This is a genomic window from Rhizobium sp. N324 (assembly GCF_001664485.1).
Classification (GTDB): domain Bacteria; phylum Pseudomonadota; class Alphaproteobacteria; order Rhizobiales; family Rhizobiaceae; genus Rhizobium.
The window spans coordinates 4,475,662-4,532,245 of the sequence record NZ_CP013630.1; the positions used below are offsets into that span (position 1 = coordinate 4,475,662).

At 61.6% G+C, this 56,584-nt stretch carries 55 protein-coding genes and 1 riboswitch (2 of these 56 running past the window's edge); of the genes, 18 read left to right on the forward strand and 37 right to left on the reverse strand.

The window, feature by feature from the left end; genetic code table 11:
• The 7 genes from AMK05_RS21550 to epmA all read right to left on the reverse strand — a co-directional run.
• A protein-coding gene (locus AMK05_RS21550) for a glycoside hydrolase family 2 protein (RefSeq protein WP_064841066.1) crosses the window boundary here: on the reverse strand, positions 1-432 show its start. The gene continues 2,049 nt to the left of window position 1, outside the view; the window shows 432 of its 2,481 coding nt (coding positions 1-432); it begins with the start codon at positions 430-432; its stop codon lies beyond the left edge, outside the window.
• Positions 433-448: 16 nt separating this feature from the next.
• The gene (locus AMK05_RS21555) at positions 449-1,429 is read right to left on the reverse strand and encodes a DUF1839 family protein (RefSeq protein ID WP_171899840.1); all 981 of its coding nucleotides are present in this window, start codon (positions 1,427-1,429) and stop codon (positions 449-451) included.
• Positions 1,420-2,328: an amino acid--[acyl-carrier-protein] ligase gene (locus AMK05_RS21560; RefSeq protein ID WP_064841067.1), complete on the reverse strand. Its 909-nt coding sequence runs from the start codon at positions 2,326-2,328 to the stop codon at positions 1,420-1,422. Before AMK05_RS21560 ends, AMK05_RS21555 begins: the two co-directional genes overlap by 10 nt.
• 5 nt (positions 2,329-2,333) lie before the next feature.
• Positions 2,334-3,515 carry an acyl-CoA dehydrogenase family protein gene (locus AMK05_RS21565; protein WP_064841068.1) on the reverse strand — a complete coding sequence of 394 codons (1,182 nt, stop codon included), beginning with the start codon at positions 3,513-3,515 and terminating at the stop codon, positions 2,334-2,336.
• A complete protein-coding gene (locus AMK05_RS21570; protein ID WP_012559298.1) occupies positions 3,515-3,766 on the reverse strand; it encodes an acyl carrier protein in 252 nt (83 codons plus the stop codon). The genes AMK05_RS21565 and AMK05_RS21570 overlap by 1 nt, the downstream gene beginning before the upstream one ends.
• A 262-nt stretch (positions 3,767-4,028) precedes the next feature.
• Positions 4,029-5,081, reverse strand: coding sequence for a lysine-2,3-aminomutase-like protein (locus AMK05_RS21575; RefSeq protein ID WP_064841069.1), 1,053 nt, complete (start codon positions 5,079-5,081; stop codon positions 4,029-4,031).
• Positions 5,078-6,139 carry an EF-P lysine aminoacylase EpmA gene (gene epmA, locus AMK05_RS21580; RefSeq protein WP_064841070.1) on the reverse strand — a complete coding sequence of 354 codons (1,062 nt, stop codon included), beginning with the start codon at positions 6,137-6,139 and terminating at the stop codon, positions 5,078-5,080. Before epmA ends, AMK05_RS21575 begins: the two co-directional genes overlap by 4 nt.
• Positions 6,140-6,289: 150 nt before the next feature.
• Here epmA and efp point away from each other — a divergent pair, with 150 nt between their 5' ends.
• A complete protein-coding gene (gene efp, locus AMK05_RS21585; protein WP_049733346.1) occupies positions 6,290-6,859 on the forward strand; it encodes an elongation factor P in 570 nt (189 codons plus the stop codon).
• A gap of 171 nt (positions 6,860-7,030) precedes the next feature.
• Here efp and AMK05_RS21590 read toward each other — a convergent pair whose 3' ends face one another.
• Positions 7,031-7,705 (reverse strand): GntR family transcriptional regulator, encoded by a 675-nt coding sequence (locus tag AMK05_RS21590; RefSeq protein ID WP_064841071.1) that lies wholly within the window; start codon positions 7,703-7,705, stop codon positions 7,031-7,033.
• Positions 7,706-7,849: 144 nt separating this feature from the next.
• On the opposite strand from AMK05_RS21590, the gene AMK05_RS21595 reads away from it, so the two are divergent.
• From AMK05_RS21595 to AMK05_RS21610, 4 genes are all read left to right on the forward strand, one after another.
• A complete protein-coding gene (locus tag AMK05_RS21595; RefSeq protein WP_064841072.1) occupies positions 7,850-8,776 on the forward strand; it encodes a substrate-binding periplasmic protein in 927 nt (308 codons plus the stop codon).
• A gap of 9 nt (positions 8,777-8,785) precedes the next feature.
• Positions 8,786-9,535 (forward strand): amino acid ABC transporter permease, encoded by a 750-nt coding sequence (locus AMK05_RS21600; protein ID WP_064841073.1) that lies wholly within the window; start codon positions 8,786-8,788, stop codon positions 9,533-9,535.
• Entirely contained in the window at positions 9,532-10,329 is a 798-nt protein-coding gene (locus AMK05_RS21605; protein ID WP_064841074.1) for an amino acid ABC transporter ATP-binding protein, read from the forward strand. Before AMK05_RS21600 ends, AMK05_RS21605 begins: the two co-directional genes overlap by 4 nt.
• A 95-nt stretch (positions 10,330-10,424) precedes the next feature.
• The gene (locus AMK05_RS21610; RefSeq protein ID WP_064841075.1) at positions 10,425-11,621 is read left to right on the forward strand and encodes an NAD(P)/FAD-dependent oxidoreductase; all 1,197 of its coding nucleotides are present in this window, start codon (positions 10,425-10,427) and stop codon (positions 11,619-11,621) included.
• A gap of 45 nt (positions 11,622-11,666) precedes the next feature.
• Here AMK05_RS21610 and AMK05_RS21615 read toward each other — a convergent pair whose 3' ends face one another.
• From AMK05_RS21615 to metA, 6 genes are all read right to left on the reverse strand, one after another.
• Entirely contained in the window at positions 11,667-12,395 is a 729-nt protein-coding gene (locus tag AMK05_RS21615) for an SIS domain-containing protein (protein WP_064841076.1), read from the reverse strand.
• A 17-nt stretch (positions 12,396-12,412) separates the two neighbouring features.
• The gene (nagA, locus tag AMK05_RS21620) at positions 12,413-13,564 is read right to left on the reverse strand and encodes an N-acetylglucosamine-6-phosphate deacetylase (RefSeq protein ID WP_064841077.1); all 1,152 of its coding nucleotides are present in this window, start codon (positions 13,562-13,564) and stop codon (positions 12,413-12,415) included.
• Complete coding sequence (locus tag AMK05_RS21625) at positions 13,564-14,595, reverse strand: SIS domain-containing protein (RefSeq protein ID WP_064841078.1); 1,032 nt, start codon at positions 14,593-14,595, stop codon at positions 13,564-13,566. The genes nagA and AMK05_RS21625 overlap by 1 nt, the downstream gene beginning before the upstream one ends.
• Positions 14,592-15,365, reverse strand: coding sequence for a GntR family transcriptional regulator (locus AMK05_RS21630; protein WP_064841080.1), 774 nt, complete (start codon positions 15,363-15,365; stop codon positions 14,592-14,594). Before AMK05_RS21630 ends, AMK05_RS21625 begins: the two co-directional genes overlap by 4 nt.
• A gap of 134 nt (positions 15,366-15,499) precedes the next feature.
• A complete protein-coding gene (locus AMK05_RS21635; protein ID WP_064841082.1) occupies positions 15,500-16,522 on the reverse strand; it encodes an aldose epimerase family protein in 1,023 nt (340 codons plus the stop codon).
• A gap of 93 nt (positions 16,523-16,615) precedes the next feature.
• Complete coding sequence (gene metA / locus AMK05_RS21640) at positions 16,616-17,539, reverse strand: homoserine O-acetyltransferase MetA (protein WP_064841084.1); 924 nt, start codon at positions 17,537-17,539, stop codon at positions 16,616-16,618.
• Between the two features lie 50 nt (positions 17,540-17,589).
• A riboswitch (SAM riboswitch) is annotated at positions 17,590-17,667 on the reverse strand.
• Between the two features lie 154 nt (positions 17,668-17,821).
• Between metA and AMK05_RS21645 the strand changes: the two genes are divergently transcribed.
• A complete protein-coding gene (locus tag AMK05_RS21645) occupies positions 17,822-19,681 on the forward strand; it encodes an ABC transporter ATP-binding protein/permease (protein ID WP_064841086.1) in 1,860 nt (619 codons plus the stop codon).
• A 44-nt stretch (positions 19,682-19,725) separates the two neighbouring features.
• Here the strand turns inward: AMK05_RS21645 and AMK05_RS21650 are convergent, their stop codons facing one another.
• The 4 genes from AMK05_RS21650 to AMK05_RS21665 all read right to left on the reverse strand — a co-directional run bounded on the left by AMK05_RS21650 (position 19,726) and on the right by AMK05_RS21665 (position 23,538).
• Entirely contained in the window at positions 19,726-20,355 is a 630-nt protein-coding gene (locus AMK05_RS21650) for a hypothetical protein (RefSeq protein WP_064841087.1), read from the reverse strand.
• Between the two features lie 114 nt (positions 20,356-20,469).
• A complete protein-coding gene (locus tag AMK05_RS21655; protein ID WP_064841089.1) occupies positions 20,470-22,290 on the reverse strand; it encodes an ABC-F family ATP-binding cassette domain-containing protein in 1,821 nt (606 codons plus the stop codon).
• Positions 22,291-22,293: 3 nt separating this feature from the next.
• The gene (locus AMK05_RS21660; protein ID WP_171899814.1) at positions 22,294-22,950 is read right to left on the reverse strand and encodes a thiamine diphosphokinase; all 657 of its coding nucleotides are present in this window, start codon (positions 22,948-22,950) and stop codon (positions 22,294-22,296) included.
• Positions 22,951-23,010: 60 nt separating this feature from the next.
• A complete protein-coding gene (locus AMK05_RS21665) occupies positions 23,011-23,538 on the reverse strand; it encodes a MarR family winged helix-turn-helix transcriptional regulator (RefSeq protein WP_064841093.1) in 528 nt (175 codons plus the stop codon).
• Positions 23,539-23,654: 116 nt separating this feature from the next.
• Between AMK05_RS21665 and AMK05_RS21670 the strand changes: the two genes are divergently transcribed.
• Entirely contained in the window at positions 23,655-25,193 is a 1,539-nt protein-coding gene (locus tag AMK05_RS21670; RefSeq protein ID WP_064841095.1) for an MDR family MFS transporter, read from the forward strand.
• 388 nt (positions 25,194-25,581) lie between these two features.
• Positions 25,582-27,126: a M48 family metalloprotease gene (locus AMK05_RS21675; protein ID WP_064841096.1), complete on the forward strand. Its 1,545-nt coding sequence runs from the start codon at positions 25,582-25,584 to the stop codon at positions 27,124-27,126.
• A 99-nt stretch (positions 27,127-27,225) separates the two neighbouring features.
• Here the strand turns inward: AMK05_RS21675 and AMK05_RS21680 are convergent, their stop codons facing one another.
• The 5 genes from AMK05_RS21680 to AMK05_RS21700 form a co-directional block, all read right to left on the reverse strand.
• The gene (locus tag AMK05_RS21680; protein ID WP_012559312.1) at positions 27,226-28,089 is read right to left on the reverse strand and encodes an RNA polymerase factor sigma-32; all 864 of its coding nucleotides are present in this window, start codon (positions 28,087-28,089) and stop codon (positions 27,226-27,228) included.
• Between the two features lie 381 nt (positions 28,090-28,470).
• Positions 28,471-29,043, reverse strand: coding sequence for a CarD family transcriptional regulator (locus tag AMK05_RS21685; protein ID WP_003543775.1), 573 nt, complete (start codon positions 29,041-29,043; stop codon positions 28,471-28,473).
• Positions 29,044-29,437: 394 nt separating this feature from the next.
• Positions 29,438-29,776 (reverse strand): ferredoxin FdxA, encoded by a 339-nt coding sequence (fdxA, locus tag AMK05_RS21690; protein ID WP_003567552.1) that lies wholly within the window; start codon positions 29,774-29,776, stop codon positions 29,438-29,440.
• A 194-nt stretch (positions 29,777-29,970) separates the two neighbouring features.
• Positions 29,971-30,375, reverse strand: coding sequence for an RNA-binding S4 domain-containing protein (locus tag AMK05_RS21695; protein WP_064841098.1), 405 nt, complete (start codon positions 30,373-30,375; stop codon positions 29,971-29,973).
• Between the two features lie 2 nt (positions 30,376-30,377).
• Complete coding sequence (locus AMK05_RS21700; RefSeq protein WP_064841484.1) at positions 30,378-33,611, reverse strand: helicase-related protein; 3,234 nt, start codon at positions 33,609-33,611, stop codon at positions 30,378-30,380.
• Positions 33,612-34,394: 783 nt separating this feature from the next.
• On the opposite strand from AMK05_RS21700, the gene AMK05_RS21705 reads away from it, so the two are divergent.
• The 3 genes from AMK05_RS21705 to AMK05_RS35310 all read left to right on the forward strand — a co-directional run bounded on the left by AMK05_RS21705 (position 34,395) and on the right by AMK05_RS35310 (position 35,185).
• Positions 34,395-34,550 (forward strand): DUF3309 family protein, encoded by a 156-nt coding sequence (locus AMK05_RS21705; protein WP_003543790.1) that lies wholly within the window; start codon positions 34,395-34,397, stop codon positions 34,548-34,550.
• Between the two features lie 27 nt (positions 34,551-34,577).
• Positions 34,578-34,838: a YMGG-like glycine zipper-containing protein gene (locus AMK05_RS21710; RefSeq protein WP_003543792.1), complete on the forward strand. Its 261-nt coding sequence runs from the start codon at positions 34,578-34,580 to the stop codon at positions 34,836-34,838.
• Positions 34,839-35,026: 188 nt separating this feature from the next.
• Complete coding sequence (locus AMK05_RS35310) at positions 35,027-35,185, forward strand: hypothetical protein (protein WP_171899815.1); 159 nt, start codon at positions 35,027-35,029, stop codon at positions 35,183-35,185.
• A gap of 91 nt (positions 35,186-35,276) precedes the next feature.
• Here AMK05_RS35310 and AMK05_RS21715 read toward each other — a convergent pair whose 3' ends face one another.
• Together AMK05_RS21715 and AMK05_RS21720 are read right to left on the reverse strand one after the other, a co-directional pair.
• Complete coding sequence (locus AMK05_RS21715; RefSeq protein ID WP_064841099.1) at positions 35,277-36,002, reverse strand: beta-ketoacyl-ACP reductase; 726 nt, start codon at positions 36,000-36,002, stop codon at positions 35,277-35,279.
• A gap of 68 nt (positions 36,003-36,070) precedes the next feature.
• Positions 36,071-37,252: an acetyl-CoA C-acetyltransferase gene (locus AMK05_RS21720; protein WP_064841101.1), complete on the reverse strand. Its 1,182-nt coding sequence runs from the start codon at positions 37,250-37,252 to the stop codon at positions 36,071-36,073.
• 239 nt (positions 37,253-37,491) lie between these two features.
• Here AMK05_RS21720 and phaR point away from each other — a divergent pair, with 239 nt between their 5' ends.
• Positions 37,492-38,064: a polyhydroxyalkanoate synthesis repressor PhaR gene (phaR, locus tag AMK05_RS21725; RefSeq protein ID WP_064841103.1), complete on the forward strand. Its 573-nt coding sequence runs from the start codon at positions 37,492-37,494 to the stop codon at positions 38,062-38,064.
• Here phaR and AMK05_RS21730 read toward each other — a convergent pair.
• The 5 genes from AMK05_RS21730 to mtgA form a co-directional block, all read right to left on the reverse strand.
• Positions 38,059-38,466 (reverse strand): hypothetical protein, encoded by a 408-nt coding sequence (locus tag AMK05_RS21730; RefSeq protein WP_064841104.1) that lies wholly within the window; start codon positions 38,464-38,466, stop codon positions 38,059-38,061. The two genes, phaR and AMK05_RS21730, sit on opposite strands and share 6 nt — an antisense overlap.
• Positions 38,467-38,610: 144 nt before the next feature.
• Positions 38,611-38,796 (reverse strand): 50S ribosomal protein L32, encoded by a 186-nt coding sequence (gene rpmF / locus AMK05_RS21735; protein WP_003543812.1) that lies wholly within the window; start codon positions 38,794-38,796, stop codon positions 38,611-38,613.
• A gap of 156 nt (positions 38,797-38,952) precedes the next feature.
• On the reverse strand, positions 38,953-39,600 hold the full coding sequence (locus tag AMK05_RS21740; protein ID WP_064841105.1) for a glutathione S-transferase family protein: 648 nt from the start codon (positions 39,598-39,600) through the stop codon (positions 38,953-38,955).
• Between the two features lie 13 nt (positions 39,601-39,613).
• Positions 39,614-40,336 carry a DUF1868 domain-containing protein gene (locus AMK05_RS21745; RefSeq protein WP_064841106.1) on the reverse strand — a complete coding sequence of 241 codons (723 nt, stop codon included), beginning with the start codon at positions 40,334-40,336 and terminating at the stop codon, positions 39,614-39,616.
• Positions 40,337-40,431: 95 nt separating this feature from the next.
• Positions 40,432-41,169: a monofunctional biosynthetic peptidoglycan transglycosylase gene (gene mtgA, locus AMK05_RS21750; protein ID WP_064841107.1), complete on the reverse strand. Its 738-nt coding sequence runs from the start codon at positions 41,167-41,169 to the stop codon at positions 40,432-40,434.
• Between the two features lie 134 nt (positions 41,170-41,303).
• On the opposite strand from mtgA, the gene AMK05_RS21755 reads away from it, so the two are divergent.
• Positions 41,304-42,218, forward strand: a complete 915-nt coding sequence (locus AMK05_RS21755) for a polyprenyl synthetase family protein (RefSeq protein ID WP_064841108.1) — start codon at positions 41,304-41,306, stop codon at positions 42,216-42,218.
• A gap of 8 nt (positions 42,219-42,226) precedes the next feature.
• Here AMK05_RS21755 and hisC read toward each other — a convergent pair whose 3' ends face one another.
• The 4 genes from hisC to AMK05_RS21775 all read right to left on the reverse strand — a co-directional run bounded on the left by hisC (position 42,227) and on the right by AMK05_RS21775 (position 46,779).
• On the reverse strand, positions 42,227-43,288 hold the full coding sequence (hisC, locus tag AMK05_RS21760) for a histidinol-phosphate transaminase (RefSeq protein WP_064841109.1): 1,062 nt from the start codon (positions 43,286-43,288) through the stop codon (positions 42,227-42,229).
• Positions 43,285-44,535 (reverse strand): flavodoxin-dependent (E)-4-hydroxy-3-methylbut-2-enyl-diphosphate synthase, encoded by a 1,251-nt coding sequence (gene ispG / locus AMK05_RS21765; RefSeq protein WP_064841110.1) that lies wholly within the window; start codon positions 44,533-44,535, stop codon positions 43,285-43,287. Before ispG ends, hisC begins: the two co-directional genes overlap by 4 nt.
• A 209-nt stretch (positions 44,536-44,744) precedes the next feature.
• Positions 44,745-45,938, reverse strand: coding sequence for an MFS transporter (locus AMK05_RS21770; protein ID WP_064841111.1), 1,194 nt, complete (start codon positions 45,936-45,938; stop codon positions 44,745-44,747).
• Positions 45,939-46,002: 64 nt separating this feature from the next.
• Positions 46,003-46,779, reverse strand: coding sequence for a DeoR/GlpR family DNA-binding transcription regulator (locus AMK05_RS21775; protein WP_064841112.1), 777 nt, complete (start codon positions 46,777-46,779; stop codon positions 46,003-46,005).
• Between the two features lie 206 nt (positions 46,780-46,985).
• On the opposite strand from AMK05_RS21775, the gene AMK05_RS21780 reads away from it, so the two are divergent.
• From AMK05_RS21780 to AMK05_RS21795, 4 genes are all read left to right on the forward strand, one after another.
• Positions 46,986-47,855, forward strand: a complete 870-nt coding sequence (locus AMK05_RS21780; RefSeq protein WP_064841113.1) for a DMT family transporter — start codon at positions 46,986-46,988, stop codon at positions 47,853-47,855.
• Between the two features lie 154 nt (positions 47,856-48,009).
• Positions 48,010-48,783, forward strand: coding sequence for an amino acid ABC transporter substrate-binding protein (locus AMK05_RS21785; protein WP_064841114.1), 774 nt, complete (start codon positions 48,010-48,012; stop codon positions 48,781-48,783).
• A gap of 210 nt (positions 48,784-48,993) precedes the next feature.
• Positions 48,994-49,674, forward strand: a complete 681-nt coding sequence (locus tag AMK05_RS21790) for an amino acid ABC transporter permease (protein ID WP_064841116.1) — start codon at positions 48,994-48,996, stop codon at positions 49,672-49,674.
• Positions 49,671-50,432: an amino acid ABC transporter ATP-binding protein gene (locus AMK05_RS21795; RefSeq protein ID WP_064841117.1), complete on the forward strand. Its 762-nt coding sequence runs from the start codon at positions 49,671-49,673 to the stop codon at positions 50,430-50,432. Before AMK05_RS21790 ends, AMK05_RS21795 begins: the two co-directional genes overlap by 4 nt.
• 42 nt (positions 50,433-50,474) lie before the next feature.
• On the opposite strand, the gene AMK05_RS21800 is transcribed toward AMK05_RS21795, so the two are convergent.
• The 3 genes from AMK05_RS21800 to AMK05_RS21810 form a co-directional block, all read right to left on the reverse strand.
• On the reverse strand, positions 50,475-51,047 hold the full coding sequence (locus AMK05_RS21800) for an NADPH-dependent FMN reductase (RefSeq protein WP_064841119.1): 573 nt from the start codon (positions 51,045-51,047) through the stop codon (positions 50,475-50,477).
• Between the two features lie 269 nt (positions 51,048-51,316).
• Positions 51,317-54,781 (reverse strand): pyruvate carboxylase, encoded by a 3,465-nt coding sequence (gene pyc / locus AMK05_RS21805; protein ID WP_064841121.1) that lies wholly within the window; start codon positions 54,779-54,781, stop codon positions 51,317-51,319.
• 216 nt (positions 54,782-54,997) lie between these two features.
• Entirely contained in the window at positions 54,998-55,753 is a 756-nt protein-coding gene (locus AMK05_RS21810; protein ID WP_064841485.1) for a LuxR family transcriptional regulator, read from the reverse strand.
• Between the two features lie 325 nt (positions 55,754-56,078).
• Between AMK05_RS21810 and AMK05_RS21815 the strand changes: the two genes are divergently transcribed.
• On the forward strand, positions 56,079-56,584 hold the beginning of the coding sequence (locus AMK05_RS21815) for a glucan ABC transporter ATP-binding protein/ permease (protein ID WP_064841486.1). The gene runs 1,258 nt beyond the window's last position; only the first 506 of its 1,764 coding nucleotides appear in the window; the start codon lies at positions 56,079-56,081; the stop codon falls past the right edge of the window.

Consider the following 56,584-nt stretch of genomic DNA (forward strand, 5'->3'; position numbering starts at 1 on the left):
GCCGGGCTCCGACAGGCGGGGACCGAGTGCGCGAAAGCAGAGCGCCAGCTCGTCGCCGCCCGTCAGCGTCACCGGGATCTCGTGCGCGGTGAACATGCTTTCGGAAAACAGGATTTCCTGGCCGTTGAGGAAGACATGGCAAAGTGTGGCAAGCCCTGCGAACCGCAGGATAGCCTCACCGGGCTCGGCATCGAACAGCCGGCAGAGGTACCAGGCATCCCTGGTGTTCAGCGGCTCTGGATTTTCCCGGTCGAACAGCCCGGCTTTTTCGAGTGCTGCGGCAACGGTGCCGGGAACGGGTGCCGGAATGAACTGGGCGGAGAGCGGAATATCATGCGGCACGGCGCAGGCGCCCGGCTCCGTCAGGATCAGGTTCCAGCCTTCGGAAAGCAGGCTTTCCTCGGCACCGATGCTTGCCAAACGCCCCCGCATGGTCAGATCTCCGGCCTCAGATTCGCTCCGCAAGCGATGCCATCATCAAATCCCACGCATCGGCGGCCGGATCAAGGGCTGCCTGCAGCGGCTCGAACTTCCTGCGGGCAATGGCGCGGGCAAGCTGGAACTGCACCGATTTCGCCGCGTCCGAAATGCGTCTGGCATGCTCGGCGGCGGCGGCGAATTCACCTGGCGAAAGCCAGACAAGGTAATCCGCCGCCAGCTCGAAATTGGCGCCCACCTGGCGAAGCGTGTTGAAGGCATATTTGTGGAAGAAGCCGAACGGCCGTTCCGCAACCGCTTCCACCTGCCGGGGAAAGACTGCCGCGAAGGCGCGGATCGGATTTTCGCCAGGACGCCTGGTGAAATGAAAGCCGGCAAGCCGCCGCGCGGTCGCGCGCAGATGCGCTTCATCAGCGGGCTTTTCCGGGAACCGCGCAAATTCCGTATAGGGAAGGAACGGCGGGTCGTTCTCCGTCAGCTGCAGCTGGAACAGACCGTCGAAATCCTCGCCTTCAAGCTGGAAATAACCGGCATTGTGAAAATACTCGACGCGCTTGGCCGCAACGTCCAGCCGGTTGATCGCAACCGTCGTCTTGCCGTGCTCCTGCCGATAGGCGGTGCCGTGCGTATCCGGCATGTAGAAGGAATCCATTTCGATCAGGCAGAGACGGCCCCGCGCGATCTGCACTTCGACATGGCGTTCTACGCGGTCGTAAATGGCAAGCTCGGTCGCGCGGATGCCGTAAAGCGCTTCGAGATCCTCAAGCGGCACCTTGAAGAAGGTGAACTGGTCGCCCTCGAAATCCTGGGTCAGAGTGAAACCGAGCATCGCCTCGGGCGCAACACCCGATGTCGCCAGCACCTCGATCCAGAGATCGACATAACAATTGGTTTCCGGCCAGGCGCGCTCGCCGGAATGCAGCGCGTGCGCCCGGTAGGTTTCCGGGTCGATTCCCGAAAATACCGATGTCATCGACCGGCTCAGCCCCACAGCGCTTTCCGCACGTTGGCCGGCCATTGCTTCACGTCGAGCCCGTGATGGTGGAACAGCGCAAGCGCGATGCGCTCCAGTCCGAAGCCCACGCAGGCCGTGTGCGCGACGCTACCATCTTCGAGGTTGAGGCCCCATTTCGTGCCGAAGGCATCCTGATGATAATTGAAGCTCATGCAGGCGGTCGGATTGGCGGTCGAGGTGATCGGGATCAGCAGCTCGAATTTCAGGTTCTGGTCGCGCTGATTGTTGGCAAGCATCTTGCCGGCGCGGCCGAAGAACGGATCGTTGGCGATATCGATCGTCACCTCGAGGCCGACGGCCTTCATCATCTCGACGCCGCGATCCATCCAGCGCTGGCGGAAATCGGTGACATGCTCTTCGGTGCCCATGCAGACATATTCGCGCATGCGGAACAGCTGCTGGCGGGCCGGATCTTTCGACGGCTCATGACGGAAGCAATAGGATTGCAGGTCGAAGAGGCCGCCGGTCTTCGGCAGATTGCCGCGCTTGGCGACCGTCGGATAGAGCGGATAGCAGGCCGCCGGCGTCAGCACGATGTCGGTCGCCTCCTGCCCCTTCGTCCAGTCCTCGCCGACTTCCATGCATTGCAGCAGGCTGACATGGTCGAGTTCGCTGCCGCAGAAGCTGTGCACCGTGCCGGCAAGCTGCGGGAAGCTCTTCATGTAGCCGCTCTTTTCGAAGAAGGCGCGGTTCATGCCGGGCGGAAAGCGCATCGCCTCCGCACCATCGGCGCCGCCGACCTTGTCGATCAGGCGCTCAAAGGCAGCGATCACCTCTTCGAACTGGCCGCTGCGGCCATAGAGCCCGTCGATGCCGGTATCGATCAGCAGGCCGGCTTCGAAAAGCCGGTCGAGAAACGAGGTCTGCATATCCATGACTGTTACCCCAGTAGGCTAGTGTCCTGCTTGTGGACAAGAAGCATGCTCGACGTATTGCCGAGGATGCGGTCGTTCGAGATCATCAGCTGCGCGGAATGCGCGTCGCGCAGATGGCGTCCGAGGCTGAAGGGCGTGCCGTTCTTGTAGCCCATGATGCCGCAGATCAGCATGGCGTGGTTGACGATCTCCAGGATCGTCTCGGACGAGGCGATCTTGACGTTGTTCATCGCCACCGCAAAGCCCATCGAGGACAGCCTGTCGACATCGATCTTGGCATCCTCATAGGCCTTGAGGCCGGCAACCACATTGGATTTGACCATCTGCAGCAGGTTGGAAACCTCGGCGAGGCGGAGCGCTCCCGGCGGCGGGGCATCCGGCGCCTTGCGGGCGGCGGCGCGCACAAAGGCCTGGGCGCGCGCCACGGCGTCGACCGCGATGCCGTACCAGACGCCGCTCCACAACAGATGCGACGAAGCGAGCATGGATTGCGCCGCGATCTCGGCGAAAGGCTTCGGCAGGATCTGATGGGCCGGCGCCTGCCCTTTGAAGAGGAAGCCGTCGGAGCAGGTGCCGCGCATGCCGAGCGTATTCCACGCGTGCGTCCTTTCGAGCGTGTACTGATCCTTGAGAAAGGCCGTCAGCACCTGATCGGAGGAAGCCGCCTGCGCGTGAGCGCGCGAGGTGATCAGGATGGCGTCGGCATGCGAGCCGTAGGAAATGACGGTCGCATCCTTTTCGAGCCGGCAGACATCGCCATCGACTTCTACAGCGCAAATGCTGTTGCGCAGGTTTCCGCCGATGCCGCCCTCGGTGGTGGCAGAGGCGATCAGCAGCTGTTCGGCGGCGATGCTGCGCATGAAACCGCGATGCCATTCGCTGTCGGCGCCGTGTTCGACGAGGCTCGACAGCTTGATGTGATGCATGGCGAAGACCATGGCGCTTGCGGCGCAGGCTTGACCGAGCATCGAGCATAATTCGGCAATCTCGGTGATCGAGGCGGATTCGCCGCCGAGATGACGCGGCACCTGGATGCCGAGCAGCCTCTCGGCCTTCATCGCATCCACGGCTTCCCGGGGGAAACGGCCTTCGACGTCGACGGCATCGGCGTGTTTGGCGGCGATTTCGGCGACGCGGGCGACCCTTGCGACAAGACCGTCCTGCATGATCTTGACGGGGAAATTCATCAGGCGACCTTCCGGCTGTCCCGGATGAGATCGACCGTTCTGGCGATGGCCGAGATGCTCGCGAAGGATTTGCGGTTCAGGAGATTGTCGGGAAACTCGATGTCGAAGGCCTCTTCGATGCCGAGCATCAGCTGCACGGAGGCAAAGGACGTCAGACCCGCCGCATAAAGATCGGCATCGTCGGCGACCTGGTCGATCGACGCAGGAAGTTTGCCGAATTTGGCTACGAGGTCGCGGATTGTCTTATTCATCCCATCACTCCAAGATTCTCATGATCCCGAACCGGCGTTCATCGCCTTGTCATGAGCGTTCTTTTAGTGCGGAAAACAGAAAATTCCGCTAATTTATAGCGTTAAATATGATTAAGGCTCACAGTTAGAATTTTACCGATCATTCCGGTCGGAGCGATAATATCGCTTCCGTATCAGCGACTTAATCTTGTTTTGATAACGGCACTCGACGCAATTTACGCCGCAGCCAGTACAGAAATGACACGGAAAGCGCCGCTTTGCGTCAATCGGCCGGCGGATAGGAATGCTCGTCGCCCCGGTAGTCCGAGACGGAATAACATCCCTCCCCTATCGCCCGGATGGCGCTGCCGCTGACGACCGCCTTGCCGTAACCGCCGGGGATATCGAGGATGTAGGTCGGCTGGCAGAGCCCGGAAATCCGCCCACGCAGCGCCGCGACGATCCGCTGCCCCTCCTCTATGGTCACCCGGAAATGGCCGGTACCGGGCGCAAGATCCGGATGATGCAGGTAATAGGGTTTGACGCGGATTTCGACGAAAGCCTTCATCAGTTCGGCGAGCACGTCGGGATCGTCGTTGACGCCCTTCAGCAATACGGACTGGCTGATCATGGCAATGCCGGCATCGACAAGACGGGCGCAGGCGGCGCGCGCTTCGGCCGTCAGCTCTTTGACATGGTTGGCATGCAGCGCCACATAGACCGTCTTGCCGCTCGCCTTCAGCGCGGCGATCAATGCCGCGTCGATCTTCCCAGGATCGACGACGGGAACACGCGTGTGGAATCGCACGATCTTCACATGCGCGATGTCCGCCAGCGCCTCCATGATGTCGCGGAGGCGGCGCGGCGACAGCACCAGCGGATCGCCGCCGGTGAGGATGACCTCCCAGATTTCCTGGTGACCCCTGATATAATCGAAGGCGGCCTGCATCGCCGCCGCATCGAGCGTGCCGAGGCCCTGCGGCCCGACCATTTCGCGGCGAAAGCAGAAACGGCAATAGACCGGGCAGACATGCACGGCCTTCAAGAGCACGCGATCGGGATAGCGGTGAACAATGCCTTCGACCGGGCTATGGGCTTGATCGCCGATCGGATCGGCGCGTTCTTCGCGGGTAATCGTGAGTTCGGCGGCATCTGGCACGAACTGCCGCGCGATCGGATGATCGGGATCGGCGCGATCGATCAGCCTCGTCATGGCAGGCGTCAGCGCGATCGCGTAGCGCGCGGCAACCTCCTCCAGCGCCAGGCGATCGGCCGGCGCGACCAGCCCTGCCATCACCAGATCGTCGACGCTTTTGAGGGGTTTGACGGCATTCATCGTCCATACTCCGCAACAGGCGCCCAGAGCACCTGGTCGATGCGCGAGGCCCCGGTCGCCAGCATCACCAGCCGGTCGAAGCCGAGCGCGATGCCGCTTGCCTCGGGCATCAGCGATAGGGCGGCGAGGAAATCCTCGTCGAGCGGATAGGTCTCGCCATAGACACGCGCCTTCTCGGCCATCTCGATCTCGAACCGCCGGCGCTGTTCGGCAGCGTTGGTGAGCTCGCCGAAGCCGTTGGCAAGCTCGACGCCGCAGGCATAGAGCTCGAAGCGTTCGGCAACCCGGGGATCACGCGCCGAGGAGCGCGCAAGCGCTGCCTCCGAGACCGGATATTCGTCGAGGATGGTGATGCGGCCGAAGCCGAGATGCGGCTCGATTTTTTCGACCAGCACGCGGCTGAAGAGATCGGCCCAGCCGTCGTCCTCGGCAACACGCATGCCGACGCGCTTCATCTCGGCGGCCAGTTGATCGCGATCGGTCGAACCGTCGGCGGCGACGGAGGCGAGAAGATCGATGCCGGCATGGCGCTCGAACGCTTCGGCAACGCCGATCCGCTCCGGGCCGGCGAAAGGATCGCTCTCGCCGCCGCGATAGGCAAGCTTTTCGGTCTTTGCCGTCTCGGCCGCGAGCGCCAGGATCCGCACGCAATCCATCATCAGGCTCTCGTAGCTTTCCCCGGCCCGATACCATTCCAGCATGGTGAATTCGGGATGGTGCAGCGGCCCGCGCTCGCGGTTGCGATAGACATGGGCAAAACACGAAATGCGTTCCTCGCCCGCCGCAAGCAGCTTCTTGCAGGCGAATTCCGGCGAGGTGTGCAGATAGAACGGCGCTTTTTGCCCATCCGTCGTCAGCGCTTCCGTGGCGAAGGCATGCAGATGCGCCTCGTTGCCGGGGGAGACCTGCAGCACTGCCGTATCCACCTCGATGAAATCCTCGCGCGCAAAAAATCCGCGCAGTGCCGCCTGAATCGCATTGCGCCCGATCAGGAACGGGCGGCGATCGGCATGCACGGACGGGGTCCACCACGGGGACGCTTTCGCCGAAGAGTTCATTCCAAGCTTTCTTCGCCGGAGAAGCCGGTATGGGGATGGCTATTTCCCGGATTTTAGGTTAGTTGCGCCCCCAAAGAAAAACATTTGCGTCTTCGGGTAGCGTCTCGACAGTCATCTACGACGCCGAAAGCCGAGTTACAAGGAAGTCTTATGGTCAAGGTCATCGCCTCTTCGGTCCGCAAGGGCAACGTTCTCGACGTCGACGGCAAGCTCTACGTCGTTCTCACCGCCCAGAACTTTCACCCGGGCAAGGGCACGCCGGTCACCCAGGTCGACATGCGCCGCATCGTCGACGGCGTGAAGGTCTCCGAACGCTGGCGCACCACCGAACAGGTCGAGCGCGCCTTCGTCGAGGACGTCTCCTTCCAGTATCTCTATGAAGACGGCGAAGGCTTCCACTTCATGAACCCGGGCAACTACGATCAGGTCGTGGTCGATGTCGAAACCATGGGCGATCAGAAGGCCTATCTGCAGGAAGGCATGTCCTGCATCCTGTCGATCCATGAAGGCATTCCGCTGGCGCTCGAACTGCCGCGCCACGTCACGCTCGAAATCACCGAGACCGAGCCGGTCGTCAAGGGCCAGACGGCATCCTCTTCCTATAAGCCGGCCATGCTGTCGAACGGCATCCGCACCTCGGTGCCGCCGCACATCAATGCCGGCACCCGCGTCGTCATCGCCACGGAAGACAATTCCTACGTTGAACGCGCCAAGGATTGATCCTGGTTTCATCCATTCGGGAGGCCGGCTCACGCCGACCTCTCGCTAAGATGTGGAATTCAGGCAAGTGTCGATGCCGAGTCCACTCGCGGCAGGCGATTGTCTCGGACGGCTCATTTGCCGGAGATATCTTCCTTGAGCTAAGGCTGCACCGAATTCCAGGATCCGAGTTCAGATTACCTTTCGGACCTCGCTCTCGAAGCTCATGACATGAGCCATTGCGATCCTTTCAGCCTCATCCGCGTCGCCTCTGCATACGGCCTCAAGCATGAGGACCTGATCATGCAAGACGTCTTCAAGACGCGGTACCAGTGTCGGAAACCGTTTCATGGCGACGTACAGGATTCTCAGCGACAGATTGTGGTAGTGATCCAGCGTGTCGAACAGGAATGAGTTTTTCGCCACTTTGTAAATGAAGCGGTGAATCCGGCGATCTAGCGCAAGGATGTCTTCCAATGCCATCGGAACGGTTGTCTGCTTGAGTTCGTCGATCAGTTGCCGCGCTTCTTGCCGCTCGAACTCGCGCAGCCTTTCCGCAGCCAATCGAGTCGCCCAGGATTCGATCCGTGCTCGTGCCTCATAAACGGCAGTAAGATCATTGATATCGATCTTGCTGACAAAGGTGCCGCGCCGCGCGCTGACGACAACGAAACCGTCATATTGCAGACGCTGAAGCGCCTCCCGGACCGGCGTGCGTCCGACGTCCATGCGTTTCATAATCTCGGCCTCCCGCAGAAGCGTGCCCGGAGGAAGCAATGTCGTAATGATGTCGTCGCGCAGCCGAATGTATGTCCGCTCCGCCAGCGTTGATTCAGCCGCTTCGTAATCTGCTTCGAATACCGACATATTCAGCGCATTCCTCTCTCTGTGCATTCCACATAGCCAAACACTTCTCTGCCGAAAAAAGCGCGCAACGAATCTGCTTGACTTCATATAGTGCCGGCATATCTTCAATATATCAGCAATATATAACCACAAAGAGGGGTTCAAATGGAACATGCTGAATTGACGAAAAAATCGCAGGCAAATGGGATCGTCGCCTTGGCGATCTTGAGTTTGGGACTCTTCGCGACGGCCGTGCCGCCCGCTGCCGCCGCCGACGATCTGGAACTGACGAAGCCGGGCACGCTCGTCGTTACGGTGCAGCCTTACATGCCCTACACTGCGGTTAAGGATGGGAAGCTTGTCGGCCTTGACAGCGACATCCTGACGGTCATCGCCGATAAGCTCGGTCTCAAGATCGAAATCAACGTCACCGACTTTCCGGGCATGCTGGCTTCCGTCCAGACGCAGCGGGCGGATATAACCATTGGCGGAATCGCATGGTCCGACGCCCGCCAGAAAGTCGGCCTGTTCACCGACCCGCCATATTATTCGCCGCCGGCAATGGCCGTGAGCGGCACGGCGAGCTTTCCGGATGTTGCGAGCTTGGAGGGCAAGAATCTCGGTACCGTCACCGGCTATGTCTGGGCGAAATCCATCGCGCAGGTCCCGGACGCATCGCCCCATACGTTCCCGAGCGCCGACAGTGTGTTCCAGGATATTTCTGCCGGGCGCCTCGACGTCGGCTTCCTCGATCCGCTGCTGATCACCTATCAACAGCAGCAGCGCCCCGACATGAAGGTTCGCATCGAATATCTGAAGCCGCCGACGAACGAACAGGTCGCCGCGCACCCCGATTACAAATATTTTCAAGCCTATATGACCGGATTCTACCTTCCAAAGCAGTCGCCGAAGCTGGCCAAGGCTGTTTCCGATCAGATTGACGGCATGTACAAGGATGGATCCCTTGCGGCTTTGATCACCAAATGGGGCGGCGATCCCCAGCAGTTCCTGGTCCCATCGCCCGAGATGGCGGCGCAGCGGCGCGGCGTTGACCGTCCGGCCGACTGGAACCCGCCTTCCCTCGCGAAGTGAGATCGACGCATGACGGCGTTGTCATCCTTCACCGATATGTTCCAGGTTCCCTGGGACGACTACGTAGGAAACATTGCCGGGGGTCTACTCAAGACCCTCGGCTACACCATGGCGAGCTTCGTCGGCGCGGCGATCCTTGGTCTTGCGCTTGCGTTGATGAGGCTCAACCGGCTTCGGCTGGTTCGCGTCCCTGCGGCGCTCTATACGGAGCTTTTCAAGAACGTACCCCTCCTCGCGATCATTTTCCTCACTTACTTCGGCCTGCCTTCCGTGGGCATCAGGCTGGAGGTTTTCGAAGCTGGAGTATTGAGCTTGGTGCTCTTCTACGCGGCCTACCTGTCCGAGATCTTTCGGGCAGCTATCGCCGGCGTACACAGAGGACAGCAGGAGGCGTCTCAAGCGCTCGGGTTAGGGCGCGCCAAGACTTTCAGCCATGTCGTTCTGCCGCAGGCGGTACGGCTGGCGCTTCCCGGTACGAACACCATGTTCGTCGACCTGATCAAGTCGACCTCGCTGCTTGTGACGATCTCCGCTGCCGAACTGATGACGCAGGCCCAATTGATAGCGTCGGAAACCTTCCGAGCGCTGGAAGTGTATCTCGTGATCTCGGCCGTTTATTTCGGTATCTGCTACCCGGTGTCACAATGTCTGCTTCTGCTCGAGCGCAAGATCCATGCGGGTGTGCCATTGTCATTGGCCAGACGACGCCGGCTGAAATTGGCCAGGACCTATCTCGCCGAGGGGAGGTCTGCCCCATGAGCACCACTGCCAAAACTGCCTTCGTGTCTACGCAGCCGGTCGGTCGCCCCGCCGTCAAAATTAGCGGATTGCGCAAGTCTTTCGATGGGCGCCTGGTGCTTGACCGCGTCGATCTCGAGGTTGCCACAGGCAAAATCGTCAGCATCATTGGCCAGAGCGGTGGAGGAAAGACCACCCTGATGCGCTGCGTCAATCTGCTCGAGCGACCCGATCAGGGAACGATCACTGTCGGCGATGAGACCATCTTCGCTGACGGCAAGGTAAGCTGCCGCAACCTTGCGAAGCTTCGGCAACGCGTCGGCATGGTGTTCCAGCGTTTCAATCTGTTCCCGCATCTGACGGCCGTCGAGAACGTCATCCTCGCTCAGATGCAAGCGGCCGGGATTGCTGAGAGACAGGCCGTGGAACGGGCCGTGAAACTTCTGACCAGAGTGGGCCTTGCCAAACGGGCGATGGCTTATCCGGAGCAGATGTCGGGCGGCGAGCAGCAGCGTGTGGCGATTGCACGCGCCCTGGCGCTGGAACCAACGGTTTTGCTGTTCGACGAGCCGACGTCGGCGCTCGATCCTGAATCGACTGGCGAAGTTCTCCGCGTCATGCGGGAACTCGCCGCCGACGGCATGACGATGATCCTGGTCACCCACGAGTTGCCCTTTGCGAAAGAAGTGTCGGACTGGGTCGTGTTCATCGATGGCGGTCTTATCATCGAGCAGGGCACCGCCGGAGATGTGCTTGACCGTCCAACGGAAGCACGCACGGCTGCCTATGTCGCGCGCTACGCTTCCCCAGGCTAGCCTTGAGTGACCTCAATCGCTCCGGCGGAGCATTGCGCCGCAGCAGAGTCCGGCCGGCATAAGGCCTCGTTTTCTCTAAGGTAAATACATATCCGATGAACAAGCTCCCAACAGATATCGCCGTCATCGGCGGCGGTGTGATCGGCATGGCAACCGCTCTGCGGCTGCGTGCCGACGGTCGCGATGTCGTGCTGATCGAACCGAACAGACCCGGTTCGGGCGCATCTTACGGCAATGCCGGAACGATTGCCGACTATGCGGTCATTCCCGTCGGCACACCCGCTGTCCTTAAAAACCTTGCTGCGCTTCTGCTCAATTCCGACAGCCCTTTATCCATCCGCAAGGCCGCGTTGCCGACGCTGTTTCCATGGCTGGTACGTTTTGCCTACGAATCCCTCCCTCACAGATACAGAGACAATACAAGCCGCATCGCCGACCTTCTGTCCGACGCTTCATCGGAATGGCTCGAACTCGCGGCAGAAATCGGCGCATCCGATCTCTTGAGCGCGAAGGGATGCCTCTATCTCTACCAGACGCCCGAGGCCTTCCAGGCGGCCGCTTCGGATGTCGAGCTTCGCCAAAGCTACGGCATAGCGCAGCAGCTTCTCACTCCCGACGAAGTGCAAAGTCTCGAGCCCAGGCTGCCGCAGGTCCATGGCGGAGGGCTTTTCTTTCCGAAGGCGATAAACTTCACCGATCCAGGCCAGGTCATGAGCGTGATGGAAGCCGCCGCCAGACAAGCGGGGGTCGAGTTCGTCCGAGACTCCGTGGCGACTATTTCGCGTGAGCGGAATGGAGTGAGGATGCTGGCTTCAGGCCACAGCATTCATGCCCGAGCAGTCGTGATCGCCGCCGGGGCACATTCCCGCGGGCTGGCTCTGCAACTCGGAGAGCGGGTTCTGCTGGATACTGAGCGGGGTTATCATCTCGAGTTCGATATGGAAACATTGCCGGTGGAACGGCCGGTATGCCCGACGCATCATGGATTTTACTTTTGCCCGATGCGTGGCCGCTTGCGCGTGGCCGGTACTGTGGAACTCGGCGGCATTGCTGCTCCTTCGAACCCGAGGCGCCTGGAAGTGTTGCTTGCAAATGCGCGCAGGATTTTCCCAACGCTCGGTGAACCGAGCCGGAGCTGGATGGGTTTCCGCCCTTCCATGCCCGATTCCGTTCCCGTTATCCGGCCTTCAAACGGAGGCACGGACGTCGTGTTTGCCTTTGGACATGGGCATATCGGTTTGACGCTGGCACCGCGGACCGCCCGCATGGTCAGCACCATTCTCGCCGCTTGATCGCGTCATGAACTATGCTTGCGAGCAGCAGGCCTTTTATCCGCCTCAGAGATGCGGGTTGCGCGGCCGGTATTTCTTGACGAGTTTCTGGTTGATCTCGGCGGCTCCCGGCATGTTGGCGCTGAGATAAACCGGCGCATCGCCGGATTTCGAAAGCTCCGAAGCGACTTCGGCGAAGATCGCATTGATGACCGTCACCCCGACCGCCGTCGAGACCGGCCCGACCCGAAGCCCCGTGCCTTCGAGGTTGAGAACGGCATCACCCGGCGGCAGCCCGTTGTCGAGCACGATATCGGCGACTTCTGCGAGCCGGCGGCGGCCGTTGGCGATCGCCGTGGAATAGGCGATCGAGGTGATGGCGATCACCTTGGCGCCGATCTCATGCGCATAATCGGCGGCCTCGATCGGCGCGGCGTTCACGCCCGAATTGGAGGCGATGATGATGACGTCGCCCGGCTGCATGCCGTAACGCTCCAGCATCGGCCGCACCAGGCCCTGGGTGCGCTCATAGACCGAACTGATGACCGCGCCCTCATGCAGCATGGCTGAGCCGACGAGCACCGGCACAGTGAAGGCGAGCCCGCCGGCACGGTAGTGCACCTCTTCCGCCAGCATATGCGAATGGCCGGTGCCGAAGACATAGACGCGCTTGTCGCCGCGGGCAGCATCGAGAATGACATCAGCTGCCTGCGCCATCGGCTCGGCAAGCGTCTGCTTCAATTCTTCCAGCCGGCCGATCAGGTTGGAGAAATAGGCATTGGTGATGTCGGTCATCCCACTTCTCCTTGAGATCACGCCGCTTCGCCGCAAAGCCAGGTGGCGGTAACAGTCAGCGCATCGGTGAGATGCACGAGATCGGCGCGCGCGCCCGGCGAAAGGTGGCCGCGATCGGCAAGCCTTAGGAAGCGGGCCGGATAAAGGGTCGCCATGCGCAGGGCTTCGGCGAGCGTCAGGTCGAGATAGGTGACGCCGTAACGGATCGTCGAGATCATATCGACGTCGGAACCGGCCAGCGTCCCGTCGGAAAGCACCAGCTTCGAACAGAAGCCGCCCCTTTCGCGCAGGACGGTGCGCCCGTTCAAGGTGAAGGAATCCTTCTCCGACCCGACGAGCGACATCGCATCGGTGACGAAGAACAGCTTGCCTTCGCCGCGTTTGGCGCGCAGCGCCGTGCGCAAGGCCTTCGGGTCGACGTGATGTCCGTCGGCAATGATGCCGCACCAGGTCGAGGGATGATCGATCGCCGCGCCGACGAGGCCGGGCGCGCGGTGTCCCATCTGGCTCATGGCGTTGAAGAGATGCGTGACCCCACGCGCCCCGGCATCGAAACGTTGCTCCGCAGCCTCGCTCGAACAATCGGAATGGCCGATGCTGACGGTGACGCCGGCCTCCTCAAGCTCGCGCACCTGGGCAACCGTCACCTGCTCGGCGGCCATGGTGACGAGCAGCGTGCCGATCGCCTCGCGCGCCCGGATGAAGGCCTTGACATCGCGGTCCTCGACCGGCCGCATCAGTTCGGCCAGATGCGCGCCCTTGCGCGCGGGCGCCAGATGCGGGCCTTCCAGATGCAGCCCCGCGACGCCGCGGTTCGCCTTCACCGCCTCCTTGGCGGCCTCGATCGCGGCAATGGAAGCCTCTGACGTATCGGTGATCAGCGTCGGCAGCAGCGCGGTCGTGCCATAGGGCCGGTGCCCCTGTGCGATGATCTCCATCGAGGCGACGGATGGTTCGTCGTTCAGCATGCGTCCGCCGCCGCCATTGACCTGCGCATCGATGAAGCCGGCCGACAGCACGCCGCCGGCAAGTGCCACCGTCTCGCCATCCGGCAGATCGTTTCCGGCGGCGATCGCTTCGACCCGGCCGTCGGCAATGATCAGCGCCTTGTCGTCATGGAAGCGCTCGCCATCGAAGATGCGGGCGCCGACGAAGATCTTGCGGGCCATCAGACCGTCTCCGTCACCTTGAGCAGGTTTGCCGGCCTGTCGGGATCGAAGCCCTTGCGCCGCGTCACCGACTCGATCAGCCGGTAATAGACGAGCAACGACACCAGCGGATCGATCAGGCCGTTGCCCGTCGTCGGAACGCGCAGATTGAGGCCGGAGAGAGGCTGCGTGGAAAAACCGACGGTGGTGGCGCCGAGCTTCTGCAGGCGCTCCAGCGCCTGGCCGTTATTGGCGAAGGCCGCATCGTCGGGCGCAAAGGCGACGATCGGAAAACCCGGCTGCACCAGGCGCATCGGACCGTGCATCAATTCCGCCAGCGAGAAGGCCTCGGCATGCAGGCCGGAGGTTTCCTTGGCCTTCAGCGCCGCTTCGAGCGCGATCGCGAAGGCCGGGCCGCGGCCGGCCGTATAGAGCGAGGTCGCGTTGAAAAGCACCTCCTCGGCTGCCGCCGTGTCGATCCCGGCGGTGGCCGAAAGCGCCTCCGGCAGCTTGGCCAAGGCGGCCTGCAACTCGGACGCGCCGCCGATCGCAGCCGTCACTCCGGAAAGCGCGGCGACCGAGGCGATGAAGGATTTTGTCGCCGCGACGCTCTTTTCGACGCCGGCATTGAGGCCGAGAACGATATCGGCCTGTTTCGCCAGCGGGCTGTCGGTGACGTTGACGACGGCGATCGTCGTCGCCCCGCCCTTCTTGGCCGCATCCTGCAGCGCGACGATATCGGGGCTGGCGCCCGACTGCGAGACGGTGAAATGCACGCCGCCCTTCAGATGCAGGGCAGCACCGTAAACGGAAGCGATCGACGGACCGACCGAGGCGACCGGAACGCCGCAGGTGATCTCGAACAGATATTTGAAGAAGGTGGCGGCGTGGTCGGAAGAGCCACGAGCCGCCGTCGTCACCACGCTCGGGCGGGCTGATGAAAACAGCCGGGCGATCTCGGCAAAGACCGGCTTTTCCTTTTCGAGCAGGGTGGCCACCACCTCCGGCGATTGGCCGGCTTCCTGCAGCATCAGCGACTGGTTCTCACTCATAGGTCATCTCCGATTCTCAATTCGGCAACGAAATCATAGGCATCGCCGCGATAATGCGAGCGGGTGTATTCAACGACGCGCTGGTCTTCCAGGCGCGAGACACGTTCGATCAGCAGCGCCGGCGCGCCGACCTCGACATTCAGCATCGCTGCGGAGGACGGGTCGAGCGTGACCGCGGTCAGCCGCTGCAGCGCCCGCACCGGCCGGTGGCCGCTGGCCGTCAGCGCATCATAAAGCGATCCCTCGCCGCCGGCATCCTCGCCCAGGAACTTGATCGGCACCACGGCGCGTTCGATCGCCAGCGGCAGGCCGTCGGCGAGACGCAGCCGATCGAGCCGCAGCACCGGCTCGTCGCCGCCGAGGCCGAGCAGGAAGGATTCCTCCGGCGACGGCGTATTGACCGCCCGTGACAAGATCCGTGCCGCCGGCAGGCGTCCGCGCGAGCGCATGTCGGCGGAGAAGGAGGAAAGCCGCCAGAGCGACTGCTCCATGCGCTCCACCCTGCTCGATACGAAGGTACCGCTGCCGTGGCGCGATTCCAGGGCGCCCGACGCCATCAGATCGCGATAGGCGGTGCGCACGGTGACACGGCCGAGCTTCAAGGCTTCGGCAAGGTCGCGCTCTCCCGGTAGCGCCGTGCCGGGCTTCAGCAATCCTTCCTGGATAAGGCCGATCAGTGTCTGCGCCAGCCGCTTGTAGAGCGGCCCGGTCAGCGCCTGGTCACGCAGGCCGCGGCTGTTCAGCTCCGCTATCAGACTGGTTCTATCCATGGGCAGACAATAGAACCTATTTAGAACCAATCAGCAAGACTGAAATCACGCAGGCAAGAAAAAACCTCCCCGGGCGCCGGAGAGGTTTTGATAGCGATAGAATTTGACAGCCGTGCGTCTGCTGAAAAAGACGCTCAGCTCTTGGTGAAGATGTAATCCGTCTCCTGGCGCAGCACTTCGCCGGGGCGCAGCACCGCATTCGGGAAACCCTGGTGGTTGATGGCGTCCGGCCAGACCTGCGTCTCCAGGCAGAAGCCGGCGAACGGGCCGTATTTGCGCCCGCCGAGGCCGGGAGCGCCGGTGTTGAGCTTGAAGCCGGCATAGAACTGCACGCCGGGCTCCGTGCTGCGCACCTCAAGCGACACACCGGAATAGAGGCTGCGGGCGAGCGCGACGCTGCGCTTGGCGGTGCGCTCGCCGGACAGGCAGAAATTATGGTCGTACATCACCTGTTCGCTGCCGACGAAACGCTTCATCGGCGCCATCTCGCGGAAATCGAATTCCGTGCCGGCGACGGAACGGATCTCGCCGGTCGGCACCTGTTTCTCGTCGGTCGGCAGATAGTGGTCGGCGGCGATCATGATGTCGTGGCCAAGCGCATCCTCGCGGCCGTCGAGATTGAAATAGGCATGCTGGCAGACATTGGCGAGCGTCGGCTGGTCGCTTGTGGATTCGTAGGTCACCGACAATTCGCCGTTGCCGTGCACCCGGAACGTTGCCTGGATGGTGCAATTGCCGGGATAGCCGGCGCGGCCATCGGGATCGACGATCTTCAGCACCACGCGGTCGACGTCATGCTCGACGACCGTCCAGTTGCGCTTGGCGATATTGTCGCTGCCGCCATGCAGATGCGTCACGCCGTTTTCGTTCAGCTCGAGCTGATGCTTCTTGCCGTCGAGCGTAAAGGCGCCGCCGCCGACACGATTGGCGCAACGGCCGGGTGTCGCGCCGAAATAGGCCGAATAAAGCGGGTAGCTGTCGAAATCCTCGAAGCCGAGTTGCAGCGGCGCGTCATGCCCTTCCAGGCGCAGATCCTGGATGACCGCGCCCCAGGTAATGATCTTGGCCGTCAGCCCGCCGCCCTTGATGACGACGCGATAGACGGTCTCGCCCGCCTTCGTCTGCCCGAAAACTTCCCGCTCCAACTTATCCGACATGATCGACCGTCCATTTGATATCTAGCAATCCGACCGGAACCTGCCCGCATTTGGTCCAAACCGCAACCGGCCGCGATCAGAAAGGAACATCGCTCACAGATCCGTGCCGATCTCCTCCACATCAAAGGGCGTCGTCTGGTAGATCTCGTTGATCCAGTTCCCGAACAAAAGATGCGCATGGCTGCGCCAGCGGTTCTGCGGCGCAAGCGCCGGATCGTTATGCGGGAAATAGTTGTGCGGCATCTTGATCGGCACGCCGGCATTGACGTCGCGAAAATACTCGTCTGACAGCGAGGTGGAATCATATTCGACGTGGTTGAACATGTAGAGCCGCCGGCCCCGCTTCTCGTGCACGAGGCAGACGCCCATCTCGCCGGATTCCATCAAGATCTCCAGCTTGTCCGATTTCTCGATATCGTCGCGGCGCACTTCGGTCCAGCGCGATACCGGCACCTCGAAATTGTCGGAAAAGCCGTTGAGATAGATCGACGCAGGCTTGAGGTTGCGGTGGCGGTAGACGCCGAAGGCCTTCTCTTTCAGCTCGTATTTCGGAACGCCGTGGAAGTGATAGATCGCCGCCATCGCGCCCCAGCAGACATTCATCGTCGAATGCACATTCGTTTCCGTCCAGTCGAGAATCTCCTGCATCTCCGGCCAATAGGTAACGTCCTCATAGGGCAGGAGCTCGATCGGTGCCCCGGTGATGATGAAGCCGTCGAATTTGCGGTGCTTCACCTCCTCCCAGGTCTGGTAAAAGGCAAGCAGGTGATCTTCGGAGGTGTTCTTCGCCTTGTGGCCGCCGATGCGGATCAGCGACAGTTCGACCTGCAGCGGCGAGGCGCCAACGAGGCGGGCCATCTGCAATTCAGTCTTGATCTTGTTCGGCATCAAGTTGAGCAGCCCGATCTGCAGCGGTCTTATATCCTGACGGATCGCCAGCGTCTCGGTCATCACCCGCACACCCTCTTGAACCAGGGTTTCAAAGGCGGGCAGCGTATCGGGGATCTTGATGGGCATTGCGGTCACTCGATCAAAAAAGCAAAAAACCGGCGGCGAAAAAAATCGCTACCGGTCCGCACGCGGCCCTTTAGCGAATTTTTTAACGTGGCTGCAAGCCGGCCGGCCAAATCACCACGGATGCTTAATTAGACCCAGTCGTGCCGCGAATCAACTGCCGAATGCATGCGGCAGCGACCCATGCAAGCATCATCACAGTTTAATGACTGATAGAATCTGTTGATAGACCGGTAACGCCACCATGTTAATAATGGTAAGCATGGGCGATGTTGGAAAAGCGTAATGGCAGATAAGACCGAGGGGAGGCCGGGCATCCGAAGGCAGGATAGGGTAGGGTATGATCTCAGCCTGACTTACCGCCTCGGAGTGATGTTCTCCGCATTCTGGAATTCTGAAGTGCGTGGCAAGGTGCTGTTTCTGGCGACCGTGCTGATCCTCGTCATCCTGGCGACGGCCTATGGTCAGGTCATCCTCAACGAGTGGAACGCCCCCTTCTACGATTCGCTGGAGCGCCGCGACCTCGGCGAATTCTTCCATCAGCTCGAAATCTTCGCGATGATCGCCGGTACGCTGCTGCTGCTCAACGTGCTGCAGGCCTGGCTGAACCAGATGACGGCGCTCTATATGCGCGAAGGCCTGTCGCGCGATCTGGTCGATCAGTGGCTGAAGCGCAAGCGGGCGCTGCGGCTCTCCTCCAGCGGCCTGATCGGCGTCAATCCCGACCAGCGCCTGCACGAGGATTCCCGCAACCTCGCCGAAAGCACGACGGGCCTCGTTCTCGGCCTGCTGCAGGCGACCATTCTTCTCGTCAGCTTCATCGGCGTGCTCTGGGAGCTTTCCAGCGGCTTCATCTTCCACATCAGCGGCCATAGCTTCTCGATTCCGGGCTACATGGTCTGGGCGGCGATTTTCTACGCCGCCTCCGCCTCGGTGCTGAGCCAGGTCGTCGGCCGCAAGCTGGTCAAGCTCAATGCCGACCGCTTCTCGAAGGAAGCCGAGCTTCGCTTCACCCTGATGCATGCCAATGAGAACATGCCGGCGATCACCGTCGCCCGCGGCGAGGAGAATGAACGCCGGCGCATCAACACCGACATCAGCTCGGTGCTGAGGGTCGTGAAGCGGCTCGCCATGGCCAATACCAACCTCACCTGGGTTTCGGCCGGTTACGGCTGGCTGGTGATCGTCATTCCGATCATCGTCGCCGCGCCAGCCTATTTCTCCGGCGGCCTCACGCTTGGCCAGCTGATGATGTCGGTCGGCGCCTTCAACCAGGTCAATACGGCCCTGCGCTGGTATGTCGCCAATTTCGGTCCGATCGCCGAATGGCGCGCCACGCTGATGCGCGTCACCGATTTCCGCGAGGCGCTGCTGGAAACCGACGAGGACTTCGAGCTGAAGGATGGCATCACGTATGAAAACACCGCGGCCGACACGCTGACGCTGAAAGACGTGGTGATCGTCGCCAAGATCGGCGAGGACATCGAGGAATGCGGCGGCTTCCGCCTGCGCGAAACCGATGTCGTGATCAAGGCTGGCGAAAAGATCATGATCAACGGCGACCACAGCGTCAACCGCAAGCTGCTGTTCCAAGCGATGGCCGGCCTCTGGCCGTGCGGCAGCGGCACGATGGGTCTGCCGCCGATCGACGACATGCTGTTCGTCCCGCAGATCGCCTATATCCCCGGCGGCACGCTGCGTGAAGCGCTGGCCTTCCCCGAAAGCCCCGATGCCCACGAGAAAGCCGCCGTCGAGGCAGCCCTCGAGAAGGCCGGCCTGCATTCGCTGATCTCAAGGCTCGATACCCGCGCCCGCTGGGACAAATTGCTCGACAGCGACGAACAGAAGGCAATCGGCTTCGCCCGCCTGCTTCTCGTGCGCCCGCGCTGGATCATTTTCGACGAAGTGCTTGAGGGCATGGAGCCGGAATGGCAGGAAACCATGGCCGGGCTGCTCACCTCCATGCCCGAAACCGGCATGATCTATATCGGCCGCTCCGAGGCCTATCTCGAGATGCTGAAGCCGCGCGTGCTGCACTTACAGGCGCTGCCGTCAAAATCCGAGGAACCGCAGCAACAGCAGGTAACCCAGACCGGCACCAGCGCCGGTACGGGCGCCGCCGCCATGCCTGCGCCGGCGCTATAGAGCGCCGCGCCGACAGACGCTACATCCCGTTGATGTCACGAAGGTCACATCGGCGGCGTGATGCCATTCAGGCCGACGGCCACCTGGCTGGCCGAGAGGCTGCCGTCCGCCGCTTTCTCGCCGGTGACGATGACACCGGCGCCGGCCTTCAGATCGTCCTTGGTCGCCGGCGCCAAGGTCACGATCGGCGTGCCGTCTGATATGGTGATGGTCTTTTCCTTGCCCTGATAGGTCAGCGTGATCATATGGCCGTCGACGGATTTGACGGCATTGCTGACCGTCGCGTTGGTCATCTGACTGTTCGGCTGCACATCCCAGGGACGGTTGCCCTCACCGGTCCCCCTCATCGACGCCGGAAAGATCAGCACCTCGATCGCCCCGTCCGGACCACTGCCTTTCGGCAGCGAGGCAACGCCGACGAAATCGCCGGGCTTGATATCCTCGACTGAAGCTTTTTTGACGCCACCGACCTTCCAGCCGACTTTCAGCGTGATCGTCGCATCGCCGCCTTCGCGCGTCTTGACGACGAGCGTGTCGCCGCTCAGACTTTCGATCGCGCCGCGGACGCGAATGCGCTGGCTATCCTGCGCCTGTGCGGCCTGCGATAGGCCAAGCGCGACCAGACTGCCGGCGGCAAGTGCTGTGAAAAAACGGGAACGAGGCGTGCGAGACATCTGACTTTTCCTTGTCGCCATTGCGATCGGCGCTATCCCCGGCTGCCGGACGGCACCTTATGCCGCCTGGCAACGGACTGACGAATCAACGAAAAGTGAGCCGCGAGGAAAAGCTCAGCCTTCCAGCTCTTCCCGCAGCATTTCGAGCTCCAGCCACTCCTCTTCCATCTTGGTAAGGCTAGCGCGCAGCTTCTCCATCTCGCCGGCAAGCCTGTTGAAAGCAGCGGCATCACGGGTAAAGAGATTGGGGTCGGCCATCACCTGTTCACGTTTGGCGATCTCGGCTTCGGCTTTCGCCATCTCCTTCGGCAGATTGTCCAACGCGAATTTCTGCTTGAAGGAGAGCTTGCTCTTCGAGCCTCCTCCAGAAGGTGCGGCACCTTGCGTCTTCGGCTTCTCCGCCGCCTTCTCGGCTCGCTTGCGCTCCTCGAGCGCGCCCTTGCGCTGGGCAAGCATGTCGGAATAGCCGCCGGCATATTCGATCCAGCGGCCGTCAGGCGCGTCCGGCACGGCGGGTGCGATCGTCGAGGTCACGGTGCGGTCGAGAAAATCGCGGTCATGGCTGACGAGAATGACCGTGCCGGGAAAACCGGCGACGATTTCCTGCAGCAGATCGAGCGTTTCGATATCGAGATCGTTCGTGGGTTCGTCGAGGATCAACAGATTTGCCGGGCGCGACAGGATGCGCGCCAGCATCAGCCGGGCGCGCTCGCCGCCCGACAGGCTTCTGATCGGCGTCCGCGCCTGTTCCGGCTGGAACAGGAATTCCTTCATATAGCCGGTGACATGACGCTGCTCGCCGTTGACGAGCAGGTTTTCGCCGCGCCCATCCGTCAGATAATTGGCCAGCGTGTCCTCGGGATCGAGATCCTCGCGCTTCTGGTCGAGTGTCGCGATCTCCAGATTGGTGCCGAGCTTGATCGTGCCGCTATCCGGCGAAAGCTGCCCGGTCAACATCTTCAACAGCGTCGTCTTGCCGGCGCCGTTCGGGCCGACCAGACCGATGCAATCGCCGCGATGCACCCGAATCGAAAAGGGCGTGACGATCGGCCGGTCGCCGAAGCTCTTGGTGATCTTGTCGGCCTCGATCACCAGCTTGCCGGATTCCTGCGCGTCCGAAGCCGTCGCCTGCACCGTGCCCTGCGGCCCCTTGTGGCCGCGATATTGCGAGCGCATCGTCTGCAACTCGCCGAGGCGGCGCATGTTGCGCTTGCGCCGCGCCGTGACGCCATAACGCAGCCAGTGCTCTTCGCGCTCCATCGCCTTGCCGAGCTTATGCTGCTCGAGTTCCTCGGCCTCCAGCACCTGATCGCGCCATGCCTCGAAATGCGCAAATCCCCTGTCGAGCCGGCGCGAGGTGCCGCGGTCGAGCCAGACGGTTGCCGTCGAGACCTTTTCGAGGAAACGCCGATCGTGCGAGATCAGCACCAGGGCGCTACGCGTCTTCTGCAGCTCGCCTTCCAGCCATTCGATGGTGGGAAGGTCGAGATGGTTGGTCGGCTCGTCGAGCAGCAGAATGTCGGGCTCGGGCGCCAGCACGCGGGCAAGGGCGGCGCGGCGCGATTCGCCGCCGGAAAGGGTTCTCGGATCCTCCTCGCCGGTCAGCCCGAGATGGGAGAGCAGATAGGTGACGCGATAAGGATCGTCGCCCGGCCCGAGGCCGGCCTCGGCATAGGCCTGAACGGTGTGGAAGCCGGCAAAATCCGGCGCCTGTTCGAGGTAGCGCACCGTCGAGGACGGATGGCGGAAGACCTCGCCGGACTGCGCCTCGACCAGGCCGGCGGCGATCTTCAGAAGCGTCGATTTTCCCGAGCCGTTGCGGCCGACGAGACAGATCTTGTCACCGGGCTCGATCTGCAGGCTGGCACCCGCCAGAAGCGGTGCGCCGCCGAAGCTCAGGAAGATATCGTCGAGTTTCAGAATGGGAGGGGCCAAAAATCAGACTCCGGAAAGATCATAGGGCCTGGCGAGCACGATTGCCCGGCCGCTGCGGAGCGAAAAGCAAACCTTGCCTTCCGCGACATTGGAAATGGTGCGCGACGAGCCGAAAGGCAGATGGAAATCGGCCAGCGGATAACGCGCATTCTCGATCGAAAGCCCGGTCAGCGCGCTGAATCCCAGCACGGAAAACAGGCTGTTCTTGGGAAGATCCAGCTCGACCGCATCGACAAGCAGCGGCACCGCCTCCTCCTTGCCCGAGGTCAGCAGCACGTCGAAACCCTCTTCCGCCAGGCTGACGGCCGACAGCAGATGCTGAAGCGCGTGGTCCGAGCGTTCGCCGCCGAGCGCGCCCGCCAGGATCAGCCGCCGCCCACCCCGCGCGATCGCTTCCGAGACGGCGATTTCCCCATCCGTCGCCGCCTTTGCCGCGGGATAGGGCTGTTTCGGCACATGGGGAAAGGCACCCTCGAGATCATCAGGCGTCGAATCGAAATCGCCGACCCAGAGCTCCGGCGTGACACCGAGGGCCGCCGCATGCCGCATGCCGCCATCGGCCGCGATGAAGCGGGTGCCGGCGACGGCATGGCGCAAACGCTCCGTCAGGCTAAGTTCGCCGCCGAGCAGAATGGTAAAGGTGGATTGGCTCATGGGCATTGCCCTTAGCGCAAACCGGGGGTGGAGGGGAAGGGGCGCCGACGATCCGCTACGTTCACCTCAGCCCGGCGTATCCTTATCGCGCGACAGGAAGATCGCTTCGTAACCGCCGATGAAACGATCGAACAGGGTAGCGAAGCGATCGACATCCTCTTCGGGCCAATCGGAAACGATCTCGGAAATGATCGCAAGTTTCTGTGCGCGGATTTCTGCAAGCAGCGCCTCGCCCGCTGCCGTCATGACCACGACGATCCGCCGCGCATCGGCCTGCGAGGCCTCGCGGCGCAGCACGTTGCGGGTCACCATCTCGGCCACCACCCGGCTTGCCCGAGACGGATCGATGCGCAGCATCTCCGCGATCAGGCCGACCGTCACCTCGCCGGCGGGCTGCGCCCTGCGCACAGCATCGAGCACATCGATATGCGAAAGCTCGAGACCCGGTGCGGCGCTCTGGATCGCCAGCCGGCCGATCAGCCGCCGCCCGGTCATCAGCCGCATACGCGCCATGCTCCGGCCGATGAGAGACACGTTTTCGTCGTCCGGCTCGGCCGGGCTGTTGGACAGGATCCTGGTCAGGGCTTCATTCATGACGGCACCATAACAGAGCGGAAGCCGAAATTGAATATGCCGACGTCATTAATGTGCCATTGACAACTATATGCTGATAGCACATAAATTATCCATCGGATCGGAATGATGCTCCCATGGACATGCAACTCGCGCCTGCGCCGCTCGTGACGGATCCTCGTCGCCGGCTTATTCTCTTTTTCTTCCTGATGACCGCCATGTTCATGGCGACGCTGGATAATCAGATCGTTTCCACAGCGCTGCCGACGATCGTCGGCGAATTCGGCCATCTCGAGCGTTTCGGCTGGATCGGCTCGGCCTATCTCCTGTCACTCAGCGCCGTCATGCCGCTCTATGGCAAACTCGGCGATCTCTTCGGCCGAAAATATGTGATGATGACGGCGATCATGATCTTCACCCTCGGCTCGGCGGTCTGCGGCCTCGCGGTCTCGATGAACACGCTGATCGCCGCCCGCGTGCTGCAGGGTCTCGGCGGCGGCGGCATCATGGTGTCGATCTTCGCCGTCAACGCCGATCTGTTCGAGCCGCGCGAGCGGGCGCGTTATCAGAGTTATTCCAGCCTCGTGCTGATGGCGTCGGGCGCGATCGGTCCGGTGCTCGGCGGCACGATGAGCGATCTTTTCGGCTGGCGCTCGATCTTCCTCGTCAACGTGCCGATCGGCGTCATCGTCCTCACCGGTCTCGCCTTCATGCTGCCCTATCGCAAGCCGCATCGCCGCCCCAGGATCGATTATGCCGGCGCGCTGCTGCTAGCCCTGACGACGACCAGCATCGTGCTTGCCACCGACAGCAGCGAATTGTTCGGCGCATTGGTCTCGCCGCAAAGTATCGGCATCGTCGCCTTCGGAATCGTCTGCGCCGTCACCTGGGTGTTCGTCGAGCGCCGCGCGCCGGAGCCGATCGTGCCGCTGGACCTCTTTCGCAATTCCACCTTCAGCCTGCTCTTAGTGATCTCGATCATGGGCGGCGCCATCGCTATCGGCATGGTCAACTATCTCGCGCTCTTTCTGCAGACAACCACCGGACTTTCGCCCTCTGCCGCCGGCCTTCTCTTCATCCTTCTGACGGGCGGCCTCGTCTGCGGATCGCTATCGGCCGGCCGCATCATCTCGAAGACCGGCCGCTACAAGCCCTTCGCCATTGCAAGCCTGACCTGCAGCGCCATCGCCTTCGCACTGATGTCGCAGATCCACGTGGGAACGCCGATCGCTCTCATCGGCGCGATCATGATGCTGCATGGCATCGGCATCGGCCTTGCCCAGCAGGTTCCCGTCATCGGCGTCCAGAATGCAGCGCCTGCCCGCGACGTCGGCGCCGCCACCGGCTCGGTGACGCTGTCGCGCATGGGAGGCGCGTCGATCGCCATCTCCATCTATGGCGCCATCATCGCTTCCGGGCTCGGCAAGGTCGGCGTCTCGATTCCCGGTGTCGCCGATATCGAACAGCTGACGCCGAAAATGATGGCTTCCCTTCCCGAAGCAAGCCGCCGGGCCGTCGCCGATATCTATGCGGCCGCCTTCTCGCCGCTCTTCATGACCGCCTGTGCCATTGCGCTGATCGGCCTTACCGCCGCCATCATGCTGAAGCCTGTGCAGCTACCCCGTGCCGGCGAGGCGAAGATGCCGCAACCGACGACGGCGGAAGCCGCGGAATAACCGAATCGGACCCGCGGATACCTCATCGCAGGACGTTCCATCCGCAGAGCATGTATCGGGGATTGCAATTTTCTCGTAGGGCCGCCGCTGCCGGCTCGGTTGTTTCAATCAGCCCGTTCTTTTTCTGCGCCGCCGACAAATCTCGGCTTCGTGACGGAACTTTCGCCATAATTTCATCCGAGCGAAGGGAGGCCTCAATGCCTCGAGGCTTGCCAAAATGCAACGCCGCCACATTTAAGCAGAGTCTCGCTATGCAACCGATGCGTAAATCAGCTACAGCAAGGACTTGTATCGGCCGATTGTGCAGTGCGAGATCAGGGGTGCGCGCCCGTTGAATTCCCCTTGCCACGGTCGGTGCCAATCTGCGGCAAACCGGCAAAATAGCGACATGATGCGGAGAACCAGACTGGACAGCTTGACGACGTGGAAATCGCCCGCGCTTTCCAGTGATGCCGTCTCCGCGCCGTGGCGCATCGCGCGCCGCCTGATGCTGCTTTCGGCCGTCGCAATGGCGCTGAATGGCTGTCAAACGCTGATCGAGCAATCCTACCAGCCGAGCGTCTCGCCGTCTTCCAATCCGCAGATCGTCGACGAGGTGCAGAAGAACGACCCGCGCGCGGCGATGGGCGCCCGCGAACATCCGCGCATCGTGGCAAGCTACGGCGGCGAATACAAGGACGCCAAGACCGAGCGCCTGGTCGCCCGCATCGCCGGCGCGCTGACGGCGGTGTCGGAAAATCCGAGCCAGTCCTACCGCATCACCATCCTGAATTCACCGGCGATCAACGCCTTTGCGCTGCCGGGCGGTTATCTCTACGTCACCCGCGGCCTGCTTGCCCTTGCCAACGATGCCTCCGAGGTCGCCGCTGTGCTGTCGCACGAGATGGGCCACGTGACGGCGAACCACGGCATCGAGCGGCAGAAGCGCGAAGAGGCCGAGGTCATCGCCAGCCGCGTCGTCGCCGAGGTCCTTTCCAGCGATATCGCCGGCAAGCAGGCGCTGGCCCGCGGCAAGCTGCGGCTCGCCGCCTTCTCGCGCCAGCAGGAGCTGCAGGCCGATGTCATCGGCGTGCGCATGCTCGGCGAAGCCGGCTACGACCCCTATGCCGCGGCCCGTTTCCTCGATTCCATGGCGGCCTACAGCCGCTTCATGTCGGTCGATCCCGAAGCCGACCAGAGCCTCGACTTCCTGTCGAGCCATCCGAATTCGGCGCAGCGCATCGAGCTTGCCCGCACCCATGCGCGCGCCTTCGGCCAGGAAGGTTCGGTCGGTGACAAGGGTCGCGACTATTATCTCGACGGCATAGACGGCCTGCTCTACGGCGACAGTCCTGAGGAAGGCTATGTGCGCGGCCAGACCTTCCTGCATGGCGGCCTCGGCATCCGCTTCGACGTGCCGCCCGACTTCCACATCGACAACAAGGTCGAAGCGGTGATGGCGACCGGCCCGAACGACATCGCCGTCCGCTTCGACGGCGTCGCCGACAATCAGAACCAGAGCCTGACCAACTATATCTCCAGCGGCTGGGTGACCGGTCTCGACCCGTCGACCATCCAGCCGGTCACCATCAACGGCATGGAAGCGGCCACCGCGCGCGCAAGCGCCGACCGCTGGGATTTCGACGTCACCGTCATCCGCAACAATTCGCAGATCTTCCGCTTCCTGACCGCCGTGCCGAAAGGCAGCGACGCGCTCGAGCCGACGGCCAATGTCCTGCGCGCGAGTTTCCGGCGCATGACGCCGGCAGAAGCAGCCTCGCTGAAACCGCTGCGCATCCGCGTCGTCACCGTCCGGCCGGGCGAAAACATCTCGACGCTCGCCGCCCGTATGATGGGCACCGACCGCAAGCTCGATCTCTTCAAGCTCATCAATGCCCTGCCCACCGGCGCAGCCGTTTCGCCAGGCGATCGCGTCAAGATCATCGCCGAATAAAAAAACCCGGCTTACGCCGGGCGAGTCAGTGCTGCTGGAGGGAATGAGTTTTACCGCGCCGTGCGTCTCTCGACGCGTTACGGGCGCCGTAGCGCTTGTCTAAGCGTAGGCCGCCATGTGCGGATCGGCGCTGACCAGCGCGCTGCGGAGCTTCTCCATTGCCCGGCTTTCGATCTGCCGCACACGCTCCTTGGAAATACCGAGATCGGCACCGAGTTCTTCGAGCGTGGCGCCGTCTTCGGCCAGACGCCGGGCGCTGATGATCTTCATCTCGCGTTCGTTGAGATGTTTCAGCGCCGAGGCGAGCCAGACGCGGCGGCGCTCGCCGTCGATCATGTTGGAAACTTGCTCGTCCGGCAGGGGATCATCGCTGACGAGGAAATCCATCTTCTCCGCGCTCTCGGCATCGCCGGAGACCGAAGGCGCCTGCAGCGAGGCGTCGTTGCCGGAAAGCCTGGCATCCATCGTCTGCACGTCGGCGAGGCTGACGCCGAGCGCGGCGGCGATTTCCTGGTGAATGGACTGCAGTGTCAGTTGCGTGTCGCCCTTGGCGAGCTTGGCGCGCAGACGGCGCAGATTGAAGAACAGCGCCTTCTGTGCCGAACTCGTGCCGCCGCGCACGATCGACCAGTTGCGCAGGATATAATCCTGGATCGACGCCCTGATCCACCAGCTTGCATACGTGGAAAAGCGCACGTCGCGTTCCGGCTCGAAGCGGGCGGCCGCCTCCAGAAGGCCGACATAGCCCTCCTGCACGAGATCGCTCATCGGCAGGCCGAAATTGCGGAACTTGCCCGCCATGGATATGACGAGCCGCATATGAGCCATGGCGATCTGGTTGCGCGCGCCGCGATCGTCATGATCCTTCCAGCGGATGGCGAGATCGTGTTCTTCCTGACGGGCGAGATAGGGGGCGGCCATCGCGATCTTGATCATGCGCCGGTCTGCAGACATGTTCTTCATTTCGATCTCCTGAAACAGGCCTCTCGCCCTAAATGAACAATAAAACGCGCCTTCCGGAACATCGCTGTCCGGACTGAATGGGGTTCTGAATGCATGAAGGCCTCGCCCCTGGACTTTTCAGGGGGAGGCCCTATTTTTCATCATGGGCCGTTGAGACGGCCGGGCTGGACCTGTTTCTTCACCTTGCCGGATGGGCAATATTGAAAAGGCATGATCCGCTCCTCATCGAACATTGACGGAATGGCAGTTCGCCCGTCGAGGCCCATCGCGCCCCGCGAGCAGTCCGCAGTTACGTGTGTTAAACGCGGCAGTCGGGAAAAAGTTCCAATAAAAAAACCCGGCTTGCGCCGGGTTTTTTGATCGGGAAAAAACTGAAGCGCCTTAGGCGGCTTCGTCCTGCGAATCGTCTTCTTCGATCGCCTTGCCGCGCTTCGGACCCTTGTTGAGATTGGTCTCGACGAGGCGAACGGCTTCGGTTTCCGACATCTTGTTGACGGCGGCGATCTCGCGCGCCATGCGGTCGAGCGCAGCCTCATAAAGCTGGCGCTCGGAATAGGACTGCTCGGGCTGGTTCTCGGCACGATAGAGATCACGCACGACTTCAGCGATCGAAATCAGGTCGCCGGAATTGATCTTGGCATCATATTCCTGAGCGCGGCGGGACCACATGGTGCGCTTGACGCGCGCCTTGCCCTGCACGACCTTCAATGCACGCTCGACGAAATCCGTTTCCGAAAGCTTGCGCATGCCGATGCTCATCGCCTTGGCGACCGGAACCTTCAGACGCATCTTGTCCTTTTCGAAATCGATAACGAAAAGTTCAAGCTTCATGCCGGCAACTTCTTGCTCTTCGATTGCGGTGATGGTACCGACGCCGTGAGCGGGGTAGACGATCGATTCACCGGTCTTGAAGCCATGGCGAGCTGTGGAAGGCTTTTTCTGCTGAGTCGTCATTCTATTCAAAAACTCCCTGTTACGCTTCCGGCGGCGGCCGGAGCCGGGTCAGTCAGGCCCGGGTGAGACGGTAGTATCCGTCGGGTGACTTCACTCTGGTCCCATCGGTCAAAAGCAAAGAACTTCTTGCGCACGATCTTGGGACCCGGCGCTCAAAGCGTTGATATGTCACGGAAACCGCGTACGGATTTGTTTTGCTTTCGTGATGGTTTTGGGCATGCGTCATGCCACAAATGGAACAGTATGCAAAACCTATCATAAAAATATGAGGAAATCAATAATTTGCTTCACTTGAGTCATGCGGGCAACACATGTCACCCATATGCCTCACGCAGCTTTTAAACCGTTTTGCCCCGCAGCCGCCCAAATCCGGCAACCGAATTCAGGCACCGCCTCAGTCGCCGGAACCGGGTTTCTCGGAGAAATATTTCTCGAACTTTCCGGTCTCGCCGTCCATTTCCTTCGCCTCGGGCAAAGGGTCCTTCTTGACCGTGATATTCGGCCAGATGGTGGCATATTCGGTATTGATCTTCAGCCATTTGTCGAGGCCCGGTTCGGTATCGGGCTTGATCGCCTCGGCGGGACATTCCGGCTCGCAGACGCCGCAATCGATGCATTCGTCAGGATGGATGACGAGGAAGTTCTCGCCCTCATAGAAGCAGTCGACAGGGCAGACTTCCACGCAGTCGGTGTATTTGCACTTGATGCAATTGTCGGTCACGACATAGGTCATGAAGAACTCCAGGATTCCATGCGGATGGGGGCCGGGCAACCTGGAACGTCGCGCCTATCCCTGTGCCGGAGGAAAAGCGTGGGCAGGCTTGGGAGGCAAGCACGCTTCCGGCAGGTTGTCAGTGACGTATCGGCTTTAACGCCGGATTTCAAGGACAAACGATCTGCAAAAGCCGCCGCCGCGGGCAGAGTTTTCTAATCCTCGTCCGACATCAGCCTATCGATTGCGCGTCGTTCCTTTTTGGTCGGACGGCCGGCGCCGGTCGCCCGGATCGCCTGCTCGTAGGGGGTGAGGCGTTTTGCCTCATCGGGCGGCGGCGACAGGTCCTCGTAGAGCAGGCGGGCCTCCTCGTAGGGGCCGCGCCGCTCGCCGGCCAGGCGCATGATGAGAACGACATCGCGCCGCTCCAGCGTCAGCTCGATCCGGTCGCCCGGCTTGACCATCTGGCTCGGATGATTGCAACGCTCGCCGTTGATGCGCACATGGCCCGACTGGATATGGCTCTGCGCCAATGAGCGCGACTTCACCATGCGCGCGAAGAACAGCCATTTGTCGATGCGCTGGCGCGAACCGCTTGTCGGCTGTGTCTCCCCGCTCATGATTACTTCTTCATCTGCTCCTTGAGAGCCGCGAGCTTGGCGAAGGGTGAATCCGGATCGATCGGCTTCTCCTTGCGCGGCGGCTTGGCCTCGAAGCGCAGCGGCTGCGAACCGCCGCGGTTGTTGTTGCGATCGTTGCGGTCATTTCGCTCGCCGCGATCCTTGCGATCCTGCCGGTCGCCGCGCGGCTGGTCGCCCCGTGGCTGGTTGTTGCGGTCGCTTCTTGTCTGCTGCGGCCGCCCGCCATCGCGGCCGCCGCCGTCCTTGCCGCGGTTGTGACGATTGTTGTCGCGCCCTTCCCCGCCGCGATTACCTTCGCCGCCTTCACCGCCGCCCGGCCGGCGATTGCGCTCGCCGCGGTCCTGGTTCTGACCGCGTTCCTGGCCCTGGCCGCCACGGCGATCGCCGTGCCCACCGCGCGCCTGGCGCTGATTGTCGTTGCGGCCGCCGAGACGCCACAGAAGAACCGGCTTCGGTTCCGCCGGCTCGCCGGCTTCCCCGGAAGCGGATGCCTCAGGCGTCGATGCCGTCTCCGTGGGAGCGGAAGCGTCATCCGGAGCGGATGCCTCGATCGCTTGATCAGGAGCGGCGGTTTCGGTCGCCACCGGCGTGTCGACATCAACCGAAGCCGCCTCGGTTGCGGAGGGCTCGGCAGCCGTCTCTTCCGCCGCGCCGTCGGCATCGTCGTGATCGGCCTTTTCGGCCGTCTCGTCGGCAGGCGTTTCCGCGGTGGCAGTCGGCCCCGAGGCCGCATCCTGCGTTGCAAGATGTGCCGATGCTTCTTCCGCCTTCACCGCATCGGCGCGATAGCCGAGACCCTTGAGGATTTCTTCCATGTCCTCGAGCGTGGCGCCGAGGATCGACAGCATCGCCGTCGTCGTCGTGAAGCGGCGGCCGTCATAGGCGCCCTCCGGGCGGTTTGCCTGACCTGGCTTCCACTGCAGCAGCGGCCGTATGATATCGGCAAGCCGTTCGAGGATGTCGATGCGCACGGCGCGCTTGCCGAGGAAGCGGAAGCCGGCGAGCTTGTAGAACATCCGCTCGAAACTCGGATCGGTGACGACGGAGGTGCGGCCGGCGGCAAGCACCGGAATGAGATCGCCGTAGCCCGGCTTGTCCAGACCGTCGTTCTTCAGCGCCCAGAGCAGCGTGATGAGCTCGGCCGGCGCCGGCTTCAGAAGTGCCGGGACGAAGATATGGTAGGCGCCGAAACGCACGCCGTAGCGGCGCATCGAGGCGCGCGCCTCCTGGTCGAGCGATTTGACCTCCTCGGTCACGTCGCGGCGGAACAGCACGCCGAGATTCTCGACGAGCTGGAAGGCCAGCCCCTTGGCCAGACCCTGCAGGTCCTCGGCGCGCGACAGATCGTCGAGCGGCTTCAGCACCGTGCTGATATGATGATTGACGAAGCGCTCGACACGGGCGGCGACATGATCGCGGGCATTGCCCGTCAACTGTTCGTCAGCCAGCAGAATCACGCGCGGACGCATGACGTGCTCGCTGCCCGAAAGCCGCGCCACCGGGTCGCCGATCCAACGGATCAACCCGTCCGAGCCGATTGCCAGGTCGCTGTTGCCGGCGGCGTGGATTCGCGCCGCACGGGCCTCGAATTCGAGCGCAAGCGCTTTTTGCGACGCAGCCTGAACCGCCTTGGCATCCGGTCCGTCCGTTCCCGCCACCGGCGTGAAACGGAATCCGCTCAATTGCCCTACATGATGTCCTTCAACGAAGACATCGCCATTCACACTGATTTCAGCTTCCAGCATCGCATTCTCTCTCAGGCGCTTCATGAGCACAGATGTCCTGCGATCAACAAAGCGTTTCGTCAACCTTTCATGTAACGCGTCGGACAATCGATCTTCGATTTCCCGCGTCTTTTCCTGCCAGTGTGTCGGATCGGCAAGCCAACCAGGCCGATTCGAAACATAGGTCCAGGTTCTTATCTGCGCGATTCGCGCCGAAAGCGTGTCAATTTCCCCATCTGTCCGATCGGAGCGATGAACCTGCTCCGCAAGAAATTGCTCATTTACCGTGCCATAGCGGACGAGATCGGAAAAGAGGGTCGAGATAAGATCGGCATGTTGTGCCGGGGTGATACGCCGATAGTCGGGAAGCGCGCAAGCCTCCCACAGTTTTTCGACGCGGGCCGGCCTGTCGGCAAGGTCGATGACCTCGGGATAACGCGAAAGCTGTTCCAGCGCCTGCTGGTCGACCGCAGGCAGCGCCCGCGTCAACCCCGGCACGCGCGGCCCCGCCTCGAGGCTTATCCGCAAGGATTGAATCGAGGAGAAGTCCATCTCGGTCGTGCGCCACTGCAAAACTTTGACGTTGTCGAATTCGTGCCCCTCGATGCGCTGCACCAGCTCCTCGTCGAAGGGTGAGACCTGCCCGGTGACGCCGAAGGTACCGTCGCGCACGTGCCGCCCGGCGCGCCCGGCAATCTGGCCGAGTTCTCCCGGATTGAGATTGCGGAACTGGTAGCCGTCGAATTTCCGGTCCTGGGCGAAGGCGACGTGATCGACATCGAGGTTGAGACCCATGCCGATCGCATCGGTCGCCACCAGATATTCGACATCGCCAGCCTGATAAAGCGCCACCTGCGCATTGCGGGTGCGCGGGCTGAGCGCGCCGAGCACCACAGCCGCGCCGCCGCGCTGCCGGCGGATAAGCTCGGCGATGGCATAGACCTCGTCGGCCGAGAAGGCGACGATGGCCGAGCGCTGCGGCAGCCGGGTGATCTTCTTCTGCCCGGCATAGAAAAGATGCGAAAGCCGCGGCCGCTCGACGATCGTGATGCCGGGCAGGAGCTGCTGCAGGATCGGCTGCATCGTCGCAGCACCAAGCAGCAGCGTTTCCTCGCGGCCGCGAAGATGCAGGATCCGGTCGGTAAAGATATGGCCTCGCTCGAGATCGCCGGCGAGTTGCACCTCGTCGATCGCGACGAAGGCGGCCTTGGTCTCGCGCGGCATCGCCTCGACGGTGCAGACAGAAAATCGGGCATTGGGCGGCGAAATCTTTTCCTCGCCGGTGACCAGCGCCACATTCTGCGCGCCGACCTTCTCCACCACCCGCGTATAGACCTCGCGCGCCAGCAGCCGGAGCGGCAGGCCGATCACGCCGGTCCCGTGCGCGACCATGCGCTCGATGGCATAATGGGTCTTACCGGTATTGGTCGGCCCGAGCACCGCGGTCACACCGCGTCCGCTCAGAATCATCGGCTGCGAAGTCAGAGTCATGGTCCATGCAAATGAGGCAGGCAGCCCCCGGGAAAAGAGTGCCTCCGCGAGGGAAGCCAGAGAACACATGGACAGCCGCCGCCGCAAACGCAAGGGCAGATTTCAAAATGCTTCGGCGATTACGACCTTTGCGAGTCAGGCGCGGCGCCCGGATCCGCGAATCGGAACAGCGTGAGAACGAATCAGCGACGAATCGCTGACTCCTGCTGATTCAGCTTTTGTTCACGGCTAAGTATTGATTTTGAATCACTTTTTTCCACTAGATGCTGAATCACCGTACTCCCTGCCCCTCGCATTTTCGTCGCCACGAACAACGACTCCGTCCGGCGGCGAACAATCGTAAATTGCGCCCGAAATTAACCTGTCGACCAAAGCCGGAACGAATCGGCGACGAATCGCCGACCCTGTCGGTTTCGCGTTTCGTTCACGGCCACATCTGGTGGCGACATTCCGTCCATGCGCTAGATGCGGATCGCCTACCGGCCTCCCTGCTCCGCCTTGCCCCATCGGCGTTAATCTTTCGAAAGCCGGATTCAGATGCCGTTAAGATCGATGGCGCCCGATCAAAAACGGAACGAATCGCTGACGAATCGGCGACATCGGGACCTTCTTGCTTTGTTCACCGCAACATATTGTATTTAAAGATCTTTTTAACCATACGGGCAGGTTTCCGCTGGGTCGTGGGTCAGGAGGCGTCACATTTCCTGGCGTAACCGGGAACAAAAATCGCCAATGCGTGTTTCTCGTCCATTCAAATTGCCGATGAAATGAAGGAAACACACCATGCTTGGCACGATACTTCTTGTTATCCTCATTCTGCTCTTGATCGGAGCCTTGCCGAATTGGGGTTATAGCCGTGGCTGGGGCTATGGACCTTCTGGCGGTTTGGGGCTAGTTCTCGTGATTATCATTATCCTTGTACTCATGGGCCGCATCTAAAGGCCAACAAACCTGGGGAGTTACGACATGATGAAGAAGATTGTTCTTATTGGTGCCCTCGTCGGCGCCCTGGCATCCTGCACAGCGACCGAGCAGGGCACGGCGATCGGCGCCGGCACCGGTGCGGTCATCGGCGGTGCCGTCACCAACAGCTGGGGTGGTGCCGCCGTCGGCGCCGTTGCCGGCGGTCTCACCGGTGCTCTCATCGGCCAGTCGGTGGAACGCCGCGGCTACTGCGTCTATCGCGACCGCTACGGCCGCCGCTACGAGGCCCGTTGCCGCTACTGACCGGCAAAAGCATTTCGGACTTCCCAACGGGCGTTTCGGCGCCCGTTTTTCTTTGCGCGCCTGTCAACACGGTGTTGACGATCGGTCGCGAAAGCCGAACCTACCGACTCCGTCAGGCAGGGGCATATTTCCTTCATGAGCGCAGTGGGTAGGCCAAGCCGCCCGGCGCATTTGAAAGGAACGTTTCCATGGGTCGGATTTTCCTGAATTCCGCCGTCGCCATTCTCATCGCCTCGGCTCTCCTGGCAGCCGCGATCTCAGCTCTTCGCGGCGAGGATCGCTCGCTGCAGCGCGTACCGGCCAAGGCTCCCCGACGGCATCCCCCGAACGCCGGCGACCACTCCTGAACCTCTTCAGGAGAGCATCCATACAAAAAGCGATAGCGCATCCGGCAGGACACGCTATCGCTTTCAAATCGATTCCGATTTTCGAGGTAGGTTAGACGAAGAACTGCCCGCCATTGGCCGTCAGCGTCGAACCGGTGATGAAGCCGGCATCGTCGGAGGCGAGGAAGGTCACGCAGCGCGCGATCTCCTCGGGTTCGCCGAGGCGGCCGACGGGAATCTGCGGAATGATGCGTTCGTTCAGCACCTTCTCCGGCACGGCGAGCACCATCTCGGTCCCGATGTAACCGGGGCATATGGCGTTGACGGTGATGTTCTTGGCCGCCCCTTCCTGGGCCAGCGCCTTGGTGAAGCCGAGATCGCCGGCTTTGGCTGCCGAATAATTCGCCTGACCCATCTGTCCCTTCTGGCCGTTGATCGACGAGATATTGACGATGCGGCCGAAGCTGCGGTCGCGCATGCCGGTCCAGACCTGATGCGTCATATTGAACAGGCCGGTGAGGTTGGTATTGATCACCTCCTGCCATTGCTGCGGCGTCATCTTGTGGAACATCGCGTCGCGGGTGATGCCGGCATTGTTGACGAGCACGTCGACCGGCCCGATCTCGCTTTCGATCCTGGCGATCCCCTCGCCGCAGGCCGCGTAATCCGAAACGTCCCATTTGAACACCGGAACCCCGGTGGCCTCGTGGAAGGCTTTGGCTTTTTCGTCGTTGCCGGCATAATTGGCGGCAACCCTGTATCCGGCGTTTTTCAGCGCCGCGGATATCGCCGCGCCGATGCCGCGTGTACCCCCGGTGACCAAAGCCACTCTGCTCATGCTCCGCTCCCTTTTTGTTTTCGCCCCGCCGTGGCGGGATTTTCAATCAATGACGGATCGTATGCTGTTTAAAGTGCTTCGAAGCACATGGCGACACCCATGCCGCCGCCGATGCAAAGCGTCGCCAGCCCCTTCTTGGCGCCGCGGCGCTTCATTTCGAACAACAGCGTGTTGAGAACGCGCGCGCCGGAAGCGCCGATCGGATGGCCGATCGCGATCGCCCCGCCATTGACGTTGACGATGGCAGGATCCCAGCCGAGATCCTTGGTGACGGCGCAGGCCTGCGCCGCGAAAGCCTCGTTGGCTTCGACGAGATCGAGATCGCCGACCGACCAGCCGGCCTTTTCGAGCGCCTTGCGGGACGCCGGAATCGGGCCGGTGCCCATGATGGAAGGATCGACGCCCGCCGTTGCCCAGGAAACGATGCGGGCGAGCGGCTGGATGCCGCGCCGGACCGCTTCAGCTTCGCTCATCAGCACCGCTGCAGCCGCACCGTCGTTGATGCCGGAGGCATTCGCGGCCGTAACCGTGCCCTCTTTGTCGAAGGCCGGGCGCAGCTTGCCCATTGCCTCCAGCGTGGCGCCGTGGCGGATATATTCGTCGGCATCGACCGTCACGTCGCCCTTACGGGTCTGGATGACATAGGGGATGATCTCGTCGGCAAAGCGGCCGGCCTTCTGCGCCGCCTCCGCCTTGTTCTGCGAGGCGACGGCGAACTGATCCTGCTCCTCGCGCGAAAGCTGCCACTGACGCGCGATATTCTCGGCGGTGACGCCCATGAGGTAGCCGTGGAAAGCGTCGGTCAGACCATCCTTCATCATCGTGTCGACCATCTTCGCGTCGCCCATCTTGACGCCACCGCGCAAGTGCATGGCATGCGGCGCCATCGACATGGATTCCTGGCCGCCGGCAACGATGATCTTGGCGTCGCCGGTGGCGATCTGCTGCATGCCGAGTGCGACGGCGCGCAGACCGGACCCGCAGAGTTGATTGACGCCCCAAGCCGTCGCCTCCTTCGGAATTCCGGCCTTCATCGCCGCCTGGCGGGCGGGGTTCTGGCCCTCGCCGGCAGCGAGCACCTGGCCGAGGATCACCTCATCCACTTCGCCGGCATCGACGCCGGCGCGCGCGAGCGCACCCTTGATGACGGCCGCGCCGAGTTCATGCGCAGGGACTGATGCGAAAGCGCCGTTGAACGAGCCAACGGCCGTTCGACCTGCGCTGGCGATGACGATAGATGAATTGCTCATGGTGACGCTCCTCGTTTTCGTCTCACTTACATAAGACGAAACTGGCAAAGCTTGGAGCGCAAGTCAAACGCGAAGACCGGCCGCCGTCATTTTTCGGCGGTCGCCGCGAAAGCCCGATTTCATCTGCTCTGTGAAAGGTTTGCCGCATCGCACAAAGAGATTGTCACCGGCCTTCTTTTACGTCTACAGTCTGAAGTGGAGGAATATCCATAATTCAGACGGGGGTCCAGGAGACTGATATGGCGAAACATGAGGGTCAGATAGTCATCAAGAAATACGCCAATCGCCGGCTATACAATACGGGCACCAGCACCTACGTCACGCTGGAAGACCTGGCGGAGATGGTGAAGAAGGGCGAAGAATTTACCGTCCAGGATGCAAAAAGCGGAGATGACATCACCCATTCGGTGCTGACCCAGATCATCTTCGAACAGGAATCGAAGACCGGCAACACGCTTCTCCCGATCTCCTTCCTGCGCCAGCTCATAACCTATTACGGCGACCAGATGCAGATGGTCGTGCCGAGCTTCCTCGAACATTCGATGCGCGCCTTCACCGAACAGCAGTCGCAAATGCGCGAGCAGGTGAACCGCGCCTTCGGCGAAACACCGCTCGGCAAGAACCTGCAGCTGCCGATGCAGATGGTCGAAGATCAGGTGCGGCGCAATACCGAGCTGTTTCAGCAGGCGATGCAGATGTTCTCGCCCTTCATGACGCCGCCTCCCAAGGAAAGCCGCAAGGCCGAAGCCAAGGATATCGATGAGCTGAAGGAACAGCTCCGCGCCCTTCAGAACAAGCTCGACAACCTATAATCCGATCGAGACATCCCGCCCGGCGCTTCGGATCGAGACGGCAAACCCGCCGATCACATCGATCAGAGCGATCGTCATCAAAATGAAGAAGACCTGCGTCGCAGCATCCCGGACGAGCAGAAACTCGACTAGGAAGGCGATGAATACCAGCATCGACAAGATGTGGTTGATGAGGTTGCCCGGGCCGGTTCTGGTTGCCTTCAGGATTTCGAAAAACAGCACGACAAGCGCTATGACGATGAAAAGGTCGCCGAGCGCCATGCTCCAGATCGCGCCTGATATCATCGACAATACGATGACATCGTGCTGCAGTGCCGGAATACCGCCATCGCCCATCAGGCCGAGCATCGCCAGATTGTAGAGAATAAACGGGATAATCATCAGCGGCATTGCGGCTATCATCGGCAATCTCCTTGGCGGCTGAAGGAATACTGCCGCAAACCGTTGCCCCACGGCAAGTCGCCGCAAATATTATATCGCCGAATATAAAAAGGCCGGCGTGACGCCGGCCTTGAAATTAGTCGATCGGACAAGCCGAATCGGAAATTATGCGCTTTCCTTCGGCGTCAGAACCTGACGGCCGCGATACATGCCGGTCTTCAGGTCGATATGATGCGGACGGCGCAGTTCGCCGGAATTCTTGTCTTCGACATAGGTCGGAGCCTTCAGCGCGTCAGCCGAACGGCGCATACCGCGCTTGGACGGGCTTGTTTTTCTCTTCGGTACAGCCATTTCTCTTACTCCACTTGCGGGCAAAACATCCCCACGGCCAGACTGGCGGCCGAAACGGACATGTCGCGATTTCGGAAATTTTGCGCGCTTATACATGCAAGGGGAGGCCTTGACCAGTCCCCATGCAGATTTTTTGACACGCCGACGATTCGCCGTTCAGACTTCGTCTTCCGGCACTATCCAAGGCTCGGCGCGCGCCGCCTCTTCCCATTTCCGCCAGGCCGGATGCGCCTTGATGGTCTGCATATAGGCGAGCGTATCGCTTCGGTTGACGAGGTCATAGATCTCGAAGCGGTTGACAACCGGCGCAAACATCGCATCCGCGGCCCCGAACGCGCCGAAGAGAAACGGCCCGCCGGATTGCTGCAGGAGATCCCGCCAGATCGCCTCGATGCGGCGGATATCGGCATCGACCCCATCCGGCAATGCGATCCTGGCTTTCGGCCGGCGGATATTCATCGGGCAGGCGCTCCGCAGAGCCCGGAAGCTTGAGAGCATTTCCATCGAAACCGAACGGGCGAGCGCCCGCTGGGCGCGATCCGCAGGCAGAAGACCGGCGTCCGGATAAAGCTCGGCGGCATATTCGATGATCGCCAGCGATTCCCAGATCTTCAGTACGCCATGCCGTAGAAGCGGCACGCGCCCGGTCGGAGATACGGCCTTGATATTGGGATTGCCGCCGGCGTCGTCGAAGGGGATCAGAACCTCCTCGAAATCGATGCCGACGCCCGTCAGCGCCATCCACGGCCGGAACGACCAGGAGGAATAGTTCTTGTTGGCGATATAGAGCGTCGGTCTGTCCATGGGCATCTCCCGTTCAGGCGTCGAAATCGAAGATCAGCAATTCGTGGAAATGGTTCATGTCCTCGAACACGCAGAATGCCGGCGGCATCAGCTCGAAAACAGGAGCCTTGCGTCGGACATCCTCGGCCACCTCGTCGAGCATTGCCTGCCAGCGCGGCAAGGCTTCGTCCTCCAGCCGCTCGATCGGATAGGAGAAGGTCATGTGGAACCTGTAGTCTTCATGATTGGGCTGGCGATAGCCGAGAAGATCGGCAAAGGCGTCGCGCCAGGCGCGCATCACCTTGCGGTCGTTCTCCGTCGCTCCGTCGACCAGCAGGCCCGACGGGCGAGCTCCGACGACGGCGACCTTGAAGGGGGCCGCCATCGAGAAACCTTCGAGCCGCGCCGCCATCAGTTCGGTCATGTCGTCGATCGGCGTCTCGAGCGGCAGATCGACCGGCCAGCAATCCTGCCGGCGCCTGGTCTCGATGGTCCCTTCGAAAAGCGTCATGTGGAGGCTTGATATCGGCGTGAAGAGGAACTGCCGGGCCTCCGGCATCGCCAGATATTTGTCACGCGCCTCGATCAGCACCGTCTGCGTCCGCGAGCCTTTCTCGGTATGACAGACGATGGTGTTGCCGGCCTCCGGCAGAAAGCCGCCGACCTTGCGATAGCGGCTGCCGAGATGGGTGGGCGGGTTCGGATTGTGCGTCTTCGAATAGAGGAGAAGCTCGGGAGAAAACATCGTAACGGTCATGGGCGACTCAAGGGTTCTGATTGGACTGCACCGCCCATATGGCAGAACCAAGAATGTCAGGTGACGCTTGAGGCTACCAACGACAAGTTCTGATCTCAATCATAGATGCACTTGATGTAATCGCCGGAACCCTGGGCGCGTCTCTCGATCACGCCGGCAAGCCGGCGAAGGCCGCGGCCGGGTTTGCCGGCGTTGCGGTCGATCGGGTTCGGCAGCGAGACCGCAAGCAGCGATGCCTGGCGCCGCGTCAGCTTCGAAGCCGGCACCTTGAAATGATGCTGGGCCGCTGCCTCGATGCCATAAATGCCCGGACCCCATTCGGCTATGTTGAGATAGATTTCCATCAGCCGCCGTTTCGACAGAACGAAATCCGTGGAGACGGCCAGCGGAAGCTCCATCGCCTTGCGCACGAAGGAGCGGCTGTTCCAGAGAAAGAGGTTCTTCGCCGTCTGCATCGGGATGGTGCTGCCGCCGCGCGTTGCCTGGCCTTTCAGCGTATCTTCGACCAGCATGCGCATTTCCGCCCAGTCGACGCCGCCGTGAAAACAATATTGCCCGTCTTCGGACATCATCACCGACTGCACCAGAACCGGGGCGATCTCGTCAATCGACACCCATCTGCGGTCATAACCGCGCAACAGCACGAGATCGCGCAGCATCAGCGTCGAGACCGGGTGAATGAACGGCAGCAGATAAAAAAAGATCAGCGCATAGGGAAGGATCACCAGCGCCAGCACGGCAAGCACGATGCGTTTCAGCACACGCCGGTCTCCGAACCATTGCCGATGGACCGGCATGTCGGCGATGTCCTCTCTCTCCGGCGCTATATCCAATGTCCCCAGCCCGTTTTCGCTCCTGTCGTTCTCATAACGCCTGTAGGCCGCTTATGCCAGAGCACGCGGCGAATCTTGCTGCGCCATCGACAATTCCGTTGCAAGCCCGGGGGCGCTCATGCCAAACAGCGCCAATGGATGCGAATAGGGACACTTTCGAGACGAGGCTGAAGAACAACGCCGGCGAGATCGAGGCGTTGCTCGACGCATTGCTTTTGCCGAACGCTCTCTCCGACGAGATCGCCAGGCCCGAGACGCTGCGCAGCGCCATTCATTATGCCGTGCTGAACGGCGGCAAGCGCCTGCGCCCGTTCCTGGTCGTCGAAAGTGCCGCCCTTCTCGGCGGCGATGCCGAGGCCGCACGCCGCGTCGGCGCCGCTCTCGAATGCGTCCACTGTTATTCGCTCGTGCATGACGATCTGCCGGCCATGGACGACGATGATCTGCGCCGCGGCAAGCCGACTGTCCACATCAAGTTCGATGAAGCCACCGCGATCCTCGCCGGCGATAGCCTGCTGACCTACGCCTTCGACATCATTGCAGCGCCGGAAACGGCGCTTGCCGATACGAACAAGGCAGCGCTGGTGCTGGCGCTTGCCCGCGCTGCCGGTCTCGGCGGCATGGCCGGCGGCCAGGCGCTCGATCTCGCGGCGGAAAAGCAGGCTCCAGACGAGGCGGGTATCATCCGCCTGCAGGCGATGAAAACCGGAGCGCTGATCCGCTTCGCCTGCGAAGCCGGCGCCCTCATCGCGGCAAGCCCGCCGGAAGACCGCCGCCGTCTGCGCGCCTTCGGCGAAAAGATCGGCCTTGCCTTTCAGCTCGCCGACGACATTCTCGACCTGACCTCCGATGCCGCCACCATGGGCAAGGCGACCGGCAAGGATGCCGCCCGCGGCAAGGGAACGCTCGTGGCGCTGCACGGCATGGAATGGGCCGAGACCGAGCTCCGCCGGCATGTCCACGATGCCGAGGCGTTGCTTGCCCCCTACGGCGCCCGCGCCTCGACCCTGATTGCCGCGGCGCATTTCATCGCCGACCGGAAGAACTGAACCATAACTCAGGCCGCCAGTATTTCCTTGAGAGCGGAAACCAGACGAGCGCATTCCACGTCGGTGCCGATGCTGATGCGCAGGAAATCCGAAATACGCGGCTTGGCGAAATGCCGGACGAGAACGCGACGCTCCCGCAGAGCCGCTTGAAGCGCAGCGCCCGACCGGCTTTCATGCCTTGCGAAAACGAAATTCGCCTGAGACGGCAGCACCTCGAAATCCAGCGCTTCGAGTTCCCTGATGAGACCGTCCCGGCTGGCGATGAGTTTTTTGCGGCATGTCTCGAACCATGCCTCGTCCTTGATCGCCGCCGTCGCCGCGACCTGCGCCAGGCGATCGAGCGGATAGGAATTGAAGCTGTCCTTGACGCGCACTAGCGCCTCGATCAGTTCCCGCTGCCCCAGCGCGAAGCCGACGCGCAGGCCGGCAAAGGAGCGGGATTTCGACAGGGTCTGAACGACGAGCAGGTTGGGATATTTGGAAATAAGCGGGATGGCGCTGTCACCGCCGAAATCGACATAGGCTTCGTCGATCACCACGACCGCATCCGGATGGGCGGCGACAAGCGCCTCTATGTCGGCAAGCGGCAGGCCGATGCCGGTCGGCGCATTCGGATTGGGAATGATGATCGCACCGCACGGCCTGTCGTAATCCGCCAGCCGGATCTGGAACTGATCATCGACGGGAATCTCGATCGCGTCGACGTCGTATAGCAGGCTATATGTCGGATAGAAGCTATAGCTCACATCGGGATAGAGAAGCGGCAAGTCGTGTTTCAGCAGCGCCTGAAACGCATGGGCGAGGACCTCATCCGAGCCGTTGCCGACGAAGATTTCATCCGCCGTCAACCCGTGACGGGCCGCAATCGTCTCGCGCAATTCCGTCGCGGCCGGATCGGGATAAAGCCGCAGACGATCGTCCGCTGCCTGGCCGATCGCCTCGAGCGCCGCGGGAGACGGTCCATAAGGATTCTCGTTGGTGTTGAGCTTGATCAGATCGGCGATACGGGGTTGCTCCCCGGCCACATAGGGCTGAAGCCTGCTGACGATGGGCGACCAGTACCGGCTCATTCCGCCGCCGTCCGCTGGCCGAAACGCTTCTCGATATAGTCAACCACAAGCGCCTCGAAGTCGGCAGCGATATTCGGACCGCGCAGCGTCAGCGCCTTCCGGCCATCGATGAAGACGGGGGCCGCCGGCGTCTCGCCGGTGCCGGGAAGCGAAATGCCGATATCGGCATGTTTGCTTTCGCCGGGCCCGTTGACGATGCAGCCCATGACGGCGACGTTCAACGCCTCGACGCCGGGATATTTCTCGCGCCAGATCGGCATGTTCTTGCGGATGTCGTTCTGGATGTTCTGGGCCAGTTCCTGGAACACCGTCGACGTCGTGCGTCCGCAGCCGGGACAGGCGGCGACGACGGGGATGAACTGGCGGAAGCCCATGACCTGCAGGATTTCCTGCGCCACCTGGACTTCGCGTGTGCGGTCGCCGTTCGGCTCCGGCGTCAGCGACACGCGGATCGTGTCGCCGATGCCGTGCTGCAGCACGAAGCCCATTGCGGCCGAGGAGGCGACGATGCCCTTGGTGCCCATGCCGGCTTCAGTCAGGCCGAGATGCAGGGCGTGATTGGAACGCTCGGCGAGCATGGAATTGACGGCGATCAGGTCCTGGACCTGGCTGACCTTGGCCGACAGGATGATGCGGTTACGGGGCAAGCCGATCTCTTCGGCCAGCGCTGCCGAAAGCAGCGCCGATTGCACGATCGCCTCGCGCGTCACCTGCCGGGCCGAAAGCGGCGAACCGGCTGCCGCATTCTCGTCCATCAGTGCCGTCAGGAGATCCTGATCGAGCGAGCCCCAGTTGACGCCGATGCGCACCGGCTTGTCGTAGCGGATCGCCATCTCGATGATCTCGGCGAACTGCTTGTCCTTCTTGTCCTTGAAGCCGACATTGCCGGGATTGATGCGGTATTTCGCCAGCGCTGCGGCACAATCGGGGTGATCGGCAAGCAGTTTGTGGCCGATATAGTGGAAATCGCCGATCAATGGCACGTCCATGCCGAGCCGCAGCAGCCGCTCGCGGATCTTCGGCACGGCGGCCGCGCTCTCGTCACGATCGACAGTGATGCGCACCAGCTCGGAGCCCGCCCGGTGGAGAGCGGCGACCTGAGCGACGGTCGAATCGATATCGGCCGTATCGGTGTTCGTCATCGATTGCACGACGACCGGCGCCCCGCCGCCGACGATGACACCGCCGACATCGACGGCGACGGAAGCGCGGCGCGGTTTCGGATCAAAATCGGCGGCTGACAACATAAAAAGCTCTTGCATCCCTTGAAATGGTGCCTTTCAGGTGGATCAAGCCCGGCTGCTTGTCAACCGCCTCGCATATCACTTTTGTTTGGAGGCGGCTCAGAGCATGATGGCGAAAAGTGAGAGCGGTTTTCTCATTACATCACGCTCTGACTTTTGAATGGAGAACAGGATTCAGATTTTAGGCCGTCCCGACCTAAAATCATCCGGTTCTAGTGGCCGCCGCCGGAAGTGCCATCGGCATAATGGGCCAGCTTGGAGAACAGCAGAACGAACAGCAGCAGCACCGGCAGCGCCATGAAGACGACTGCAAAGCCGATATGTTCGGCAACGAAGCCGATCACGGACGGCGCGACCAGCATGCCCGAATAACCCATAGTCGTTACCACCGAGATACCGATGCCCGGCTTGAGTCCCGGAATATTGCCGGCAGCCGAGAAGGCGATCGGCACCATATTGGAAATGCCGATGCCGCAGAGCGCAAAGCCCAGGATGGCGATTTCGGCATCTGGCGCAAGACTCGCGAGCAGCATGCCGGCGATGGCAAACAGCGTGCAGATGCGCAGCGTCTTGACGCCGCCGAGACGGTCGCGCACCAGGTCGCCGGCAAAACGCATGATCGCCATGGTCGCCGAAAAGGCCGCAAAACCAAGACCGGAAAGCGCGACCGACGCATCCATTTCCTGACGGAGATAGAGCGCGCCCCAATCCAGAACCGCACCTTCCGGCACCATCGAGAACAGAGCCATCAATCCGAGCAGCCAGGGCAGCGGCACCATCGGCAGCTTCGTCTTTTCCTTCCTGGCATCGGGATGCGGCGGATCGGCAAGGACCATCGGCCAGGCGACGGCCACGAAGATCGCCGCGAGCACCGTCGCCAACTGCGCATGGCCAAGAATGCCGAGCTTGGAAATCACGATGCCGCCGAGGCCTGAGCCGATCAGGCCACCAAGGCTCCAGAAGGCGTGGCAGGACGACATGATGGCGCGGCGCATCGATTTTTCGACGGACACCGCATTGGCGTTCATCGCCACGTCCATTGCGCCGATGAAGCCGCCGAACAGGAAGAGCGAGATTGCGCCGGTGATCACATTCGGCGCCAGCGTCAAGGCCAGCAGCAGCGGCAGCACGCAGACGGCCGTTACCCGGGCGACGACGCGCGAACCATGTCTGGCGATCTGCGCCCCGGCGATCGGCATCATGACCAGCGAGCCGACGCCGAAGACGAGGATCATCAGCCCAAGCTCGAACTTGGAGAGCGCCAGACGCTCGGCAAAATCCGGGATCTTCGGCGCCCAGCAGCCGACGACGAAGCCGTTCATGAGAAAGAGCAGGGAAACCGCCGCCCTGCTTCTGGTAATGAAGCCGCTCCGAGCTGTCGGCGGCGCATTCACATGACTATCCATTTCTGGTCTTTCCTCATTGCCGGGCTTGCACTCGCCCGGTTTCCCTAAACTCGATGGCAACTGCCTAGTTCGTTTTCTCGGCGACAACAGTCCTGCATCCGCGCGCGCGGTAATCTGCGAGAACAGCCGGATCGGCATCGTGCTCGACGACAAGACACTCGCAATGGGCAATCGGCAGAATGCTGTGCGGAGCAGCGGTGCCGAATTTCTCCGAGGTTGCCGCCACCAGCACTTTTCTGCTTCTCGACGCCGCATATCGCTTGAACTCGGCATCTTCGAAACCGAACACGGTGATGCCGGCTTCAAGATCGACGCCGCAGGCGCCGAGAATGCAGAGATCGGGCAAAAGCTGCTCCATATCCCGCAAGGCTTTGGCACCGAGCGAACCGCCCGTCTGCCGGTCCACCATTCCGCCGATCAGAATGACGTTGACGGCAGGCTTGTCGATCAGCGCCGCGGCGATCGCCGGCGCATTCGTTGCAGCCGTCAGCGCAAGTTCAGCCGGCAGTGCGTTGGCAATCGCCAGATTGGTGCTGCCGGCATCGAAGAATACTGTCGAACCCGCGGCAATCTGCGGTATCGCAGCGCGCGCCAGCGCCTGTTTCCGGTCGACGGCCAAACCGATCCGCTGCGTCAGGCTTCCATGCGCCGGCGAGATCGGCAACGCGCCGCCGTAAACTCGCTCACAGAGCCCTGCCGCCGCCATCTCGCGCAGATCGCGCCGCACCGTATCTTCGGAGACGCCGAATTCGACCGCAAGTTCCGTCGCCAGCACGCGGCCGTTCAGCCGCAGCCTCTCGGAAATCACACCCTGGCGCTCGCGCAACAAAAAATCCTGCATGTTCTTACCGGATCACCATTTTGAAGAACCTGAAACGTGCATAAACACTTATGATCAGGCGCGCAATATGCACAAACACACGTTTCCTGACGCTTTGAAACAAAGCTGTACTACCAGAGCGAAAGATCACCTATTGACCGGTCAATAGGCCGGGAATATCGATAGCCATTCCCCTTCCCACCGGCATTCCGCCATCTGGTGTTCCCTTGAAAAACTCGGTCAGTCTGGGCATTCTGCTCACGAGCGCCGCCTATATGGCGTTCACCTTCCATGACGCGATCATTAAGATCCTGACTTCAAGCATTCCGGTCTGGCAGATCCTGTTTTTCCGCAGTCTCACCATCCTCGTCGGCTGTCTCGCCTTTGGCCGCGGCCGGCTCATCCGTCAGACGATCACATCGCCGATCATCAAGCCGATGATCGCCCGTAGCGTCCTTCTTCTCTGTGCCTGGCTTTCCTATTATTCCGCCGCAAGCCGACTGCAACTCGCCGAGGTGACCACCCTCTATTACGCAGCACCCGTCGTCGGAACCGTGCTTGCATGGTTCATCCTGAAGGAAGAAGTCACCCCTGCGCGCTGGCTTGCTGTCGGCGTCGGCTTCCTCGGCGTCCTCGTTGCCTGCAACCCGATGGGTCTCACCATCTCTTGGCCGGTCTATCTGGCCCTGCAGGCGGCTGTCCTCTGGGCCTCCGCCATGGTGCTGCTGCGCAAGACCTCGCTGCACGAGAAGACCATCGTGCAGCTTGTCGTCTCCAACGTCTTTTTCCTTGTGATGACCGGCGTTGCCGTTCTCTACACCTGGAAGACCCCCGATACGACACAGCTGGCGTTTCTCATTGCCACCGGCGTCGTCGCCGGCTGCGCGCAGTTCGCTCTCTTCGAGGGGATGCGGCAGGCGCCGGTCTCCGTGCTTGCGCCATTCGAATATACATCCCTCATCTGGGCTTTCCTCTTGGGTTATCTGATATGGGCCGATATCCCCACGCCCAATGTCGTCTTCGGCGCCGCCATGATCCTCGCCGCCGGACTGATTATCATCGTCAGCGAAAGGCTGCGCCGCCGCATCACGGCGTGATGCCTGTTTCTTTCTAGATCGACGGCTCAACCGGCGGCCGGAGAAAAATATTTGCAGTTGCTGCTTTTATTCGCAGTTTTTTACGCTTCCGGCGCCCTAAATTTCTGCGAACTATCCCTCATCCGATCACAACCTCCCAAGGATGGATAAAACAATGAACTGGTTGAAAACCGTCGCCGCCGCCGCCCTCATTCAGGCCGCCGCCCTCCTGCCTGCCCATGCCGGTGAAAACCTTGCCGCGATCAAATCGGCCGGCGTCTTCAAGATAGGCACCGAGGGCACCTATGCGCCCTTCACCTATCATGACGAAAGCGGCAAGCTCGTCGGCTTCGACGTCGAGATCGGCGAAGCGGTCGCCGCCAAGCTCGGCGTCAAGGCCGAATTCGTTGAAGGCAAGTGGGATGGCCTGATCGCCGGCCTCGACGCCAAGCGCTACGACACCGTCATCAACCAGGTCGGCATCACCGAAGCCCGCAAGCAGAAGTATGATTTCTCCGAACCCTATATCGCCTCCAAGGCCGTGCTGATCGTCCGCGACGGCGACGACAGCATCAAGACCTTCGCCGACCTGAAGGGCAAGAAATCCGCCCAGTCGCTGACCAGCAATTTCGGCAAGATCGCAACCGAAGCCGGCGCCGAGCTCGTCGGCACCGACGGTTTCGACCAGTCGATCCAGCTGGTGCTGACCAAGCGCGCCGACGCCACGATCAACGACAGCCTCTCCTTCCTCGATTTCAAGAAGCACAAGCCGGACGCGCCGGTGAAGATTGCCGCCGAGCAGGAAAATGCCGACTATTCCGGCATCATCATCCGCAAGAACGAGCCGGAGCTTCTTGCCGAAATCAACAAGGCGCTCGCCGACATCAAGGCCGACGGCACTTACAAGAAGATCGCCGACAAGTATTTCGGCCAGGACGTTTCGAAGTAAGTCCATTCAAGAAAGTCCCCTCCCCAACCCCTCCCCACAAGGGGAGGGGCTTAAATGGCGGAACGCCTCATCTCAAAATAACCGTTTCGGCCCGCAGTTCGGCTGCTATTTCGCGCGGAGCGAGAGGCTGGGTAAGTCCCTCCCCCTTGTGGGGAGGGGTTGGGGAGGGGTACACCTCGGACCCACCAATCCACGAGAGGGAGCACCCCTTTGCCCCACTGGCTTCAACTGATGGCGGAATCGCTCCCCTCGCTCCTCTGGGCGGGCTTGATCTTCACCATTCCCCTCACGCTGCTGTCCTTCGTCTTCGGCCTGATCCTCGGCCTGATCACCGCGATTGCCCGGCTTTTCGGCCCGGGGCCTGTCGCGGCCATCGCCCGTTTTTATGTCTGGGTCATCCGCGGCACGCCGCTGCTCGTGCAGCTCTTCGTGATTTTCTACGGCCTGCCGAGCATCGGCATTCTGCTCGATGCCTTTCCCGCCGCCCTCATCGGCTTTACCCTGAATATCGGCGCCTACAGCTCCGAGATCATCCGCGCCGTCATCTCCTCGGTGCCCAAGGGCCAATGGGAGGCCGCCTATTCGATCGGCATGAGCTGGCGGCAGGCAATGAGCCGGACGATCCTGCCGCAGGCCGCCCGCGTCGCCGTGCCGCCGCTGTCGAACACCTTCATCTCGCTGGTCAAGGATACCTCGCTGGCCGCAGCCATCACCGTGCCGGAGCTTTTCCAGGCGGCGCAACGCATCGTTGCCACCACTTATGAGCCGCTGATCCTCTATATCGAGGCGGCGCTGCTCTATCTTGTCCTCAGCTCCGTCCTCTCGCAGCTGCAGGTGCGGCTGGAACGCCGCTTCGCACGGTATGGCGGCATGCTGGAGGCCAATGCATGATCGAGCTTTCCAACATCGAAAAGCGCTTCGGCGACGCCGTCATCCTGAAGGATATCAGCATCCGTATTCCCGAAGGCAGCGTCACCGCGCTGGTCGGCCCCTCAGGCGGCGGCAAGAGCACGCTGCTGCGCTGCATCAACCTGCTCGAAATCCCGACATCAGGCGCGATCCGCCTCGGTGAGGAAACGCTGTCCTTTGCCCCGGGCAAACGAACGAGCTGGCAGGCAATCCAGAAAATCCGCCGCCAGACCGGCATGGTCTTCCAGAATTTTCAGCTTTTCCCGCATCAGACCGCGATCGAGAATGTCATGGAAGGCCTGGTGACGGTGCTGAAATGGCCGAGAGAAAAGGCGCGCGAACGCGCCATGGAACTCTTGACCAAGGTCGGCATGACCCACAAGGCCGACGCCTGGCCGTCGACGCTTTCAGGCGGCCAGCAGCAGCGTGTGGCGATCGCGCGCGCCTTGGCGCCGTCGCCGCGCGTGCTTCTCTGCGACGAGCCGACCTCGGCGCTCGATCCGGAACTCTCGGCCGAAGTGGTCGACGTATTGGGTCAGCTGGCCCGCGAAGGCACGACGATGGTGATGGCGACCCACGATCTCCGGCTCGCCTCGAAGATCGCCAATGACGTCGTCTTCCTGGAAGCCGGCAGCGTGGTCGAAACCGGCAGCGCCAGGGCGATTTTCACGGCGCCGGAACGCGAACGCACCAAGCGCTTCATCTCGACGATCAACGCCGCCCATACCTACGACATCTGAAGCGATGCCGGGCGTTTCGACCCGGCATCGAAGACGGTTCGATTAGTCGGCCGTAACGACGGCGCGCGCGGCCTTCAGCGCATTGCCCCACCAGGTGATCTGGTCGAGCAGGTTCTTGGCCGCTTCGTTGAGATGCGGGTAGTCGCCAAGGCTCTTGCCCTCCTTGAGAACGGCAAGGTATTCGCTGAATGCGATGTGGACGCCGGTCTTGACGGAAGCAGCGCTCATTTCCACGAAGATCAGCCGCAGCTGCTCGACCGCGCGTGCGCCGCCGACGCCGCCGTAACCGACGAAACCGACCGGCTTCTGGATGAATTCGCCGAGATCGATCGCGTTTTTCAGAACCGCCGTCGGAGCATGGTTGTACTCGGCGACGGTGAAGATGAAGCCGTCGAATTCGCGCAGCTTCTTTTTCCAGCGCTCGGCGGATTCGCTTTCCGCCGTGGTGGCGCGCTCTTCGCCGAAGAAATGCATGGGATAGTCGAGAAGATCAAGAACCTCGACGTCCAGATCGGAACGCTGGCCGACCAGTTCGGCGATCCACTTGGCCGGATGCTGGGCGAAACGGCCTATACGCGTGCTGCCGACAATGACGGCAATCTTCAGCTTGCTCATGGGGATCTTTCCTGTTGAATGACGGGTTTGCTGGAACGCTACGGCCGATAGGACGCGCTACGAACGCTCCTCGCTTTGAATGGCGTATAATCCTTTGGGGTTATGCGCCCGCCATTTCTAGGAAAGAAGCCCCATGCCCGGCAAGCCGGGCGCTGCAGGAAACGGTCAAAAGTCCCGCATTCCCGTCGGCCGAACGCACACAATCGGGTGATTGATGGCGAATGATGCGCTGCCGGAGCGACGTCGAGCGCTCCGGCAGGCCGAATTACTTAGCCGCCGTAGACGACGAGCAGGTCCTTGGCGTCGATCTGGTCGCCGGCCTTGACCAGCACCTCGGCGATCGTGCCGTCCTTTTCCGCATGCAGCGCCGTTTCCATCTTCATCGCCTCGATCGAGACGAGCACGTCGCCGGCGCTGACGGCCTGGCCTGAGGCGACGAAGATGCGCGAGATGACGCCCGGCATCGGCGCACCGACATGGACGGCATTGCCGGGTTCAGCCTTGCGGCGCACGGCTGCCCCCGTCGCCCCATGGGCGCGGTCCGGCACCTTGATGCGGCGCGGCTGGCCGTTGAGCTCGAAGAAGATGGTGACCATGCCCTGGCTGTCGGTGGCGCTCATCGCCTGGTTGACGATAACGAGCGTCTTGCCGCGTTCGATATCGGCAAACAGCTCCTCTCCATCGCCGAGGCCGTAGAAATAAGCGGGCGTCGGCAGCACCGAGACCGGGCCATAGGTATCGGAAGCGAGCGCGAAATCGGTGAAGACCTTCGGATACATCAGGTAGGAAGCGAATTCGAAGTCGCTGACCTCGCGCTCCAGCTTGGTCTCGATCACCTTACGCTCGGCATCGAGATCGGCCTCCTTCAGCAGCGAGCCAGGTCGCACCGTATAAGGCTTGTCGCCCTTCAGCGCCTTCTTCTGCAGCGCCTCCGGCCATCCCGACGGCGGCTGGCCGAGATCGCCCTTCAGCATCGACACCACCGATTCCGGGAAGGAGACCTCGCGTTCGGGGCTGACGACGTCGGCAACCGTCAGGTCCTGGGACACCATCATCAGCGCCATGTCGCCGACCACCTTCGAGGACGGCGTCACCTTGACGATATCGCCGAACATCTGGTTGGCGTCGGCATAGGCCTGCGCCACCCGATGCCAGCGGGTCTCCAGACCGAGCGAGCGGGCCTGCTCCTTGAGGTTGGTAAACTGGCCGCCCGGCATCTCATGCAGATAGACTTCCGAGGCCGGACCCTTCAGATCGCTTTCGAAGGCGGCATACTGGTTGCGCACCGCTTCCCAATAGAAGGAGATGCGGCGGATCCATTCCGGATCGAGGCCCGGATCGCGTTCCGAGCCGCGCAGCGCCTCGACGATCGAGCCGAGACAGGGCTGCGAGGTATTGCCGGAGAGCGCATCCATCGCCGCATCGACGGCATCGACGCCGGCTTCAACCGCGGCAAGCACGGTTGCCGCCGCAATGCCCGACGTATCATGCGTATGGAAATGGATCGGCAGGCCGGTCGCTTCGCGCAGTGCCTTAAACAGCACCTTCGCCGCCGCCGGCTTGAGCAGGCCGGCCATATCCTTGAGCGCGATGATATGAGCGCCGGCCTTTTCCAGCTCGACGGCAAGGTCGGTATAATATTTCAGATCGTATTTCGGGCGGGCCGAATTGAGAATATCGCCGGTATAGCAGATCGCCGCCTCGCAGAGCTTGTTCTCCTCGGCGATGGCATCCATCGATACCCGCATGTTCTCGACCCAGTTCAGGCAGTCGAAGACGCGGAAGAGATCGATGCCGCCGCGGGCCGCCTGGCGGACGAAATATTTGACGACATTGTCGGGATAGTTGGTGTAGCCGACGCCGTTGGCGCCGCGCAGCAACATCTGCAGCAACAGGTTCGGCGCGCCCTCGCGGATCAGCGCCAGCCGCTCCCACGGATCTTCGGTCAGGAAGCGCATCGAGACGTCGAAGGTGGCACCGCCCCAGCATTCGAGCGACAGCAGGTTCGGCAGGGCATGCGCATAGGTGCCGGCGATGCGGGCGATGTCATAGGTGCGCATGCGGGTGGCGAGCAGCGACTGGTGGCCGTCGCGCATCGTCGTATCGGTCAGGAGCACACGCTTCTCATTGCGCATCCATTCACCGAACTTCTTCGGGCCGAGCGTGTCGAGCAGCTGCTTGGTGCCGTCCTTCACGTCATTGCCGTTGGCATAGGGAACGACCGGCTGGGCAGCATTTTCCAGCGGCCGCGGCCGGTCCTTGGCTTCGGGATGGCCATTGACGGTGACGTCGGCGAGATAGGTGAGCAGCTTCGTCGCGCGGTCCTGGCGCTTGACCTGCTGGAAGAGTTCCGGCGTCGTGTCGATGAAGCGTGTGGTGTAGCTGTTGTCGCGGAACTTCGGATGACCGATGATCGCTTCGAGAAAGGTCAGGTTGGTGGCCACGCCGCGAATACGGAACTCGCGCAGCGCCCGGTCCATGCGGCTGATGGCCTCGGACGGGTTCGGCGCCCAGGCCGTGACCTTGACGAGCAGCGGATCGTAATAGCGGGTGATGATGGCGCCGGAATAGGAGGTGCCGCCGTCGAGACGGATGCCGAAGCCCGAGGCCGAACGATAGGCGGTGATGCGGCCGTAATCCGGAATGAAGTTGTGCTCGGGATCTTCGGTGGTGATACGGCACTGCAGCGCATGGCCGTTGAGACGGATATCGGCCTGCGCAGGAACGCCCGATTCCGGCGTGCCGATCGCGGCGCCGTCGAGGATGTGGATCTGCGCCTTGACGATATCGATGCCGGTGACGACTTCGGTCACCGTATGTTCGACCTGGATGCGCGGATTGACCTCGATGAAGTAGAATTTGCCGGTATCGGCATCCATCAGATATTCGACGGTGCCGGCGCCGATATAGTTGGTTGCCGCGGCGATTTTCAGCGAATAGGCGGCGAGCTCCTGGCGCTGCGCCTCGGAGAGATAGGGCGCCGGCGCGCGCTCGACGACCTTCTGGTTGCGGCGCTGGATGGAGCAGTCACGCTCGAACAGATGCACGACATTGCCGTGCGTATCGCCGAGCACCTGGCTTTCGACATGGCGGGCGCGCTCGACGAGCTTTTCCAGGTAGACCTCGTCCTTGCCGAAGGCCGCCATCGCCTCGCGCTTGGCCTCGGTCACCTCGCGGGCGAGGTCCTTCGGATCGCGGATCGCGCGCATGCCGCGCCCGCCGCCGCCCCAGGACGCCTTCAGCATCACAGGATAGCCGATCTCTTTCGCCATCTTCGCCACTTCGGCCATATCGTCCGGCAGCGGCTCGGTGGCCGGCACGACAGGAACGCCGACTGAGATCGCCAGGTTGCGCGCCGCCACCTTGTTGCCGAGCTGGCGCATCGTATCGGCCTTCGGGCCGATGAAGATGATGCCGGCCTTGTCGCAGGCATCGACGAATTCAGGGCTCTCCGACAAGAGGCCGTAGCCCGGATGGATCGCATCGGCACCCGAAAGCTTGGCGACGCGGATCACCTCGTCGATCGACAGATAGCTTTCGATCGGCCCGAGATCGCGGGCAAGATGCGGGCCGCGGCCGACCTGATAGCTTTCGTCCGCTTTGAAGCGGTGCAGCGCCAGCTTGTCTTCTTCAGCCCAGATCGCCACGGTTTTTATTCCAAGCTCGTTGGCCGCGCGGAACACGCGAATGGCAATTTCGGAGCGGTTGGCAACGAGAATCTTGGAAATGGGCAAAACGGTCTCCTCAGACGTTCAGACGCGGGCATGCTGCACCCGCGAAGGAAATTCTTAACTTCTTGTCACAGGAAGTTCAATTTCTCTTGCGACTGCGAAGCGCAATTTCTCGCCATTCCGGAGACAGATGGCGTCAGGCGAGATCGGCCTGGATCCGAATCCTTATCGAAATCAGAGAGCTAGCAAGAAAGCCGCTGACACTTTCGGCGTCATGCTTTAGCTTATCAGGCGGTGACGGAAGGCAAGCGCCACCGCCTGCTGCCGGTTTTTCGCCTTCAGCTTGTTCTGCAAGCCGTTCATATACCAGTCAACGGTGTGGTTTGAGATCTTCAGCATCTTGCTGATTTCCATCGAGGTCATGCCTTCGGCGAGATAATGCAGGATCTCCATTTCGCGTCGCGTCAGCGGCGTGTCGGCCGGCAGCACGGTTTCCAGCGCCTGCGCCTCGTCTTTCAGCTCGAGCAATCGCCAGAAGCTCTTGCGCGCCACCGCCTCAAACAGGGCGATCTCCACTGGCGACAGATCGACAGGTTTGCCGGCGAGACTGAGACTGCCGAGAATGCCGTTCCGTCCGTGAACGGGAAAGATGTAACCGTCTTCCAGTCCGTGGCCGAAGGCATCGACCATCATCTGCTCCATGCGGCGCTGCTGCGCATCCTTGCCGAAGGCTGCCAAACTCTCCCGCCAGCGGAAAGGCCGCTGCGCATGGGCGAGATAGCGCACCATCGGATCGATCAGGACATATTTTTTCGCGGTATAGATCTGCGGCCATTGTTCCGGCCAGCGGCCGGCAAGTGCGGCAGCCCGGGGTTCCGGATCCTGCTGCACCGGATTTTGCGGCACATGGCGCTGCAGGCCGTAATATTCGAAACCGCAATTGCCGATCACCTGCTCGAGCTCGGTGACCACGGCCCGAGGGTTCGGAGATTCTTCCAGAATTATAAGCAATTGAATCAATAAATTAATATTCACAAAATGCCCCTTGCCCGGACGTGACACCCGCATCAAGGCCGTCAGCGGCTTTTCAAATGGGTCGCGAAACGGTCTTCTTCCAAAAAATGCAGTCTCTAATTTAATGCTGCGCTAAACATTAATTAAAATGCAAGCGCAAATTGTTGCGGGGGTATAGCCGAGTAACAATTTCAGCGCCATAGCCAATCTCGTCGCATCCTCAGATAGTGCGATCGGGCTAATCGTCGCCTGGATTGAACCCCTGAAGATGCCGTTAATCGCCGGTTCAGGTAGCCTTTTGTAGCATGGCATCATCCCGTTTTCGCAGATGCACAAGAGGTTCGACGTGACGCTATTCAAGGTCTATGCAAGAGCTCTGCGCTATCTTGGCGCCTACAAGCTGCGCGTATCCCTGGTCGTGGTGGCAAATATTGTTCTGGCGACGATTACCATCGCCGAGCCGATCCTGTTCGGTCGCATTATCGATGCGATTTCCGGCAAGGGTGAGGTCAAGCCCATCCTTTTCATGTGGGCGGCTTTCGCCGTTTTCAACACGATTGCCTTCGTCCTGGTCGCTCGCGAGGCCGACCGGCTGGCCCATGGCCGGCGGGCGACGCTGCTGACGGAAGCCTTCGGTCGGATCATTTCCATGCCGCTCGGCTGGCACCATCAGCGCGGCACCTCCAACGCCCTGCATACATTGCTGCGCGCCTGCGAGACGCTGTTCGGCCTCTGGCTGGAATTCATGCGCAACCATCTGTCGACGGTCATCGCGCTTGCGCTTCTGATCCCGACCGCAATGGCGATGGACCTGCGCCTTTCCGCCGTGCTCATGGCGCTCGCCGTCGCCTA

Bases quoted from the DNA above. Each gene is read 5' to 3' on its own strand.
- AMK05_RS21650 (WP_064841087.1), bottom strand. From the start codon at position 20,355: ATGTCTCGCACGCCTCGTTCCCGTTTTTTCACAGCACTTGCCGCCGGC.
- ispG (WP_064841110.1), bottom strand. From the start codon at position 44,535: ATGTTGTCAGCCGCCGATTTTGATCCGAAACCGCGCCGCGCTTCCGTC.
- AMK05_RS21570 (WP_012559298.1), bottom strand. From the start codon at position 3,766: ATGAATAAGACAATCCGCGACCTCGTAGCCAAATTCGGCAAACTTCCT.
- phaR (WP_064841103.1), top strand. From the start codon at position 37,492: ATGGCGAAACATGAGGGTCAGATAGTCATCAAGAAATACGCCAATCGC.
- AMK05_RS21615 (WP_064841076.1), bottom strand. From the start codon at position 12,395: ATGACCGACATCACCAATGCCTATTTCTCCAACCTGATCGGCCGGCTG.
- epmA (WP_064841070.1), bottom strand. From the start codon at position 6,139: ATGAACTCTTCGGCGAAAGCGTCCCCGTGGTGGACCCCGTCCGTGCAT.
- AMK05_RS21675 (WP_064841096.1), top strand. From the start codon at position 25,582: ATGATGCGGAGAACCAGACTGGACAGCTTGACGACGTGGAAATCGCCC.
- metA (WP_064841084.1), bottom strand. From the start codon at position 17,539: ATGCCCATCAAGATCCCCGATACGCTGCCCGCCTTTGAAACCCTGGTT.
- AMK05_RS21715 (WP_064841099.1), bottom strand. From the start codon at position 36,002: ATGAGCAGAGTGGCTTTGGTCACCGGGGGTACACGCGGCATCGGCGCG.
- AMK05_RS21685 (WP_003543775.1), bottom strand. From the start codon at position 29,043: ATGACGACTCAGCAGAAAAAGCCTTCCACAGCTCGCCATGGCTTCAAG.
- AMK05_RS21680 (WP_012559312.1), bottom strand. From the start codon at position 28,089: ATGAAGAACATGTCTGCAGACCGGCGCATGATCAAGATCGCGATGGCC.
- AMK05_RS21665 (WP_064841093.1), bottom strand. From the start codon at position 23,538: ATGAATGAAGCCCTGACCAGGATCCTGTCCAACAGCCCGGCCGAGCCG.
- AMK05_RS21755 (WP_064841108.1), top strand. From the start codon at position 41,304: ATGGATGCGAATAGGGACACTTTCGAGACGAGGCTGAAGAACAACGCC.
- AMK05_RS21560 (WP_064841067.1), bottom strand. From the start codon at position 2,328: ATGGATATGCAGACCTCGTTTCTCGACCGGCTTTTCGAAGCCGGCCTG.
- AMK05_RS35310 (WP_171899815.1), top strand. From the start codon at position 35,027: ATGGGTCGGATTTTCCTGAATTCCGCCGTCGCCATTCTCATCGCCTCG.
- AMK05_RS21575 (WP_064841069.1), bottom strand. From the start codon at position 5,081: ATGAATGCCGTCAAACCCCTCAAAAGCGTCGACGATCTGGTGATGGCA.
- AMK05_RS21660 (WP_171899814.1), bottom strand. From the start codon at position 22,950: ATGCCCATGAGCCAATCCACCTTTACCATTCTGCTCGGCGGCGAACTT.
- fdxA (WP_003567552.1), bottom strand. From the start codon at position 29,776: ATGACCTATGTCGTGACCGACAATTGCATCAAGTGCAAATACACCGAC.
- AMK05_RS21695 (WP_064841098.1), bottom strand. From the start codon at position 30,375: ATGAGCGGGGAGACACAGCCGACAAGCGGTTCGCGCCAGCGCATCGAC.
- AMK05_RS21710 (WP_003543792.1), top strand. From the start codon at position 34,578: ATGATGAAGAAGATTGTTCTTATTGGTGCCCTCGTCGGCGCCCTGGCA.
- nagA (WP_064841077.1), bottom strand. From the start codon at position 13,564: ATGGCCCGCAAGATCTTCGTCGGCGCCCGCATCTTCGATGGCGAGCGC.
- AMK05_RS21800 (WP_064841119.1), bottom strand. From the start codon at position 51,047: ATGAGCAAGCTGAAGATTGCCGTCATTGTCGGCAGCACGCGTATAGGC.
- AMK05_RS21720 (WP_064841101.1), bottom strand. From the start codon at position 37,252: ATGAGCAATTCATCTATCGTCATCGCCAGCGCAGGTCGAACGGCCGTT.
- AMK05_RS21610 (WP_064841075.1), top strand. From the start codon at position 10,425: ATGAACAAGCTCCCAACAGATATCGCCGTCATCGGCGGCGGTGTGATC.
- AMK05_RS21595 (WP_064841072.1), top strand. From the start codon at position 7,850: ATGGAACATGCTGAATTGACGAAAAAATCGCAGGCAAATGGGATCGTC.
- efp (WP_049733346.1), top strand. From the start codon at position 6,290: ATGGTCAAGGTCATCGCCTCTTCGGTCCGCAAGGGCAACGTTCTCGAC.
- AMK05_RS21605 (WP_064841074.1), top strand. From the start codon at position 9,532: ATGAGCACCACTGCCAAAACTGCCTTCGTGTCTACGCAGCCGGTCGGT.
- rpmF (WP_003543812.1), bottom strand. From the start codon at position 38,796: ATGGCTGTACCGAAGAGAAAAACAAGCCCGTCCAAGCGCGGTATGCGC.
- AMK05_RS21705 (WP_003543790.1), top strand. From the start codon at position 34,395: ATGCTTGGCACGATACTTCTTGTTATCCTCATTCTGCTCTTGATCGGA.
- AMK05_RS21770 (WP_064841111.1), bottom strand. From the start codon at position 45,938: ATGGATAGTCATGTGAATGCGCCGCCGACAGCTCGGAGCGGCTTCATT.
- AMK05_RS21565 (WP_064841068.1), bottom strand. From the start codon at position 3,515: ATGAATTTCCCCGTCAAGATCATGCAGGACGGTCTTGTCGCAAGGGTC.
- AMK05_RS21740 (WP_064841105.1), bottom strand. From the start codon at position 39,600: ATGGACAGACCGACGCTCTATATCGCCAACAAGAACTATTCCTCCTGG.
- AMK05_RS21635 (WP_064841082.1), bottom strand. From the start codon at position 16,522: ATGTCGGATAAGTTGGAGCGGGAAGTTTTCGGGCAGACGAAGGCGGGC.
- AMK05_RS21600 (WP_064841073.1), top strand. From the start codon at position 8,786: ATGACGGCGTTGTCATCCTTCACCGATATGTTCCAGGTTCCCTGGGAC.
- AMK05_RS21645 (WP_064841086.1), top strand. From the start codon at position 17,822: ATGGCAGATAAGACCGAGGGGAGGCCGGGCATCCGAAGGCAGGATAGG.
- AMK05_RS21630 (WP_064841080.1), bottom strand. From the start codon at position 15,365: ATGGATAGAACCAGTCTGATAGCGGAGCTGAACAGCCGCGGCCTGCGT.
- AMK05_RS21670 (WP_064841095.1), top strand. From the start codon at position 23,655: ATGGACATGCAACTCGCGCCTGCGCCGCTCGTGACGGATCCTCGTCGC.
- AMK05_RS21795 (WP_064841117.1), top strand. From the start codon at position 49,671: ATGATCGAGCTTTCCAACATCGAAAAGCGCTTCGGCGACGCCGTCATC.
- AMK05_RS21730 (WP_064841104.1), bottom strand. From the start codon at position 38,466: ATGATAGCCGCAATGCCGCTGATGATTATCCCGTTTATTCTCTACAAT.
- AMK05_RS21590 (WP_064841071.1), bottom strand. From the start codon at position 7,705: ATGTCGGTATTCGAAGCAGATTACGAAGCGGCTGAATCAACGCTGGCG.
- AMK05_RS21775 (WP_064841112.1), bottom strand. From the start codon at position 46,779: ATGCAGGATTTTTTGTTGCGCGAGCGCCAGGGTGTGATTTCCGAGAGG.
- AMK05_RS21625 (WP_064841078.1), bottom strand. From the start codon at position 14,595: ATGAGTGAGAACCAGTCGCTGATGCTGCAGGAAGCCGGCCAATCGCCG.
- AMK05_RS21700 (WP_064841484.1), bottom strand. From the start codon at position 33,611: ATGACTCTGACTTCGCAGCCGATGATTCTGAGCGGACGCGGTGTGACC.
- AMK05_RS21785 (WP_064841114.1), top strand. From the start codon at position 48,010: ATGAACTGGTTGAAAACCGTCGCCGCCGCCGCCCTCATTCAGGCCGCC.
- AMK05_RS21745 (WP_064841106.1), bottom strand. From the start codon at position 40,336: ATGACCGTTACGATGTTTTCTCCCGAGCTTCTCCTCTATTCGAAGACG.
- hisC (WP_064841109.1), bottom strand. From the start codon at position 43,288: ATGAGCCGGTACTGGTCGCCCATCGTCAGCAGGCTTCAGCCCTATGTG.